Source organism: Pantoea sp. BL1, from assembly GCF_000963985.1.
GTDB lineage: Bacteria > Pseudomonadota > Gammaproteobacteria > Enterobacterales > Enterobacteriaceae > Pantoea > Pantoea rwandensis_B.
Genome location: NZ_JZRH01000003.1, coordinates 1 through 57671, shown reverse-complemented (window position 1 = coordinate 57671; position 57671 = coordinate 1). Strand labels below are relative to the sequence as shown.

Annotated in this window: 39 protein-coding genes (1 of these 39 running past the window's edge); 29 read left to right on the top strand and 10 right to left on the bottom strand. The window is 55.3% G+C overall.

Translation table 11 applies throughout. The features are described 5' to 3' along the window. A protein-coding gene (locus tag VH86_RS01810) for a hypothetical protein (RefSeq protein ID WP_045831697.1) crosses the window boundary here: on the bottom strand, nt 1-188 show its start. 439 nt of this gene lie to the left of the window's left edge; the window shows 188 of its 627 coding nt (coding positions 1-188); its start codon is at nt 186-188; its stop codon lies beyond the left edge, outside the window. A gap of 483 nt (nt 189-671) precedes the next feature. Between VH86_RS01810 and VH86_RS01805 the strand changes: the two genes are divergently transcribed. Continuing rightward, nucleotides 672-1835 carry an MFS transporter gene (locus VH86_RS01805; RefSeq protein ID WP_045816380.1) on the top strand — a complete coding sequence of 388 codons (1164 nt, stop codon included), beginning with the start codon at nt 672-674 and terminating at the stop codon, nt 1833-1835. On the opposite strand, the gene VH86_RS01800 is transcribed toward VH86_RS01805, so the two are convergent. Further along, nucleotides 1832-2752 (bottom strand): LysR family transcriptional regulator, encoded by a 921-nt coding sequence (locus VH86_RS01800; RefSeq protein ID WP_045831696.1) that lies wholly within the window; start codon nt 2750-2752, stop codon nt 1832-1834. The genes VH86_RS01805 and VH86_RS01800 overlap by 4 nt on opposite strands. Nucleotides 2753-2862: 110 nt before the next feature. On the opposite strand from VH86_RS01800, the gene lysA reads away from it, so the two are divergent. Then, nucleotides 2863-4116 carry a diaminopimelate decarboxylase gene (gene lysA / locus VH86_RS01795; RefSeq protein ID WP_045831695.1) on the top strand — a complete coding sequence of 418 codons (1254 nt, stop codon included), beginning with the start codon at nt 2863-2865 and terminating at the stop codon, nt 4114-4116. After that, nucleotides 4113-4565, top strand: a complete 453-nt coding sequence (locus VH86_RS01790) for a GNAT family N-acetyltransferase (RefSeq protein WP_045831694.1) — start codon at nt 4113-4115, stop codon at nt 4563-4565. The genes lysA and VH86_RS01790 overlap by 4 nt, the downstream gene beginning before the upstream one ends. 826 nt (nt 4566-5391) lie before the next feature. On the opposite strand, the gene VH86_RS01785 is transcribed toward VH86_RS01790, so the two are convergent. The 3 genes from VH86_RS01785 to galR form a co-directional block, all read right to left on the bottom strand. Continuing rightward, nucleotides 5392-6093 (bottom strand): nucleotidyltransferase domain-containing protein, encoded by a 702-nt coding sequence (locus VH86_RS01785; protein WP_045831693.1) that lies wholly within the window; start codon nt 6091-6093, stop codon nt 5392-5394. Further along, the gene (locus VH86_RS01780; protein WP_045831692.1) at nt 6093-7238 is read right to left on the bottom strand and encodes a pentapeptide repeat-containing protein; all 1146 of its coding nucleotides are present in this window, start codon (nt 7236-7238) and stop codon (nt 6093-6095) included. The genes VH86_RS01785 and VH86_RS01780 overlap by 1 nt, the downstream gene beginning before the upstream one ends. A 103-nt stretch (nt 7239-7341) precedes the next feature. Then, the gene (galR, locus tag VH86_RS01775; RefSeq protein ID WP_034823157.1) at nt 7342-8343 is read right to left on the bottom strand and encodes an HTH-type transcriptional regulator GalR; all 1002 of its coding nucleotides are present in this window, start codon (nt 8341-8343) and stop codon (nt 7342-7344) included. A gap of 197 nt (nt 8344-8540) precedes the next feature. Here galR and VH86_RS01770 point away from each other — a divergent pair, with 197 nt between their 5' ends. From VH86_RS01770 to lplT, 12 genes are all read left to right on the top strand, one after another. Next, nucleotides 8541-10802: a molybdopterin-dependent oxidoreductase gene (locus VH86_RS01770; RefSeq protein WP_045831691.1), complete on the top strand. Its 2262-nt coding sequence runs from the start codon at nt 8541-8543 to the stop codon at nt 10800-10802. 286 nt (nt 10803-11088) lie between these two features. After that, on the top strand, nt 11089-12819 hold the full coding sequence (locus VH86_RS01765; RefSeq protein WP_038645061.1) for a penicillin-binding transpeptidase domain-containing protein: 1731 nt from the start codon (nt 11089-11091) through the stop codon (nt 12817-12819). A gap of 425 nt (nt 12820-13244) precedes the next feature. Then, nucleotides 13245-13433 (top strand): hypothetical protein, encoded by a 189-nt coding sequence (locus VH86_RS01760; protein ID WP_038645063.1) that lies wholly within the window; start codon nt 13245-13247, stop codon nt 13431-13433. 199 nt (nt 13434-13632) lie between these two features. Next, the gene (locus VH86_RS01755) at nt 13633-14769 is read left to right on the top strand and encodes an efflux RND transporter periplasmic adaptor subunit (RefSeq protein ID WP_045831690.1); all 1137 of its coding nucleotides are present in this window, start codon (nt 13633-13635) and stop codon (nt 14767-14769) included. Nucleotides 14770-14778: 9 nt separating this feature from the next. After that, nucleotides 14779-17913, top strand: coding sequence for an efflux RND transporter permease subunit (locus VH86_RS01750; protein ID WP_045831689.1), 3135 nt, complete (start codon nt 14779-14781; stop codon nt 17911-17913). After that, a complete protein-coding gene (locus VH86_RS01745) occupies nt 17903-19303 on the top strand; it encodes an efflux transporter outer membrane subunit (RefSeq protein ID WP_045831688.1) in 1401 nt (466 codons plus the stop codon). Before VH86_RS01750 ends, VH86_RS01745 begins: the two co-directional genes overlap by 11 nt. A gap of 142 nt (nt 19304-19445) precedes the next feature. Then, on the top strand, nt 19446-20690 hold the full coding sequence (locus tag VH86_RS01740) for an MdtA/MuxA family multidrug efflux RND transporter periplasmic adaptor subunit (RefSeq protein ID WP_045831687.1): 1245 nt from the start codon (nt 19446-19448) through the stop codon (nt 20688-20690). After that, on the top strand, nt 20687-23884 hold the full coding sequence (locus VH86_RS01735) for an efflux RND transporter permease subunit (RefSeq protein ID WP_045831686.1): 3198 nt from the start codon (nt 20687-20689) through the stop codon (nt 23882-23884). Before VH86_RS01740 ends, VH86_RS01735 begins: the two co-directional genes overlap by 4 nt. Next, a complete protein-coding gene (locus VH86_RS01730; RefSeq protein ID WP_045831685.1) occupies nt 23884-26985 on the top strand; it encodes an efflux RND transporter permease subunit in 3102 nt (1033 codons plus the stop codon). Before VH86_RS01735 ends, VH86_RS01730 begins: the two co-directional genes overlap by 1 nt. 3 nt (nt 26986-26988) lie before the next feature. Next, nucleotides 26989-28383, top strand: coding sequence for an efflux transporter outer membrane subunit (locus VH86_RS01725; protein ID WP_045831684.1), 1395 nt, complete (start codon nt 26989-26991; stop codon nt 28381-28383). 719 nt (nt 28384-29102) lie between these two features. Then, nucleotides 29103-31253 (top strand): bifunctional acyl-ACP--phospholipid O-acyltransferase/long-chain-fatty-acid--ACP ligase, encoded by a 2151-nt coding sequence (aas, locus tag VH86_RS01720; RefSeq protein WP_045831683.1) that lies wholly within the window; start codon nt 29103-29105, stop codon nt 31251-31253. After that, nucleotides 31250-32440, top strand: coding sequence for a lysophospholipid transporter LplT (gene lplT / locus VH86_RS01715; protein WP_045816395.1), 1191 nt, complete (start codon nt 31250-31252; stop codon nt 32438-32440). Before aas ends, lplT begins: the two co-directional genes overlap by 4 nt. A gap of 201 nt (nt 32441-32641) precedes the next feature. Here the strand turns inward: lplT and VH86_RS01710 are convergent, their stop codons facing one another. From VH86_RS01710 to mutH, 4 genes are all read right to left on the bottom strand, one after another. Continuing rightward, on the bottom strand, nt 32642-33682 hold the full coding sequence (locus VH86_RS01710; RefSeq protein WP_045816396.1) for an NADP(H)-dependent aldo-keto reductase: 1041 nt from the start codon (nt 33680-33682) through the stop codon (nt 32642-32644). 143 nt (nt 33683-33825) lie between these two features. Beyond that, nucleotides 33826-34044 carry a YgdI/YgdR family lipoprotein gene (locus tag VH86_RS01705; RefSeq protein WP_034823127.1) on the bottom strand — a complete coding sequence of 73 codons (219 nt, stop codon included), beginning with the start codon at nt 34042-34044 and terminating at the stop codon, nt 33826-33828. 117 nt (nt 34045-34161) lie between these two features. Beyond that, a complete protein-coding gene (locus tag VH86_RS01700; RefSeq protein ID WP_034823125.1) occupies nt 34162-34872 on the bottom strand; it encodes a TerC family protein in 711 nt (236 codons plus the stop codon). A gap of 59 nt (nt 34873-34931) precedes the next feature. Beyond that, nucleotides 34932-35618, bottom strand: a complete 687-nt coding sequence (mutH, locus tag VH86_RS01695) for a DNA mismatch repair endonuclease MutH (protein WP_038645086.1) — start codon at nt 35616-35618, stop codon at nt 34932-34934. On the opposite strand from mutH, the gene VH86_RS25605 reads away from it, so the two are divergent. From VH86_RS25605 to recD, 13 genes are all read left to right on the top strand, one after another. Then, entirely contained in the window at nt 35617-35790 is a 174-nt protein-coding gene (locus tag VH86_RS25605) for a hypothetical protein (RefSeq protein ID WP_156102778.1), read from the top strand. The two genes, mutH and VH86_RS25605, sit on opposite strands and share 2 nt — an antisense overlap. A gap of 512 nt (nt 35791-36302) precedes the next feature. Then, a complete protein-coding gene (rppH, locus tag VH86_RS01690; protein WP_034823115.1) occupies nt 36303-36833 on the top strand; it encodes an RNA pyrophosphohydrolase in 531 nt (176 codons plus the stop codon). A gap of 12 nt (nt 36834-36845) precedes the next feature. Then, entirely contained in the window at nt 36846-39092 is a 2247-nt protein-coding gene (gene ptsP, locus VH86_RS01685) for a phosphoenolpyruvate--protein phosphotransferase (protein ID WP_045816399.1), read from the top strand. 115 nt (nt 39093-39207) lie between these two features. After that, on the top strand, nt 39208-40089 hold the full coding sequence (lgt, locus tag VH86_RS01680; protein WP_034823111.1) for a prolipoprotein diacylglyceryl transferase: 882 nt from the start codon (nt 39208-39210) through the stop codon (nt 40087-40089). Further along, complete coding sequence (gene thyA, locus VH86_RS01675) at nt 40086-40880, top strand: thymidylate synthase (protein ID WP_045816400.1); 795 nt, start codon at nt 40086-40088, stop codon at nt 40878-40880. Before lgt ends, thyA begins: the two co-directional genes overlap by 4 nt. A 90-nt stretch (nt 40881-40970) precedes the next feature. Next, on the top strand, nt 40971-41531 hold the full coding sequence (locus tag VH86_RS01670) for a prepilin-type N-terminal cleavage/methylation domain-containing protein (protein ID WP_369800282.1): 561 nt from the start codon (nt 40971-40973) through the stop codon (nt 41529-41531). Beyond that, nucleotides 41522-42061, top strand: coding sequence for a prepilin peptidase-dependent protein (locus VH86_RS01665; RefSeq protein WP_045816402.1), 540 nt, complete (start codon nt 41522-41524; stop codon nt 42059-42061). The genes VH86_RS01670 and VH86_RS01665 overlap by 10 nt, the downstream gene beginning before the upstream one ends. Beyond that, entirely contained in the window at nt 42058-42486 is a 429-nt protein-coding gene (locus VH86_RS01660; RefSeq protein ID WP_045831682.1) for a DUF2509 family protein, read from the top strand. The genes VH86_RS01665 and VH86_RS01660 overlap by 4 nt, the downstream gene beginning before the upstream one ends. After that, nucleotides 42422-42760: a prepilin-type N-terminal cleavage/methylation domain-containing protein gene (locus VH86_RS25600; protein ID WP_231647074.1), complete on the top strand. Its 339-nt coding sequence runs from the start codon at nt 42422-42424 to the stop codon at nt 42758-42760. Before VH86_RS01660 ends, VH86_RS25600 begins: the two co-directional genes overlap by 65 nt. Nucleotides 42761-42839: 79 nt before the next feature. Then, entirely contained in the window at nt 42840-46220 is a 3381-nt protein-coding gene (gene recC / locus VH86_RS01650; protein ID WP_045831681.1) for an exodeoxyribonuclease V subunit gamma, read from the top strand. 105 nt (nt 46221-46325) lie between these two features. Next, nucleotides 46326-49223 (top strand): pitrilysin, encoded by a 2898-nt coding sequence (ptrA, locus tag VH86_RS01645; RefSeq protein WP_045831680.1) that lies wholly within the window; start codon nt 46326-46328, stop codon nt 49221-49223. Further along, nucleotides 49220-52765: an exodeoxyribonuclease V subunit beta gene (gene recB / locus VH86_RS01640; RefSeq protein ID WP_045831679.1), complete on the top strand. Its 3546-nt coding sequence runs from the start codon at nt 49220-49222 to the stop codon at nt 52763-52765. Before ptrA ends, recB begins: the two co-directional genes overlap by 4 nt. Beyond that, nucleotides 52762-54624, top strand: a complete 1863-nt coding sequence (recD, locus tag VH86_RS01635; RefSeq protein ID WP_045831678.1) for an exodeoxyribonuclease V subunit alpha — start codon at nt 52762-52764, stop codon at nt 54622-54624. The genes recB and recD overlap by 4 nt, the downstream gene beginning before the upstream one ends. 155 nt (nt 54625-54779) lie before the next feature. On the opposite strand, the gene argA is transcribed toward recD, so the two are convergent. Beyond that, nucleotides 54780-56108 (bottom strand): amino-acid N-acetyltransferase, encoded by a 1329-nt coding sequence (argA, locus tag VH86_RS01630; RefSeq protein ID WP_045816408.1) that lies wholly within the window; start codon nt 56106-56108, stop codon nt 54780-54782. A 232-nt stretch (nt 56109-56340) separates the two neighbouring features. On the opposite strand from argA, the gene amiC reads away from it, so the two are divergent. After that, nucleotides 56341-57576: an N-acetylmuramoyl-L-alanine amidase AmiC gene (amiC, locus tag VH86_RS01625; protein ID WP_045831677.1), complete on the top strand. Its 1236-nt coding sequence runs from the start codon at nt 56341-56343 to the stop codon at nt 57574-57576. Nucleotides 57577-57671 lie beyond the last annotated feature (95 nt).

Here is a 57671-nt window from a genome sequence, read left to right as displayed (position 1 = left end):
ACGTGTGCGGCCGTCAAACTGTATTCAGGTGTCAGTGGAATGGTGGTGCCCAGCGCGCCAATACCCAGCACGGTAGGAATGCCAGTCACGGTCATATCGACGCGTTTTGCGGCTTCTTTGCTGTACTCGTAGTGACCCACGGAGCAGCCACTCAGGCAACCCACTGTCAGTGCGATCAGCCATCGCATAGGTGTTCCCCCTGCATTTTTTGACACCGCATCACCGCGTAACTGGTTGAGGTATCGGCAATGCGCGCGCATCCTTTACTGATTGATTTCTCGCCGAAAGCTGAATTGCTGTGACAACGATCACAGCTGAATCAAGCGTAGCGTGAAAAGTGCCATCTGTCTCAGTGGTCAGCTGCAGTCACTTTCCCGCGCAGGGATTATTGCGTTGCAAGCAAAAATGCCTTGCAGCACAGAGGCTGGTTGAGCTGCCAAGCCTGTGCTTTAATCAGAATGTGACGCAGTTCAAATAATAAAAGCCGTCATCGTTTGGGTTGCAGGTAAGTTGGCTGATATCGCTCATTTTAATCCCTGATTTAAGCCAGCTCATCGGGATTGTCTCGTTTGCCCCTGCCTGCAACTCAAAAGAATGAGGGTATGCGTCCGTTGTAACCGCATTGCGTCCGCCGTGCGGCCCGCCTGCAAAACATTTTAGGAGAGTGTGTTATGCCTGTTGCATTACTGGCGCTGGCGCTGAGTGCGTTCGCCATCGGCACCACGGAATTCGTGATTATGGGATTGCTGCCGGAAGTGGCGGGCGATTTACAGGTGTCGATTCCTTCAGCAGGATGGCTGATCAGTGGTTATGCACTGGGCGTGGCCATCGGTGCACCGATCATGGCGTTGCTGACGGCGAAGCTGCCGCGTAAACGTACTCTGATTCTGTTAATGATCATCTTTATTATCGGCAACGTGCTGTGTGCGCTGGCGTACACCTATAACCTGCTGATGCTGGCGCGTGTGGTCACCGCACTGTGCCACGGCGCCTTCTTTGGTATCGGCTCGGTGGTGGCAGCGAGTCTGGTGGCACCCAGCCGTCAGGCATCGGCGGTAGCGTTGATGTTCACCGGCTTAACTCTCGCCAACGTGCTGGGCGTGCCGCTCGGTACTTGGTTTGGTCAGCTGTTTGGCTGGCGCGCCACCTTCTGGGGCGTGGCGATCATCGGCATCCTCGCCTTTATCGCCTTGATTGTCAGTCTTCCGACCAACAAAGAAGAGAAACCGGTGCATCTGGCGAGTGAAGTCAGCGCGCTGGCGAATGGCAAACTGTGGCTGTCGCTGCTGATGACGGTGTTCTTTGCTGCAGCGATGTTTGCGCTGTTTAGCTACATCGCGCCGTTGCTGTTGCAGGTGACGGGCATCACCGATCGCGGCGTGAGCTGGACGCTGTTCCTGATTGGTGCGGGCTTAACCGTCGGAAACATCCTCGGCGGCAAGCTGGCCGACTGGAAAGTCTCCTTCAGCCTGATTCTCAGCTTTGTGCTGATCGCGGTGTTCTCGCTGCTGTTCAGCTGGACCAGCCACGCGCTGTGGTTAGCGGAGATCACGCTGTTCCTGTGGGCAATGGCGACCTTTGCGACCGTGCCCGGCTTACAGATTAATGTCGTGCGCCACGGTAAAGACGCACCTAACCTGGTCTCCACGCTGAATATCTCTGCGTTCAACGTCGGTAATGCGCTCGGTGCCTGGGTCGGCGGCGCGGTGATCGACAAAGGCTACGGGCTGACCTCAGTGCCGGTCGCCGCCGCTGCACTGGCGGTGGTTGGTCTGGTTATCTGCCTGATCACCTTCCGTAAGTCGGGCGGGCAGGGCGAAGCGGTACGCGCTTAAACCAGACGCTCGGCAATGCGTTGGTTAAAGGTGGCCACTTGCTGCTGCAGGTGGTCGCAGAAGTGATCAACCAGCGCTGAGGCCGGGCGATGTTGTGGCCGCACCAGGCTCACGGTGAAGGGCACCGCAATACTGAACTTGCGCATCACCACACCGCTGTCGGCATAGTCCAGTGCCGTCAGCGGATTGACAATCGAAATCCCCACGCCAGCGCGCACCATCGCACATACGGAAGCCGCACTGTGCGTCTCCAGTACCAGACGACGCTCCACTTCTTGTTCATGAAACAGCGAATCCAACAGCTGACGATAGCTATCACTGCGCGACAAGCTGACGTAATTCTCCCCCTGAAAATCCTGCGGCGTCAGCACCTCACGCTGGCACAGCGGATGGTGAGGCGGCAGCACGCACACTTCATCGCAGGTCAGCAGCGGCACACGCTCAGTGCCTGCTGGCGCATGTTGGGTTTCGGTCAGACCCAGATCGTAGCGCTGTGCCGACAGCCACTCTTCCAGCAGCGGCGACTCCTGCGGAATGATATTCAGACTGACTTGCGGATAGCGTTGCAGGAAAGGCTGTAGCAGGGGAGGTAACAACGATTGCGAAAAAACCGGTAAACAGGCAATCGACAGCTCACCCTGGCGGAACTGGCGCAAACCTTCGGCGGCATCCATGATGCGGTCTAAGCCGTACCAGGATCGCTGAACTTCTTCATACAGCCGCAAACCTTGCACCGTGGGCTGCAAACGTCCGCGCACCCGTTCAAACAGTTCCAGACCGAGCTGCTGCTCCAGCCGCGCCAGCTCACGGCTCACCGTCGGCTGTGAAGTATGCAGCAATGCAGCTGCCTGCGTCAGGTTGCCGCTGGTCATCACCGCATGAAAAATTTCGATATGTCGCCAGTTAATTTTTGCCATAAATCCTCTTTGCAATTCCATATCATATTTGCATAGCTGACGCTAAAACAGATATTTTTCTGAATCGATTGGCTGTGGCTAAATAACGGCAAAGACACAGGAGAATTGAGATGCCACGTCCACTGAACAACACCGAAACGGCACTGACTGCCGACAATTTATTGCCGCTGGCACAACGCTATGCAGGGCCATTCTGGGCTTACGATGCCGCGATTATTCAGCAGCGTATTGCGCAGCTGAGCGCCTTTGACGTGGTACGTTTCGCGCAAAAAGCCTGCTCAAACATTCACATTCTGCGTCTGATGCGTGCCGCTGGCGTAAAAGTGGATTCCGTTTCATTGGGTGAAATTGAACGTGCGCTGGCCGCGGGTTTCCAACCGGGTGGCGAAGATATCGTCTTCACGGCTGATGTGTTTGATCAGCCAACCCTGGCGCGTATCGCGGAATTGAAAGTGCCGGTCAATGCCGGTTCCGTAGACATGTTGCATCAGCTTGGCGCTGTATCACCAGGCCATAAAGTCTGGCTGCGCATCAACCCGGGATTTGGTCATGGTCACAGCCAGAAAACCAACACTGGCGGTGAGAACAGCAAGCACGGCATCTGGCACAGTGATCTGCCGCTGGCGCTGGCGGCGATTCAGCAGCATGGCCTGAAACTGGTGGGCCTGCATATGCACATCGGTTCCGGTGTCGATTATGGCCATCTGCAGCAGGTGTGTGACGCGATGGTCGATCAGGTCATCGAATTTGGTCAGGATCTGGAAGCCATTTCAGCGGGTGGTGGTTTGTCGATTCCATACCGTTTCGGCGAAGAAGCCATTGATACTCAGCACTATTTCGGCTTGTGGAGTGGTGCGCGTGACCGCATCGCGGCGCATCTCGGTCATCCGGTGAAACTGGAAATTGAACCTGGCCGTTTCCTGGTGGCAGAGTCTGGCGTACTGGTGTCTCAGGTGCGTGCGGTTAAGGAGATGGGCAGCCGTCACTTTGTGCTGGTGGATGCCGGTTTCAGCGATCTGATGCGCCCATCCATGTACGGCAGCTATCACCATATTTCCGTGCTGCCAGCCGATGGTCGCGCGCTGAGTGACGCAACCGTTGAGAGCGTGGTGGCCGGTCCGCTGTGCGAGTCGGGCGATGTGTTTACTCAGCTGGAAGGCGGTAAAGTCGAAACCCGTGCGTTGCCAGCCATGCAGGTCGGCGATTATCTGGTGTTCCACGATACCGGCGCGTACGGCGCATCCATGTCGTCCAACTACAACAGCCGTCCATTGATTCCGGAAGTGCTGTTCGAGAACGGCAGCCCGCGTGAAATTCGTCGTGCGCAGACCATTCAGGAGCTGCTGGCGCTGGAGCTGATGTGATTAAGATTGTTGCGCTCAGCGAGGTGCCGCACCACGCCAGCCATATCACCGACTGGCTGTGGCAGGCGTTTGGCGAGGGAACATCCCGCGAATTTTACGACAGCATTGTGCGCAGCAGCCTGAACGGCGCCGAATATCCGGTGACCTTTGTGGCGCTGGATGGCGATGTGCCCTTGGGCACGGTAGGGTTCTGGCGTTGTGATTTGATCAGCCGTCAGGATCTCTATCCGTGGGTCGCCGCGTTGTATGTGGATGAACCTGCGCGCGGCAATGGCTTGAGCGAAGCGCTGCAGCAGCATGTGTTGAATTATGCCCGCGAGCGCGGGCATGAAAAGCTGTGGCTATGGTCAACGTTTGGCGGCTACTACGAGCGCTTTGGCTGGCAGTATCAGTGTGACGCGCTGGAGTTCCCGGATGTGCGAGTGAAGGTCTATTCGCAGGATTTGTGATTTGAGCATCTTCAAATAAATCGTATCTATCGTCATATGTATTAAGCTGAAGAGGAATGTTTGTGGTACGTGGTTTATCATAATTCAACGTACCTAAAGCACTGGTTTATAACTGCATACAAGCTGCTTTATGGTACTTCATTGCAAACTTAGTTCCCTGTAAGAAATTATCTGACATATTCCACTCTCTTTCGGCATATCAGTAATCTTGACTATAATGTTAAATTTTCGGAGAGAATATAAAATCTAGGTTTTCCATGCCGTAACCTTTTGGCTAAACTAATAATTGATGATTAGCTTATTAATGATAAGGCTAGTAATTATGAAAATATTTTTATTTATGGCGCTGATATTTTCAATATTATGGTTTGCTCTCACTTGTTGTGAATTTTAATTTCTTGCATTTTTATATTGGATGGATTTTTTAACCAAGTGAGTTTTGTTCGAAAATGATAATTGTTAGTATGAAAGTAAAATTTATTAATATTCGATTTTTATGGTTTAGCGAGTACTAGCTAAGTTGTTTTTCACAATGCCACTACAGAGTGTTAACTATGGTGATTGATTATTCTAGTATGGGTTTTCAATGCTAATTACAATTGCATGGTTATTATTTTTATTTTTCTGAAATGGAAGCCTAAACTAGTTGCCTTATGCTGTCGTTTAAATAGGGTTGATGGGATGTTTTTTCAACCAAAATTTTTATAAGTTTCCCTGTTGTAAATTGTTTCTTAAGAATTAAATTCTTAACTATTTATAACGATGGATCATGTAAGTACTTTGATATTAAATTCCATTGAACTTGTATTATAAAATACCCATTGCTTTATTCATAATAGTTCTTGAGGTCATGGAATAATGATTCTAAAGTGTTGCAGACAACTCCACTTGAATAGAAAACGCGCTTGGTAATTTTATTTTCATCATCAAATTCACTGAAACAGTGTAAAAAAATACTCAATAGGGTTAATATTTTTTCATTTTTACTACTATGAGCTTTTGCATCAATAAGAAAATATTGATCTTCAAAAGATAACTTGTTTATTGTTTTATTTGAAATGTCATTTGCGAAAGTTGACATGGCTTTTTTTGAGAAGAATGGCGTTCGTTTCTCAGCAGATAGAGATATTAAAAAAGTTCGAATGCACCAACTTATCCTTCTGTTTGCGAAGGCCCAGTCTTTAATTTCAGCTTCTCTTTCTAAAATCTTCTTCGCAAGTAGATAACTTGTGTAAATCTCAGATGAATAATCATCTTTATATTTAAATGATTTCTTAATGACGTTAAATATTTCGTCATTGAATATGCATATCCCTTCTTCTTTCAAATGTAATGCGAAAAGATCTCCTTGAGCCATCATTTCTGTAAGTTTTTCTTCTGAATACAAAGATAAATTTGTCGTCTTAATGCTAGTTACTCCATAATCATAAGAGTTATCGATCCCTAGTAAATCGATGTCTGAATGTAAGTCATGATCCCCTCGGGCATGACTTCCAAACAGTACTAAGCATTTAATATTTTTATCCATTACGACCTTGAAGTACTAACTTTATTAATTAATGTCGGTATACTAATTGCATACCACCACAGTCCAACTAACACATTTGATAGAGCAACTAATTCCAACGTAGGCTCTCCGTCATTTGTTACATGTTTAGTGTAACCAGCTAAAAAGGTAATGTCCAGACTAGCTACCAAGGACTTAAGGAAGGGGGAGCTTAAGTGAGATGCAGGATCTATGTTTAAATATTGATATACCAACGAGTAAAATATTACTATTGCAGCCCCGGAGAAAATGCATCGTGATAAACTTCCGCCCCATCCATTCAGAGCGCCGCTAACAAACAACATTGATCTTTCAAGGGGGAAAAATATGCATCTAAATATTGTGGCAAGAGATATTAATAGCGATTTAAATGCAAGGTAATAATTTGAGTCGTGATTTAGTTTTTTGGATGAGCGTATGTCCTTTACGTGCTTTAAATTAAGATAGATATTTTTAAATGTTTTAGCTACCTTTTCTTTAAATGATGAGATTGCCAGTGCTTTCATTGAATCGTAATATATATCATCATCACCAGTAGAAGCATTAGACATTAAAATATTTCTTGATAACTTTGATGTTGATGTTCTAGATTTGTATTTTTCAATAAAATATTTTTTGTTGTGGGCCTTGCAGTATTTCATTGTGGCGTAATTATAAGTGTTGAATATCAAATCGGTAGACTTAATGTTTGTATCGGAAAATTTAGTTAAGACTCCTGAGTGTGATATGTTTCTGAAGGAGTTTTTATCATCAAAGTTGCATTTGATAAATGACATGAGTGATAAAGATGTGTTTTCAAACTTGCAGCCGTTAAAGTTAGTATGTGTAAACTCAGTTCCTCCAAAATAACAATTAACAAATGTACAGTTATTAAATGTAATCCGTTGGTTTGAGTTTTTACCTTTGAAATCGCAAAATTCAAAATTTATATTATTGACAAATAATCTTTTGTTAGATATTGAACCACGATTGAAATTGATGTCTATGTCATGATTTTTATAACCACTAAGGTTTTTTTGATGTGTAATAATGTCTATCAATGTCTTTTTAATAAATATTATCTCTGGGACGTTTTTTTCTCGATAAACGACTTCCCATATGTTTTTATAGCGTGCTCTTTCAGCCATGCTGGTCACCAGTAGGTAGGGAATCAAATAAAAATATCAATTCGCAATAGATTAAAGTAATTTAATGTCGCTTGTAAATATAAACGACATCAAATAGTTACCTTTAACCTGGCCCGCTCACCGAATGCCTTCTTACCAGCGTCGGGCTAAACATATTGGTCACTTCCGGCATTTCCGTACCGTTGGCTAACGCCAGTGCCAGCTGTGCCGCTTGCTGCGCCATGGTGACAATCGGGTAACGCACCGTAGTCAAACGTGGGCGCACATAGCGTGAGACCAGCACATCATCAAAACCAATCAGTGACATCTCTTCCGGGACGCGAATACCGTTGTCGCTCAGCACCGCTAGCGCACCGGCGGCCATCGAATCGTTGTAACAGGCCACCGCCGTGAACTGCTTACCGCGCCCCAGCAATTCCGTCATCGCTTGTTCACCCCCGACTTCATCCGGCTCGCCCCACGCCACTAAGCGGTCGTTAGATGGTAAACCGTGCTCTTTCAGCGCATCGTAATAGCCCTGCAGGCGGTCTTCGGAGTCAGAAATCGGGTGGGTCGAGCAGATAAAGGCGATTTGCGTATGGCCTTGTTGGATCAGATGGCGTGTCGCCAGCCAGGCACCGTAACGGTCATCCAGCGCGATACAGCGCGACTCAAAGCCTTTCAGCAGGCGATTCAGCAGCACCATACCCGGCACCTGCTTCATCAGCACTTCTAAATCGGCGTCAGGAATTTTCTTGGCATGCACCACTAAGGCATCGCAGCGATGCCGCATCAGTTGCTCAATCGCCTGACGCTCTTTTTGCTCAATGTGGTAACCGTTACCAATCAGCAGGAAGTTGCCGGTGGCACCTGCGACTTCATCGACAGCTTTCACCATCGCGCCGAAAAACGGGTCGGAAACGTCACCCACCACCAGACCGAGGGTTTCGGTGGATTGCTGCGCCAGCGCGCGTGCATTGGCGTTCGGGTGATACTGCAACTGCTCCATTGCCTGGGTCACGGCGAGGCGTGAACTCTCGCTGGCTTTGGGCGAATTATTGATGACGCGGGAAACGGTTGCGACCGACACCCCCGCCATGCGGGCAACATCCTTAATGGTAGCCATGCGATTACTTGCATCCGGGAAAACGTTTACACATCCCATCAGTGTTACGGAAAACAGTACCTGTAGCAACCCGCGAGAATGCCAGCGCTGTCGCAAAAGTGCGGAAAATCAGGCGCTCACAGACTGGCTTTAGCCCTGCTATCGCCTCATGGTATGCTGCCAGCACGATTCAGACCTGCCTGCCGGACCCAATAACCATGAAAACACGCGTGCCACACCTGGCGCACTGGGGCGCATTTACTGCCGTCACGGAAAACGACCGCCTGATTGGCTGTGAACCCTTTTTTGCTGACGCCGATCCGTCGCCGATGCTCAACACCATCCCGGAACTGGTCTACTCGGATAAGCGTATCCGCCAGCCAATGGTACGTCGTTCATGGCTAAAGTCGCGTGAGAACAGCGATCGCACGCTGCGTGGTCGTGAAGATTTTGTCGCCGTGGATTGGGATACCGCACTGGATCTGGTGGCGGAAGAGAATCGCCGCGTGCGCGAGCGCTACGGCGCATCGGGTATTTTCAACGGCTCCTACGGCTGGTCATCGGCTGGACGCGTTAACCATGCGCGCACCCTGATCCGTCGTTTCTACTTCCAGGGCGGCGGCGGGGTGGACCAGCAGGGTAACTATAGCTGGGGCGCAGCGCAGTTCTTCCTGCCCTATGTGATTGGTACTTACATGCCGCTCACGGGCCGCGTCACCGACTGGCCGAGCGTAGTGGAACATGCCGACATCTTTATCGCCTTCGGTGGCCTGGCGCTGAAAAATGCCCAGGTGGCGTCGGGCGGGGCCGGACAGCACAGTCTGAAACCGGCGCTAGAGCAGTTGAGCGCTAAAGGCACACCGATCATCAACATCAGCCCAATGCGTGATGACTGCCCGGCGTTCGTCAATGCCGAGTGGATTCCGATTCGCCCGAACACCGATGTGGCGCTGATGCTGGCGCTCGGTTATGAGATTACGCGCCGCAATGCGCTGGACGAAAGCTTCCTTGCCAGCCACTGCACCGGCTGGCCGCAGCTGCGTGAATATCTGTTAGGCGAAAGCGATGGTATCGCCAAAACGCCGGCATGGGCGAGTGCCATCACCGGGATTCCGGCAGCGCGTATCGCATTGCTGGCACAGCAGCTGATTGGCAAACGCAGCTTTATCACCTGTTCTTACTCGGTACAGCGTGCTCATCGCGGTGAGCAGCCGTACTGGATGATGATTGCGCTCTCCTCGATGCTGGGTCAGCCAGGCTTGCCGGGCGGCGGTTTCTCCTTTGGTCACGGTTCGATGAACAGCGTCGGTAATCCGCGTCAGGAAGGGCCCGCGCCGATGATGAGCACCGGGCCGAATCCCGGCAACTTCTCGATTCCGGTCGCACGCATCAGCGATATGCTGCTCAATCCCGGCCAGCCTTACAATTTCCAGGGCGAAACCCTGCACTATCCCGATATCCATCTGGTGCACTGGGCGGGTGGCAATCCGTTCCACCACCATCAGCAGCTCAACCGCCTGGTGGAAGGCTGGCAGCGCCCGGATACCGTGATCGTGCAGGATATCGTCTGGACCCCGGCGGCGCAGATGGCGGATATCGTGTTACCCGCCACCACCACGCTGGAGCGCAACGACATCGGCGGATCCTCACGCGATCGCTTTGTCTTTGCGATGCATCAGGCGGTGAAACCGCAGCATCAGGCGCGTCATGACTTCGATATCTTTGCGGATATCGCCGATCGTCTCGGTTATCGCGATGTCTTCACCGAAGGGCGCAATGAGATGCAGTGGATTGAACATCTGTATCAGCAGTGTGCGGTGGCGCACGCGCGCAAAGATATCCACTTCCCGGAGTTTGGTGAATTCTGGCAGCGTGGTTTCGTTGAGATCCCGGAAGGCGGCAAGCCGTATGTGTTTATGGATGATTTCCGCGCCAACCCGCAGGCCCATCCGATCCAGACCGCCAGTGGCAAAATCGAGCTGTTCTGCCAGACCATCGCCGATTATCAACTGGAAGATTTTGCCGGACATCCTGAATGGCGTGAGCCGCAGGAGTGGTTGGGCGCACCGCTGAGCGAGGATTTCCCGCTGCATATGATCTCGATTCAGCCCTCGGATCGGCTGCACAGCCAGATGGACGCGACTGCCACGGTGCAGGCGAATAAAACTGCCGGACGTGAAACCTTATATATGCATCCGCAGGACGCCAGTGCGCGTGGGATTGTGGATGGCGACGAAATCGAAGTCAGTAATGCGCGTGGCCGTATGCTGGCCGGTGTGCGTCTGACCGATGGCTTAACGCAAGGTGTGGTGATTATCTCCACCGGCGCCTGGTTTGATCCCGGATTCGGCCGTGCCTGGCAGCCGTGGGACCGTGCCGGTAACCCCAATGTGCTGACGCTGGATATCGGCACCTCATCACTGACGCAAGGCCCTAACGCCATGAGTTGCCTGGTGGAAATCAAAAAACACCTGATGTGAATGGGGTGCTAACAATCTCACCGCTGGTTACATTTTGCGGGTAACTGTTGCGTTTGAGAGATGGAGAACCGTCATGCCACCTTGCTACAGTCAGGGTCCCAGAGGTATTGATGGGTGAACATCAAAAAGTTTTCTTGATTACACCGACCTGCGCAGATGCGCAGGTTTTTTTTGCCTGTCGCTCGCGCTAACGAACTGAAACACAGTTTTCCTGTCAACTCGCTTTACCTTTCTTTATAACTGCGGATAACAAGCTTGAAAAAACTGTTTATTGCAGCGGAATGCTATGCCCCGTATAAAAAAACTTCTGGGAAAAGACCAGATCAAAGCCCCATTTAACCCGTTTCGTTTTCGCCTGATTTGTCTGGGTGTCTTCAGCTGCATGGTGTTGCTGCTGATCTTCGTCGGCGACCTGCAACTGATTAAGCATCCGATGCTTGAGCACGAAGCCGATCAGCGTTCACTGCGCACCGTCACCTTGCCCACCAACCGTGGCACCTTACTGGATCGTGATGGCCAGGCGCTGGCACTGAGCGTACCGGCGCGTGATATCATCGCCGACCCGATGCGCGTGCTGGAAGCCAATCCCGACTTCACCAACGCCAAATGGACATATCTTGCCTCGGCGCTGAACTTGCGTCCGGAAGAGTTGCGTGAGCAGATCACCGCGAACCCGAAAAAACGCTTCCTCTATCTTGGCCGTAAGATCGAGCTGGGCATCGCCAAAGACATCGCCGAACTGCACCTGAAGGGCATCAGCTCGGTATACAACGACAGCCGCTTCTATCCAATGAGTGAAGCCGCTGCGCCGTTGATTGGCATTGTCGGAGCTGACAGCAATGGCCTGAACGGTCTGGAGAAAGGTTTCGACCACGTGCTGCAAGGCGAGCCGGGCAAAGAGGTTTATCGTCAGGACAAAGAGGGCAACATCGTTGCCATGCTTGATTACGAGCCGCCGAAGCAGCCGCCAACGGTACAGCTGAGTATTGATAAGTTTGACCAGTTCACCCTCTACAGCAAACTGCGCGATGGCGTGTTGCTGAATAAAGCGGATTCCGGTGCGGCAGTGCTGATCAAGATCGATACGGGCGAGATCCTGGCGATGGCTTCCTATCCTTCGTTCAACCCCAACAACTTCGATAACGCCACGCCAGCACAGATGCGCAACACGGCGATCAATGACAGCTATGAACCCGGCTCCACGGTGAAACCGCTGGTGGTGATGGAAGGGCTGGAGCGTCATCTGGTGCGTGCCGACTCGGTGATCGATACCACCCCCTACAGCGTCAACGGCCACTTGATTCGTGACGTCGGCCACTGGCCGCGCCTGACCATGACCGGTATTTTGCAGAAATCGAGTGATATCGGCGTATCGCATATTGCGCTAGCGATGCCTGCTGAAGCGCTGGTGAACACCTATCAGGCGTTTGGCCTGGGTAAGCCGACGGGACTCGGGTTAACCGGCGAGAGCGTGGGCTACTTCCCGCTGCACCGTGAACGCTGGGCGGATATTGAACGCGCTACCTTTGCCTTTGGCTACGGCCTGCGCGTGACACCGCTGCAAATCGCCCGTGAATACGCCACGCTCGGTTCTTACGGCGTATATCGTCCACTGTCGATTACCAAAGTCACACCGCCGGTGTTGGGCAAGCAGGTGGCCGATCCGCAAATCGTGCAAACCGTGGTGCACATGCTGGAGAGTGACGTATTGCCTGGCGGTACCGGCGTCAAAGCCGCTGTGCCGGGTTACCGCCTGGCGACCAAAACCGGTACCGCAGAGAAAATGGGCACCAGCGGGAAGTACGATGGCGGTTACGTCAACTACACCGCCGGTATTGCCCCTGCCAGCCATCCTGAGGTGGCGCTGGTGGTGATGGTCAACCATCCGACAGCGGGCGATCACTTTGGTGGTTCGGTAGCGGCGCCGATTTTCGGCAGCATTATGGGGCCGGTGTTGAAGCATATGAACATTGCGCCTGACGCCATCTACAGCAAACCGAATTCGGATAAATCTTAGTAAAATCAGGATGTAACTGCCGAGAGGTGCTTTTCACACCTCGTTGCATTTCGCCGAACTCCGTTGCGATTTGCGGCTGTTTTCTCACACCACTTTCGGCGACGATAAAAGTCCCAGAGGTATTGATTGGTGTGAAGATCGGCTGCTGCGGCAGCAATACCTGTCCTCAGGTATTCACCCTGTTCGGTTGCACCGACCCACGCGGATGCGTGGGTTTTTTTTACCTGAAATTTACCGCTGAGCGAACTCGCTCACACCTCTTGTCTGAGTCTTAACACTTCCCCGCCAACATAAAAATATCTTGCTGTGTAACCTATGCGTAACGCACCGCGATGCCGCATTCCATTTCGGTTCGCCAGCCCCTTGCCGTGTTGGTAGCGCGGCTTTGGGGCGTTTTTTATTGCCATTCGTTGAGGTGTGTCCCGATGCCAAAAACCAAAGACCGAACGCCAAAAGGCGAGGGCCGCTCCTCGGCGTTTCAGTTACGCATTCATCCGGAGTTGCATGACCAACTGCGCGAAGTTACAGAAGATGAAAACATCACGCTATCGTGCTGGTTGAAAGATTTGGCGCGTCGTGAATTACGTCGTCGCGGGATTGAGCCGAAAGGTTAATGCTGTCGTCATCAATGGCGGTAAAAAACCCGCAAAAAGCTAAATTTCACAGCCATTTATGGCACGAAAGGTTTACCATTTTCCTTTGGAAAATATATTTTACGCAACCTTAACAACCGCCTTATCACTCCCTCCCTACAATGATTTTTTGCATGTCATCACATCAGTGACTATCCCTCCTTTCATCCAGAGAAAAATTATGCGCCTGAAACTTCTTTCTGCCAGCGTGGTGTTTTTACTGGCAGCCTGTGACCAGGGCGGAGCAAAGCCCGCTGCATCCGCGACACCCCAGGTGGGTGTCATCGCCCTAAAATCTGAGCCCGTCACGCTGGTGACACAACTGCCTGGTCGCACCACGGCGGTCCGCACCGCGCAGGTGCGCCCACAGGTCAGCGGCGTAATCCAGAAAATCCTGTTTACCGAAGGCGGAGAAGTGAAAGCGGGCCAGCCGCTCTATCAGATCGATCCGGCAACCTATAAAGCCGCTTACGACAAAGCCATGGCGACCTGGCAAAACGATGCCATGGTGGCAAAACGCTATCAGCCGCTGGCTTCTGCACACGCCATCAGCCAGCAGACTTACGACGATGCCGTCGCGGCAGAGCGTGAAGCACAAGCCGATGTGGAAACCGCTAAGGTCAATCTTGATTACACACTGGTGAAAGCGCCGATCTCGGGTCATATCAGCCGTTCGCTGTATACCGCTGGTGCTCTGGTGACTAACGGCCAGACCGACTATCTCGCCACCATCACCCAACTGGATCCGATCTATGTCGATGTCAGTGAGTCCTCCACCGATCTGCTGCGTCTGCGCCGTGCCTTAGCCGACGGCAAAATTGCCAAAGTGGATGACAACACCGCGGCGGTTGGCCTCTCTCTGGAAGACAACAGCCAGTATGGTCAGCAGGGCAAACTGGCGTTCTCGGAAGTGAACGTCGATACCGCCACCGGTACCGTGGTGCTGCGCGCCGTATTCCCGAATCCACATAACGAGCTACTCCCGGGCATGTATGTGCACGCCAGCTTCCCGCAGGGTATTCAGCAGCAGGGGATTCTGGTGCCGCAGGAGTCGATCATGCATGACACCAAAGGCCAGCCGTATGTCTACGTGGTGAAAGGCGACAACACCATTGAGCAGCGCAGTATTCACACCGGCGAGATGATCAACGGTGAATGGCTGGTGACGTCTGGGCTGAGTGAAGGTGAAAAGGTCGTGGTGAACAATCTGCAAAGCGTGCGTGCTGGGGCGAAAGTCACGACCACTGCCGCTAGCACCAATGACACGCCATCCGCCAATGCCGTGAGTCTGTCGATGACCGACGCAGCGGCGCAATAAGGGGGCGGCATGTCGAAGTTTTTTATTGAACGTCCCATATTTGCCTGGGTTATCGCGATTATCGTGATGCTGGTGGGCGGGATTGCGGCCATCAGTTTGCCCGTCAATCAGTATCCCAATATCTCGCCGCCAGCAGTGTCGATCTCGGTGACCTATCCGGGCGCCAGTGCCGAAACCACGCAGAACACCGTGGTGCAGGTGATTGAGCAGCAGTTGAATGGGCTGGATGGCTTGCGCTATCTGGAATCCAGCAGTGCCTCGGACGGCAGTGCGCAGATCATCGCCACCTTTAACCAGGGCATCAATCCGGATATCGCCCAGGTGCAGGTGCAGGACCGCGTCTCGCTGGCGGAATCACAGTTGCCAACCGATGTGACCCAGCAGGGTATCCGCATCCGTAAGTACCAAAAGAACTTTATGATGGTCATCGGGCTGATCTCTAAAGACGGCAAGCTGAGCAACGGCGATCTCGCGGATATGCTGGTGTCGAAGCTGGAAGATCCGATCTCGCGTACGCCAGGCGTCGGTGACTTTATGGTGCTGGGTTCGGAATATGCCATGCGCATCTGGCTCGATCCCGCCAAATTGTACAAGTACAACCTGATGCCGAGCGATGTCACCACCGCCATTGATAACCAGAACGTGCAGGTGTCGTCCGGTTCACTCGGCGGGTTACCGACTATTCAGGGTGCCAAAACGCAGGCCACGGTACTGGGTAAAACCCGCTTCACCACCGTGCAGCAGTTTGAAAACGTGCTGCTGAAAGTGAACAGTGACGGTTCGCAGGTGCGTTTGAAAGACGTCGCCAGCGTGGCGCTCGGTCCGCAGAGCTACGGCATTGATGCCACCATGAACGGCAAACCAGCGGCAGGTATTGCGCTGCGCCTGGCCACCGGCGCGAACGAGTTGGATACCGCTAAAGCGGTGCGCCAGACCATTGCCGATCTGAAAGACTCGCTGCCGGATAATGTTGAAATTCAGTATCCGTATGACACCTCTCCGGTGGTCAGCGCCTCGATTGAAGAAGTGGTGAAAACGCTGATCGAAGCGGTGGTGCTGGTGTTCTTCGTGATGCTGCTGTTCCTGCAAAACCTACGCGCCACTCTGATTACCACCCTGGTGGTGCCCGTGGTGCTGCTCGGTACCTTCGGCATCCTGTCGGCCTTCGGTTACAGCATCAACACCCTGACCATGTTCGGTATGGTGCTGGCGATAGGGCTGTTGGTGGATGATGCCATCGTGGTGGTGGAGAACGTCGAGCGTGTGATGCACGAAGAACATCTCGATCCGAAAACCGCCACCATCAAGTCGATGCAGCAGATACAGGGCGCACTGTTTGGTATTGCGCTGGTGCTGTCAGCGGTGCTGTTGCCAATGGCGTTCTTCTCCGGCTCGACCGGGGTGATTTACCGCCAGTTCTCGATCACCATTGTGTCGGCGATGGCGCTGTCGGTGATCATGGCGCTGATCTTCACCCCTGCACTCTGTGCCACTCTGCTCAAACCTTCGGCGGCGGAGCACAAGACCACCGGTTTTGCTGGCTGGTTTAACCGTAAGTTCGACAGCGGCGCGATGCACTATACGCGCGGCGTTAACAACGTTATTTCCCGTCGCGGCCTGTTCCTGGTGATCTACCTGGTGATCGTCGGCGTGACGGGCTTTTTGTTCACGCGTGTGCCCACCACGTTCCTGCCTGCCGAAGATCAGGGTTTGATGATGGTGCAGATGACGCTGCCGGTTAACGCCTCTTCACAGCGTACGCAGCAGGTGATCAACGATCTCAATGACTATCTGCAGAAGAATGAGGCTTCGGTGGTCACCACCACCTTTGGCGTGGCGGGCTTTAACTTTGCGGGTCGTGGTCAGAGTAACGCCATGGCGTTTGTGCGCCTGAAGGACTGGAGCGATCGTACCCACAGCGGGCAAAGCGTGCAGGATCTGGCGAACCGTGTGATGGCGCATTTTGCCAACTACAAAAACGCCAAAATCTTCGCCATGGTGCCGCCTGCGGTCATGGAATTGGGTAACGCCACCGGCTTCGATCTCTATCTGCAGGATACGGGCGCGCACACCCATCAGCAGATGATGGATGCTACGCACCAGTTAATCGATCTGGCCAACAAAGATCCGCATCTGGCGCAGGTGCGCATGAACGGGCTGGAAGATGAGCCGCAGTATCAGCTGGAGATCAATGACGAGAAGGCCAGCGCGTTGGGCCTGAGCATGACTGACATCAACAACACACTGTCAGTGGCGTGGGGTTCCAGCTATATCGATCAGTTTATGTATAACGGCCGTGTGAAAGAGGTCTACCTGATGGGTAAAGCCGATTCACGCGTGACGCCATCCGATCTCGATAAATGGTACTTCCGCAACAGCAGCGGCACCATGGTGCCCTTCTCCGCCTTCGCCAGCGGCAAATGGGTTTACGGATCGCCACACTTCGAACGCTTTAACGGCCTGACCTCTGAAGAGATCCTCGGATCGCCTGCGGCAGGGCAGAGTACCGGTGAAGCGATGAAAGCCGTGGAACAGTTGGCGAAGCAGTTGCCAAAAGGCTTCCGCGTGCAGTGGTACGGCATTTCCTATGAGGAGCAGGCTTCCGGCAACCAGACCACACAGCTGTATATCATCTCGATTCTGGTGGTGTTCCTGTGTCTGGCCGCGCTGTATGAGAGCTGGTCCATTCCCTTCTCGGTGATCATGGTGGTGCCGCTCGGCATTCTCGGGACCATCAGTGCCGTGCTGCTGCGCGGCTTGCAGAACGACGTCTTTTTCCAGGTGGGCTTACTCACCACGGTAGGACTGGCGGCGAAAAACGCCATTCTGATTGTGGAATTCGCCAAAGAGTTACACGAACGGGAAGGCAAAACGCTGGTCGAGGCAGCGGTGGAAGCCGCGAGGCTGCGTATCCGACCGATTATCATGACGTCGATGGCGTTTATTCTCGGCGTGCTGCCGCTGACTATCTCTAACGGCGCAGGCGCAGGTAGCCAGCACTCGATTGGTACGGCGGTAGCGGGTGGGATGATCACCGCTACATTCCTCGCCATCTTCTTTGTTCCGATGTTCTACGTGGTGGTATCGCAGTTCTTCGCCCGCAAGAAAAAAGCATCCGCAGAGGTGACAACGCATGAACACTAAAACTTTCCGTATGGCGCTGCTGCCGCTGGCCATGGCGCTGGCTGGATGTACGCTGGCGCCCCATTATCAGCGCCCCGCAATGCCGGTAGACGCGAAGTACGATCAGCCCACGCCAGTGGGCAACGTGGCGGATCTGCCGTGGCAGAACTTCTTCACTGACGCCACGATGCGCAACCTGATTCAGCTGTCACTCGACAACAACCGTGACCTGCGGGTCGCGGCGCTCAATGTTGAAGAGGCGCAGCAGAGCGTTACGGTGCAGCGCGCGGCGTCAATGCCGTCAATCAATGCTACCGCCAGCCAGACCTCGGCGCATGAACCGGCCAACCTCTACAACACCAAGACCACCGGAGCGGTGACCTATCACGAGCTTAACGCCGGACTGAGCGTCACTTCGTGGGAGCTGGACTTCTTTGGTCGTTTGCAGAGCCTGCGGGATGAGGCGCAGGAAACGTACTTGTCCACCGCCGCGACCGAACGCGCCACGCGCATCTCGCTAATTTCTGAGGTGGCAACCGCCTGGCTGACCTTGAGTTCGGATAACGATCTGCTGCATCTGGCGCAAAATACCGCCAAAAGTCAGCAGGAGTCGTATCGTCTGACGCAACTCAGCTATAACGGCGGGGCCAGTAGCGATCAGGATCTGGCGCAGGCAGAGAGCACCGTGCGGGCTGCCCAGGCGGATGTGGCAAGCTATACGCGTCAGGTACGTCAGGATGTGGATGCGCTGCGCTTGCTGGTGGGCACCGATCTGCCCGCCACCTTGCTGTCCCACGCGACGCTGGACGCCAGCTGGCAGTTCCCGGCCACGCCGGCGGGCTTGCCATCTGATCTGCTGACGCGTCGCCCGGACATTATGGCGGCGGAACATAGCCTGAAAGCGGCGAATGCCAACATTGGCGCAGCGCGCGCGGCGTTCTTCCCGAGCATCACCCTGACGGCCTCTGGCGGCTCAACCAGCAGCTCGCTCGGCAGTTTGCTGGGCGGCGGCACCGGTGCCTGGTCGTTCGTGCCATCGATAAATCTCCCCATCTTTGACGGTGGCAAAAACGAGGCAAATCTCAACATCGCGCACATTGAGAAACGCATTGAAATTGCTGACTATGAGAAAGCGATTCAAACCGCCTTCAAAGAGGTCAATGATGCGCTGGCCGGTCAGGATACCTGGCAGGATCAGCTGACAGCGCTGCAACAGGAGGTCGGCGCCAACCAGCGCGATTACGACTATTCCGAAATGCGCTTTAAGCAAGGCGTAGACAATTATCTCAATGTATTAGTGGCCCAGCGATCGCTTTACAGTTCGCAGCAGTCGTTAATCAGTGCGCATCTGGGCCAGTTGAGCGAGAAAATCACCTTGTATAAGGCGTTGGGAGGCGGCTGGAAGGCCTGAGTGCCTTAACGTTACCCTTACGGTTTCTCCATGGAAATTCCATGGCACTTCAGCTGATAATACAAGCAGTGATGATTTCTTTTGAAATAATCCCCTGACATTGCAGGGGATTTTCCATTTTCCTGTTTATCTGAAGAGTCCGATGACAATTAATTCCCCTCGCAGATCGCGTTTCCACTGGCTCAAATGGCTACTCATTTTACTTGTTGTGTTGATCGTGGCTGGCGTGATTTGGCGCGTAGTGGGCGGACACGGCGGTGCGCCGGGTGGTATGCCGCCAGGGGGAGGAAAGGGTGGTCATCGCGGCGGCGCAGGCGGCCCGCCGGGTATGGCGATGATGGGCGGCGGTGCCACGCTGGTGCATAGCGGTGTGGCCACCACGGCCAATGTGCCGGTGTATCTCAATGCGCTGGGCACGGTGATCCCGAATGCCAGCGTCACCGTCACCAGCCGTGTGGCGGGCCAACTGGAAAAAGTCTTCTTTACCGAAGGGCAAAAAGTCGCGGCCGGACAGCTGCTGGCGCAGATCGATCCGCGCAGCTATCAGGCGACACTGGCGCAGTATCAGGGCGATCTCAATCAAAACCAGGCGTTACTGAAAAGCGCTGAGCTGACCTTGGCTCGCTATAAAAAGCTGGCGGCCCAGGACTCGTTGTCACGCCAGGATCTCGACACGCAAACGGCCACCGTTGGGCAGTACAAAGGTGCAGTGGCAGCCGATCAGGCGCAGATCGCCAGTGCAAAGCTGGATATTGAGTACGCGCGCATCACCTCGCCAGTCAGCGGCCGTGTTGGCCTGCGTTTGGTTGATCCGGGCAATATGGTGCAAACCACCGATACCACCGGCATTGTGGTGGTGACGCAGATGCAGCCCGCAGCCGTGACCTTCAGCGTCCCGCAAAGCAATATCGCGCAACTCACCAAAGCGCTGCACAATGGCCAGAGTTTGCCCGCAGTGGCTTTTGATCAGGACAACAGCACCCAGCTGGCTGAAGGCAGCGTGCAGTTCATCAGCAACCAGATCGATACCAGCACTGGCACCATTGAGCTGAAAGCCACTTTCCCGAATGAAGATGAATCGCTGTTTGCTAATCAGTTCGTCAACCTGCGTCTGCAAACCAACATCCTGAATAACGCCACGGTGATCCCGGCGCAGGCGCTGCAACTGAGCAGCGACGGCAGCTTTGTGTTTGTCATCAGTAAAGACAACACCGTGACGCGTAAAGCCGTGACCACTGGCCCGGCGTTTGGCGAAGATCAGCAGTCGATTCTGAAAGGCGTTGAGCCGGGCGATCGTCTGGTTACCGAAGGCATCGATCGCCTGACCAACGGCAGTAAAGTCTCTCTGGCCGATGACAGCAAAACTGCCACAGCGGCCAAAAAATGAATCCGTCTCGTCTGTTTATCCAGCGTCCCGTCGCCACCATCCTGCTGATGGTCGGCGTACTGATTTCCGGGATCTTTGCCTATAAGTTCCTCTCCACCTCGGCGCTGCCGCAGGTGGATTACCCGACCATTCAGGTCACCACCTTGTATCCTGGCGCCAGTCCGGATGTGATGGCGTCGTCCGTTACCTCGCCGCTGGAGCGCCAACTCGGGCAGATGGCGGGTCTGAGCCAGATGACGTCAACCAGTTCGAGTGGTTCCTCGATCATCACCCTGAAGTTCAGCCTCGATCTGTCGCTGGATGTCGCCGAGCAGGAAGTGCAGGCGGCGATCAATGCCGCCAACAACCTGCTGCCGAGCGATCTGCCCAATCCGCCGACCTATAAAAAGGTCAACCCGGCAGATACGGCGGTGATTACGCTGGCGGCCAGCTCGGATAACCTGCCGCTGACCCAGGTGCAGGATCTGGTGAACACCCGCGTGGCACTGAAGCTGTCGCAGATAAACGGCGTCGGTATGGTGACGCTGGCGGGCGGCCATCAACCGGCAATCCGCGTGCAGATGGACCCGAAAGCGCTGGCGGCGCACAAGCTGTCGCTGGAAGACGTCAATACGTTGATCAGTAACAGCAACGTCAATGGCTCAAAAGGCGGCTTCGACGGCAAATATCACTCGGTGACCATCGACGCCAACGATCAGCTGCGCACCGCCGATGAGTACGGCAATCTGATCATCACCTATCAGAACGGTGCTGCACTGCGCCTGAAAGATATCGCGCACATCGAACAGGGGCCGGAGAACAGCTTCCAGTCAGCGTGGGCCAATAACAGTCCGGCAATTGTGATCAGCGTGCAGCGCCAGCCGGGTGCCAACGTGATTCAGGTGGTGGACAGCATTAAAGCGCAACTGCCAACCTTGCAGGCCGCGTTACCCGATGGCGTGAAGATGAGCATATTGTCGGATCGCACCCAAACCATTCGTGCTTCCATCAGCGACGTACAATTTGAGCTGATGCTGTCGGTGGCGCTGGTGGTGATGGTGACCTTCCTGTTCCTGCGCAATGTGGCGGCGACGTTGATCCCGAGCGTGGCAGTGCCGCTGTCACTGATTGGCACTTTCGGCGTGATGTACCTGGCCGATTTCAGTCTGAACAACCTGTCACTGATGGCGCTGACTATCGCCACTGGCTTCGTGATTGACGATGCGATTGTGGTGGTGGAGAACATCTCTCGTCGGCTGGAAGAGGGCGAAACGCCGATGCAGGCGGCGCTGAAAGGCTCGCAGCAGATTGGCTTCACCATCATCTCACTGACCTTCTCGCTGATTGCGGTGTTGATCCCGTTGCTGTTTATGGGCGATGTGGTGGGGCGCTTGTTCCGCGAATTTGCCATCACACTGGCGGTGTCGATTTTAGTGTCGATGGTGGTGTCCCTGACGCTAACGCCAATGCTGTGCGCTTACCTGTTGCAGCATATCCCGGAAGAGAAGCAGTCGCGCTTCTCGCGTAAGGGTGGGCAAATTTTCGATAAGCTGGTGCGCGGCTATGACCGTCTTCTGACCGTGGTGCTGAACCATCAGAAGTTGACGCTGCTGGTGGCGCTGGCAACCTTTGCGCTGACGGCGCTGCTGTATATCGCCATCCCGAAAGGCTTCTTCCCGACGCAGGATACCGGTCTGATTCAGGGCGTCACCGTGGCGTCGCAGGATGTGTCGTTTAGCGAGATGTCGAAGCGTCAGCAGGCGCTGGCAAAAGTGATTCTGCAGAACCCGTCGGTGGACAGCCTCTCTTCGACCATCGGCATCGACGGCAGCAACACCAGTCTCAACAGCGGTCGCATCCAGATTAACCTCAAGTCATTTGATGAGCGTGATGATAAAGCCGATGTGGTGATCAAGCAGCTGCAACAGGCGGCACAACAGGTGGCGGGCATTCAGCTCTACCTGCAACCGGCGCAGGATTTGACGGTCAACGATCAGGTCACGCCGAGCCAGTATCAATTTACCCTCGACGATGCTGACAGTGAAAATCTGGTGAGCTGGACGCCGAAGATGGTGGCGGCCCTGCAGCAGCGTCCGGAATTTAACGGCGTGGTTAGCAATCTGCAGGATCAGGGGCGTGTTGCCTACGTCGAGCTAAACCGCGACAAAGCGGCACGTTACGGCATCACCGCTTCGGATGTGGATACCGCGCTGTACAACAGTTTCGGTCAGCGTCTGGTTTCCACCATTTTTACCCAGGCCAATCAATATCGCGTGGTGCTGGAAGTGGCGCCGCAATATCAGCAGTCGCCAGCGTCGTTTGATGATGTCTACTTGCCGGTGAGCAGTAGTTCAGGTACCTCAACCAGCAGCAGTTCGGGCACCACATCCAGCAACAGTTCGAGCAGCAGCTCAACCACCAGTACCGATAGCGACACCACCACCGGGATGGTGAAACTGACCTCGATCGCCACTATCCATCAGCGTACCGGTTCACTGATGCATATGCGTCTGAATCAGTTCCCGGCGGTGATGGTGTCGTTCAACCTCAACAGCGGCTACTCGCTGGAAGATGGACAGAAAGCGATTGCGGAAGTGACACAGCAGTTGAATCTGCCGTCCAGCATCACGCTGCGCTATCAGGGGGAAACCTCGGCGTTCCAGAGCGCCACTGGCAACACGCTGTGGCTGATTCTGGCCGCGCTGATCACCATGTATGTGGTGTTGGGCATCCTGTATGAGAGCTTTATTCATCCGGTGACCATTCTCTCGACGCTGCCATCAGCGGCGGTGGGCGCACTGTTGACGCTGTTGCTGGCGGGCAGTGAATTCAGTTTGATCGCCCTGATCGGGGTGATCCTGCTGATCGGCATCGTGAAAAAGAATGCGATTATGATGATCGACTTCGCGCTGGAGGCCGAAAACAAGCAGGGCATGAGTGCGCGTGATGCGATTCATCAGGCTTGTCTGCTGCGCTTCCGTCCGATCCTGATGACCACCATGGCGGCACTGCTCGGTGCACTGCCGCTGATGCTGGCCTCAGGATCCGGTGCCGAGCTGCGTCAGCCGCTTGGTCTGGTGATTGTCGGTGGTTTGATTGTCAGCCAGGTGCTGACGCTGTTCTCTACGCCGGTGATTTATCTGTGGTTCGATGGCATCGCGCAGCGCGGCAAGCGCTATATGCAGCGTAAACAGCAGCAGGCGCGGAGCGAGTAATGAACCTCACCAGACTCTTTATCTTCCGCCCGGTCACCACGTTGCTATTAACGTTGTCGATCATGCTGCTGGGTCTGCTGGGTTATCGGCTGTTGCCGGTGGCCCCGCTACCGCAGGTGGATTTCCCGACCATTATGGTCAGCGCCAGCTTAGCCGGTGCCAGCCCGGAAACCATGGCGGCCACGGTGGCTACGCCGCTGGAGCGTTCGCTCGGACAGATCGCGGGCGTCACCGAGATGACCTCGACCAGCTCGCAGGGCTCCACCAGCGTGATTTTGCAGTTTGATCTCGACCGCGATATCAACGGTGCGGCGCGTGATGTGCAGGCGGCGATCAATGCCGCACGCAGTCTGCTGCCGAGCGCCATGGAGTCGCTGCCGACCTATCGCAAAGCCAACCCGTCCGATGCACCGATTGTGATGCTGGCGCTGACCTCCGCCACGCGCACGCCAGGTGAACTCTACGACCTGGCGGAAAGTAAAATCGAGCAGGCGATGGGGCAGGTCAAGGGCGTGGGTGAAGTGTCGCTGATGGGGAGTGCGTTGCCCGCCGTGCGTATCGATCTGCAACCGCTCAAGCTGGCGCAATACGGCATCTCGCTGGACACGGTGCGGGAAGCCATCGCCAACAGCACCACCAACAAACCCAAGGGCATTCTGCAGGGTAGCCAGCAATCATGGGTAGTGGACAGCAATGGTCAGTTGGATAAAGCGGCGCAGTATCAGGATCTGATCGTCAGTTATAAAGACGGTAAAGCGGTACGTCTGCACGATGTCGCCACCGTGTACGATTCGGTAGAAGATCAGTATCAGGCCGGTTTCCTCAATTCGCAGCCGTCAGTCATGGTGGGCATTAAGCGCCAGGCCGGTGCCAACATGCTCGACACCATTGATGCCATCAAGGTGCAGTTGCCCGCGCTGGAAAAAGATCTGCCTGCGGATACCCAGCTGAAAGTGGTGGTGGACCGTTCCCCGACGGTGCGTGAATCCCTGTACGACACCGAAGAAACGCTGCTGATCGCCATGCTATTGGTGATTGCCGTGGTGTTTGTATTCCTGCGCAACGTGCAGGCGGTGGTGATCCCGGCGCTGGCGTTGCCGGTGTCGTTGATTGGTACCTGTGCGGTGATGTATCTGCTGGGCTACAGCCTTGATAACCTGTCGTTGATGGCACTGATTATCGCCACCGGCTTTGTGGTTGATGATGCCATCGTGGTGCTGGAAAACATCACCCGCCATATCGAAGAAGGTTTAAGTCCACTGCGTGCGGCGCTAAAAGGCGCGCAGGAAGTGAGTTTCACCGTGCTGTCGATGACCATGTCACTGGTGGCGGTGTTTATCCCAATCCTGCTGATGGGCAGTATTGTCGGGCGTCTATTCCGCGAGTTTGCCGTGACGCTCACCGTCTCGCTGTTGATCTCGATGTTCGTCTCGTTGAGCCTGACACCGATGCTGTGCGCGCGCCTGCTGAAGCCGAAACCGAAAGTCAGCAAGCGCCCCCATCCGCTGTATCAGTTTATTGAGAATCAACTCAATGGCTTGCTGGCGGCCTATTCGCGTGGCCTGGCGTGGGTGATGGCGCACCAGAAGATCACCATGTTCAGCCTGGTGCTAACGGTATTACTGAACCTGTTTCTGTTCACCGTGGTGCAGAAGGGGTTCTTCCCCAATCAGGACACCGGGCTGTTGATGGGCGCACTGCGTGCCGATCAAAACATCTCGTTCCAGGCGATGAAACCGAAGATGCTGGAGTTCACTAAAATCATCCAGTCCGATCCGGCGGTGGACAGCGTGATGTCGTCGATGGGCAGCGGCATGTTTGGCTCGCGCAACAGCGCTAACTTCTTTGTGCGTCTTAAAGACTTTAGCGATCGCGATGCCACGGCCACCGAAGTCGCCAACCGGCTGAGCCTCAAGACCAGCCATATCGCCGGGGCGCAGATGTTCCTGATGGCGGCGCAGGATCTGCATATCGGTGGGCGCAGTGCTAACGCCACTTATCAATACAGCCTACAGGCGGACGATCTGGATCTGCTGCGAGAGTGGACGCCGAAAGTGCAGGCTGCGCTGGCGGCGATCCCGCAGCTCAACAGCGTGGACTCTGATTCGCAAACCGGCGGCCAGGAAGTGGTGATCAATATCGATCGCGATCGTGCGCAACGGCTGGGCGTTAACGTGCAGATGCTGGATACCATGCTGAATAATGCCTTCAGCCAGCGCCAGGTCGCCACGCTCTATCACACGTTGAATCAGTATCATGTGGTGATGTCATTGCAGGACAGCTACACGCGCGATCCGGAGATTCTGAAAGAGCTGTATGTGATTAACGATAGCGGCGATCGTGTGCCGCTCTCCGCTTTCGCCAGCTTCAAAGGCGGTAATGCACCGCTCTCCGTGGCGCATCAGGGGCAATCGGCCACCAGCACCGTGGCCTTTAACCTGAATGATGGCGTGTCACTGGAGCAGGCGCAGGCGCTGATCAAGCAGGCAATGGCGCAGCTCGGCCTGCCGTCCACCATCCAGGCCGGTTTTGCTGGCACCGCAGCCGCCTTTGCGCAGCTGACCGCCACCATGCCGTGGCTGATTATTGCGGCACTGGCGGCGGTGTATATCGTGCTCGGCGTGCTGTATGAGAGTTATATCCATCCCATCACCATCCTCTCCACGCTGCCTTCTGCGGGGGTTGGCGCGCTACTCCTGCTATTGCTCACCAATACACAACTGACGGTGATTGCCCTGATCGGCATCATTTTGCTGATCGGCATCGTGAAGAAGAACGCCATCATGATGATTGATTTTGCGATCCACGCCGAGCGCACACAGGGCATGTCGCCAAAGCAGGCGATCACGCAGGCCTGTTTGATGCGCTTCCGCCCTATCATGATGACCACGCTGGCTGCCTTCTTTGGTGCTTTACCGCTGGCATTGGGCAGCGGCGGTGATGCGGATTTACGCAGTCCGCTCGGCATTGCGATTGCAGGTGGTCTGGCGCTGAGCCAGCTGTTAACCCTGTTTACCACGCCGGTTGTTTATCTCTGGCTTGATAGTTTGAGTCGCGCCACTAAACGTCAGTGGCAGCGGTTGCGTCATGTGGAATCTTGATCGATGAAAAATGTTCTGAAATTTACCCCGATGGTGATGGCACTGTTGCTGGCGGGCTGCGCGGTGGGCCCGGATTATCAGCGCCCGACCATGGCGATGCCGACGCACTTTAAAGAAGCCAAAGGCTGGCAGCAGGCCACGCCGCAGGATGAGCAGAGCAAAGGCGACTGGTGGTTGGTGTATCACGACGCCACGCTGGATGGCCTGTTGCGTCAGGTGAGCATCTCCAACCAGAACGTGGCGAGCTATGCCGCGCAGTACCGTGAAGCGCAGGCGCTGACCTCACAATCTCGCGCGGCGTTATTTCCTTCGGTGAGCTACGACGCCAGCAGCACGCGCAGCGGCAGTCGGGCCAGCACCACCGGCCAGCGCAGCGTCAGCAATGCGCATGCCGCCGATCTCAGCGCCAGCTGGGAGCTGGATTTGTGGGGCAAACTGCGCCGCACACTGGAAGAGAACAAAGCCAGTGCGCAGGCGAGTAAGGCCGAGTTGGCGAATATCACGCTGAGTGCGCAGTCAGAGCTGGCTCAGGATTACTTCCAGCTGCGCATCCTCGACGAGAAGATTGCCCTTTATCAGCGCAGTATCGACGCCTATCAGCGTTATCTGACGGTGATTCAGAACAAGTACTCGGCGGGCAGCGAATCCCGCGCCACCCTGGCACAGGCGCAGATGCAGCTGGAGAGCGCACGCGCCTCGGCACAGGATTATCAGTGGCAGCGTGCCCAATCGGAACACGCCATTGCGCTGTTGCTGGGCCGTGCGCCGGCTGATTTCTCACTGCCAGTGGCGAAGCTGGAGGCCAGGCTACCAGCCATCCCTCATAGCCTGCCTTCTGCGCTGTTGCAGCGTCGTCCGGATATTGCCTATGCCGAGCGTAATGTGGCAGCAGCCAATGCGGCGGTGGGTGTTGCCATCGCCGGTTACTATCCGGATTTGACCCTGAGCGCCAGCGGCGGCGTGAGTTCGTCGGCCATTAATAGCCTGTTCTCACTACCCAATCGCGTCTGGTCATTAGGGCCGGAGTTGAGCGGTACGCTGCTGGACTTCGGTGCGACCTCGGCCAAAGTGGAACAGGCACGCGCCGCCTATGACGCCAGCGTGGCGGATTATCGCCAGTCGGTGCTGACGGCGATGGGGCAAGTGGAAGATTATCTGGTGCAGCTGAATACGCTGCAGGGCGAAATTGCTTCACAGCAGTTGGCGACCAGTGCCGCGCAGGAGTCAGCCCGCGTGACGCGTAATCAGTATGATGCCGGGATGATTGATTACCTTGATGTGGCGACCACGGAAAACAGCAGTTTGAGTGAGCAGCAGAGTTTACTGTCACTGCAGAGCACGCAGTGGGTAAGCAGCGTTGAGCTGATTGCCGCGCTGGGCGGGGGTTGGCAGGGTTAAGTGTTATTCGTTCTGGCAGGGATGAGTTTTAGCAGCATAGATGAGGGTTGTCTTGCAGTTTAGAGCAGCTAAGTATGAGGCTGTTGATTCTGTTGTGGGCCTTTTGGGTGCGGAGTGGTGGGCTATAGCGTCTCTGTTCAGTGGACTGCTTTGGCGCGCGGATGGGCCATAGCCCCTCTGCGGTGGCCGGACAGTCCTCGCGCCGCTGACGCGGTGCCTTCGGCTTCCACGTCGTGCCTACGGACCGTTCGGGTAAGGCCGTCCTGGCCAACCCGAACTGCCTGTCGCATCCATGCGACTGGCTCCTGGCCCAACGTAAAAGCCTCAGCGCTGCGGATAGCCCGGCCACCGCAGAGGGGCTTTGGCCTCAAGCATCGTGCCCTTATTGAACCAAACACCGAGCATATGCACGATCAGGTTCCCTTCTACCTAAACTCACATAAGCCAATGTGCAGCCTGTTCTCTTTGGCGAAGCGCCCCCAGTCTGCGTCAGCACCTGTTTACCACCCCAGATTGCGCTCTCACCTTTAAGCCAGTGCAGCCATGACGGCATTAGCACTGAGCAGCATTTCACAATTATCAGCACCCCAACGGTAAATTTTTACAGGCTACACACCACACCCACCTCAATTCCTCACCATAAATCACCGCGCCACTTGTCGAAAATCGCCAGATCCTGCAAGGTAAGCGCCATATTTAAACGCTGCTAAGGAGCTGGCATGCTTTTCACTGTTCTGCGTTTCCTGTTTCGCCTGTTATGGCGGGTGGAACTGCGTGGCGATCTCACCGCACTGCACAAAGAAAAAGTGCTGATCACCCCTAACCATATGTCTTTCCTTGATGGCATTTTGGTGGCGCTGTTTTTGCCGATTAAACCGGTGTTCGCCGTCTATTCCTCGATCAGCGATCAATGGTTTATGCGGCTCCTCAAGCCGATTATCGACTTCGTGCCACTCGATCCCACTAAACCGATGTCGATCAAACATCTGGTGCGCATGATCAATGAAGGTCGTCCGGTGGTGATCTTCCCGGAAGGGCGCATCACGGTGACGGGATCGCTGATGAAAATCTACAGCGGAGCGGGCTTTGTCGCGGCGAAATCGGGTGCGACCGTGGTCCCGATGCGCATTGAAGGCGCGGAGTACACGCCGTTTGGCAGACTGGCGGGGGTATTTAAGCGTCGCCTGTTCCCGCGCATCACTTTAAGCGTGCTGCCCGCCACCGTCATCCCGATGCCGGAAGCCAAACGCGCGCGCGATCGTCGCGTCTTAGCGGGTGAGCACTTACATCATGTGATGATGGAAGCACGTATGGCGGTGCGTCCGCGTGAAACCTTGTTCGAAGCCTTTCTCAATGCGCGCCAGCGTTATGGCCTGACTAAACCCTGCATTGAAGATATCAACTTCAAACCGGACAGCTACACCGGGCTGCTGAAAAAATCGCTGGGCGTGGGGCGTATTCTCGAGCGCTACAGCCAGCAGGGTGAATATGTTGGCCTGCTGCTGCCGAATGCCACGGTCACGGCGGCGGCGATCCTCGGGGCATCACTGCGCGGGCGTATCCCGGCGATGCTCAATTACACCGCGGGCGTCAACGGCATGCGCGCGGCGCTCACTGCTTCGCAGGTCAAAACCGTCTTCACTTCGCGCCAGTTCCTGGAGAAGGGCAATCTGGGGCATCTGCCGCAGGGCTTAACCGAAGTCCAGTGGATCTACCTCGAAGACCTCAAAGACACCGTTACCCTGAAAGACAAGTTGTGGATTCTGGCTCACCTGCTGATGCCGCGTCTTGCGCAGGTTCCGCAGCAGCCGGAAGAGGCGGCCATGGTGCTGTTCACCTCGGGTTCCGAAGGCAACCCCAAAGGCGTGGTGCACTCACATAAAAGCCTGTTGGCTAACGTCGAGCAAATTCGTACTGTGGCGGATTTCACCCCGCGCGATCGCTTTATGTCGGCGCTGCCGCTGTTCCATGCTTTCGGCCTCACGGTGGGCTTGTTTACGCCGCTGCTCACCGGCGCGCAGGTGTTCCTCTATCCGAGCCCGCTGCATTACCGCATCGTGCCGGAACTGGTGTATGACCGTAACTGCACCGTGCTGTTTGGGACGTCGACTTTCCTCGGCAACTATGCGCGCTTTGCCAATCCGTATGATTTTGCACGCCTGCGCTATGTGGTGGCGGGTGCAGAGAAGTTGCAGGAAGGCACGCGTCAAATCTACGCCGAGAAATACGGCATCCGTATTCTCGAAGGCTACGGCGTCACCGAGTGTGCGCCAGTGGTGGCGATCAACGTGCCGATGGCGGCGAAACCTCACACCGTGGGTCGTATTCTGCCCGGCATGGATTCACGTTTGATCTCCGTGCCAGGTATCGAGCAGGGCGGTCGTCTGCAACTGCGTGGTCCGAACGTGATGAACGGTTACCTGCGCGTGGAAAATCCGGGTGTCTTAGAGAAGCCCGTAGCGGACAACGGCGAAGGTGAAATGGAAGCCGGTTGGTATGATACCGGCGACATTGTTAGCTTCGATGAAGGTGGCTTCTGCCAGATTCAGGGGCGGGCCAAACGCTTCGCCAAAATCGCCGGTGAGATGGTGTCACTGGAAAGCGTCGAGCAGATCGCGCTGAAAGCCTCGGGTGAGAAGCAACATGCCGCCTCGCTGCGTCCTGATGGTCATCGCGGTGAAGCCTTAGTGCTGTTCACTACCGACAGCGCACTGAACCGCGAGCAACTGCTTAAAGCCGCGCGTGACATCGGCGCGCCAGAGCTGGCGGTGCCGCGTGACATTCGCTTTATGAAACAGCTGCCGCAACTGGGTAGCGGTAAACCAGACTACGTCAGCCTGAAACAGCTGGCCGAAGAGGAGCAGGCATGAGTCAGGCGGTTAATCCCGATTCACCGTTACTGTCACGCAATATGATGGCGGTGATCGTGGCGCAGTTTTTCTCCGCGTTTGGCGACAACGCGCTCCTGTTTGCCACGCTGGCGGTGCTGAAAAGTCAGCTCTATCCTGACTGGAGCCAGCCGATTCTGCAGATGATGTTTGTGGCCACTTACATTCTTCTGGCACCGTTTGTCGGGCAGATGGCTGACAGTTTTGCCAAAGGCCGGGTGATGATGTTCGCCAATAGCCTCAAGCTGCTGGGTGCGCTGATTATCTGCTTCGGCTTCAATCCATTCCTTGGCTATACGCTGGTGGGCATTGGTGCGGCATCCTACTCGCCGGCGAAATACGGCATCCTGACGGAGATTACACGCGGTGAAAGGCTGGTCAAAGCCAACGGCTTGATGGAGTCATCGACGATTGCTGCCATTCTGCTGGGTTCGGTGGCTGGCGGTATTCTGGCTGACTGGAATCTGCTTGCCGCGCTGGTTATGTGTGCACTCACTTACGCGCTGGCGGTGGTGGCGAATATCTTTATCCCTAAACTTATGGCGGCACGCCCGGGCCAGAGTTGGCAGTTTGGTGCCATGTTCCGCAGTTTCAGGGACGCTGCGCTGCTGCTGTGGCGTAACGGCGAGACGCGTTTTTCCCTGCTCGGCACCAGCATGTTTTGGGGCGCGGGGGTAACGCTGCGTTTCCTGCTGGTGCTGTGGGTGCCCGTCGCGCTGGGTATCACCGACAATAAAACGCCGACCACGTTAAATGCCATGGTGGCTATCGGGATTGTAATTGGCGCCGCCGCAGCGGCGAAACTGGTGACGCTACAAACCGTGCGCCGTTGCATGCCCGCCGGGATATTGATTGGCGTAATGGTGGTGGTGTTCTCACTGCAAACCAGCTTGCTGAATGCCTATCTGGTGCTGATGGTGATTGGTGCGCTGGGAGGCTTCTTTGTGGTGCCACTCAATGCGCTGCTGCAGGAACGCGGCAAAGAGTCGGTGGGCGCAGGTAACGCGATTGCGGTGCAAAACTTCGGTGAAAACATCGCGATGTTGGTGATGCTGGCGCTGTACACCATCGCGGTGAAGTTGGGTGCACCTGCGGTGGCAACCGGTATTGGGTTCGGTGGGATTTTTGCTGTGGCGATTGCGGTGCTGTGGTGGAAATCGCGCCGATAAGACGGTGCGTAGAAAAACCAGGTCACCAGTCATGGCGACCAGAGATCCGAAATGCGCGCCTTCACGGTACTCAGGCAAAAACCGCGTCATACGCCAATAGGGTGCGCATCCAGGCTCATCGGGCCAAAGTCTTAACCACCAGGCCATCAATGCTGCAGGTCGTTGCGACGCAAACCGTTGCGCCGCAACGATGACATCCCGTTAAGGTGCCGGGTAAGTATACTGACGATGAATCGCTTCCAGTTCCTCTAACACATCGGCATTCAGCGTCAGGTTGAAACTCTCCACGTTAATCTTCAGCTGTTCCAGTGTGGTGGCGCCCAGCAGTGTACTCGCCACAAACGGCTGTTGACGCACGTAAGCCAGCGCCATCTGTGATGGATCCAGATTGTGCTTCTTCGCCAGACCAACATAAGCGGCAATCGCCTGATTCGACTGTTCACCACTGTAGCGGGTGAAGCGGCTAAACAGGGTGTTACGCGCACCGGCAGGTTTAGCACCATTCAGATATTTGCCGCTCAAAGTCCCAAACGCCAGGCTTGAGTAGGCCAGTAGTTCAACCCCTTCATGCTGGCTGATTTCCGCCAGGCCGACTTCAAAGCTGCGGTTCAGTAGGCTGTACGGGTTCTGAATGGTCACAATACGCGGCAACTCGTGCTTCTCAGCCAGTTGCAGATAGCGCATCACGCCCCATGCAGTTTCGTTAGACACGCCGATATAGCGAATCTTACCTGCGCGCACCTGCTCATTCAGGGCTTCCAGTGTTTCCAGCAGCGTCACGTTGGCGGTGGTTTCGCTGTACTGGTAACCCAGTTTGCCGAAATAGTTGGTTTGACGTTGCGGCCAGTGCAGCTGGTAGAGATCGAGATAGTCGGTGTTCAGACGCTTCAGGCTGGCATCCAGCGCTTCGCGAATGTTTTTGCGATCCAACGCCTGGTTAGGGCGAATCGACGCATCTGCGCCGCGCACCGGACCGGCAATTTTGCTGGCCAGAATGATCTTGTCACGGCTGCCGCGCTTCTTCAGCCAGCTGCCAATGTACTGTTCGGTTAATCCCTGGGTTTCCGGGCGTGGGGGCACCGGATACATTTCAGCGGTATCAATCAGGTTGATGCCACTGCTAATCGCGTAATCGAGTTGCGCGTGGGCGTCGGCTTCGCTGTTTTGCTCACCAAACGTCATGGTTCCTAACCCCAGTTGGCTGACTTCCAGCGTACTGTGGGGGATGCGGTGATAATGCATTGCCGGCTTCCTTTTTTCATTATGAAAGGGAATGTTGTGTCCTCTGGGACTATATCCTGTGAAGCGGCGCGGAAGGAAGGGGGGAAAGTTCGGGAAATCGCCTGCACTGGGGAAAAAATCGTGCAGGCAATCGAATTTGGCACTTAACGCTCAATGATGGTGGAGACCTCGTCACCATTGATCTGCATCACATGACCTTGATCGTCAGTGTACTGCACCAAACCTGTCTCTTTATCGATGGACGGTTTGCCATCAGTCTTAATCATACGGCCATCTTTGGTCGCCATCACGTAATCACTGCTGCAACCACTCAACGTCAGCGCGACCAGCATAATACCCACGACACTCACCAACCCTTTCATTCTTATCTCCCTCAACCTACTTCAACTGCAAAAGTGTAGTAATAAATGCTTTCGCTGGCTGACGTAATCGCATCATTCCTAAAATTAAAGGGCGAGATGCGCTCGCCCTTGACATCGTTAAGCCGCGCTTTTCTTGCTGCGCATCAGGTTCAGGCACTCCACGGCCATGGAGAAGAACATGGCAAAATAAATGTAACCTTTTGGTACATGGATGCCGAAACTCTCCAGAATCAGGGTAAAGCCGACCAGAATCAGGAATGCCAGCGCCAGCATTTTCACCGATGGATGACGCTCAACAAATTCACCAATGGCGCGTGCGGCAAACATCATCATCAACACGGCAATGACCACGGCAGCCATCATGATGAACAGATGATCGGACAAGCCGACAGCGGTGATCACCGAATCGAGGCTGAAAATAATGTCCAGCAACATGATCTGTACGATTGCGCCGAAGAAGGAGTGGACGTTGGTTTTGTGTTCACCTTCGGCGCCTTCAATGGTTTCATGAATCTCCATACTGGATTTCCACAGCAGGAACAGACCACCAAACAGCAGGATCAGGTCGCGCGCCGAGAAGCTGTGATCCATCAGGGTAAACAGCGGATTGGTGAGGCGGACTACCCAGGCGATGGACGCCAGCAAGCCCAGTCGCATCAGCATGGCGCCCATTAAACCGAGGCGGCGAGCTTTGTTTTGTTGGTGTTTCGGCAACTTAGCGACAACCAGCGACAGGAAGATAATGTTGTCGATACCCAAAACCACTTCCAGAATGGTCAATGTTCCCAGTGCCAGCCAGGCATTGGGATCAGCAATCCAGTCAAACATGAATCATTCAATCCTAAACGAAAATTAAACGGCGATTATACGCACCCGATACGCCTGACTTACAGTAGAAAATGGCGTGCCAGCAGCGGTCCGGTGAAGCTTTTCTTGAGATAAAAACCGCGCGGTAGCGTCATTATAGGTTCTCCACGCTCACCGATGGCTTCCGTCAGCGCTTTGCTGTTGGCCGCTTTCGGGCGGATCTGCAGCCAGGCGCCGTGACGGGCGGTAATGCGTTCCACCTGGCCCAGCACGATCATATCCATCAACTCTTCCCAGTCTTCACGCAACTGCTGATCTTCTTCCTCGCTCGGTTGCCATAACAGCGGCGATCCCACACGACGATCCGCGAGGGGCAAAGCACGGTCGCCCTCAATCGGGATCCATAACACCCGCGCCAGCTTGTGGCGCACATGGCTGGTCTCCCAGGTTACGCCGCTGTTGCCAGTCAGGGGCGCAACGCAGACAAAGGTGGTTTCCAGCGGTTTGCCCAGCGCATCCACGGGGATGGTCTTGAGTTCTATACCGAGATGGGCGAAATCCTGCTCCGCTTTGCTACCCGCGCTGGCACCCAGGTGCTGCTCAATCAGCATGCCAACCCAGCCTTTATCCCGCCGCAAATCAGCCGGCACCGGTAAACTCAGCTGTGCTGCCAGTGCTGCAAACGTCTGGCCTGCCAGTTGTTGTGCGCGCTGCAGTAATTCAGCTTCATCTTGTGGTGGCGTCGGCAATAAAACGGGGGAATTCATGGCAAAACTCATATTGGTTAAAGGATGTACAGCGCTGGCGGGTGTGAGTTTTCCACATGTGCGCAGCGTGAATAACCGTGATAATAGCATGATTAAGCGTGCTTTTTTATTTGCATTGCCGGACGACAGTGAATGCTATGGCAAGGTTATCCCAGTTTGTTATCGACAATGAACAGGATCTCCAGCCTACTTATCCACAGAAAGGTGGGATAACCCCCCTTGCTGAGCACCCCTGTTTCCATTTACAGCCTTGACTTTAACGATTTGAACGCTTTTTTTCCTTTCTTTGACCAGGTTTAGGGCATTCTCTGTGGATAAAAGCGACGCTGGTGGATCTTTGAGCAGCGAATGGAACCTGAGGTTAATTAGAAAGTGATCCGCGTTGAAACAGCACTGTCATTTTTTCCTATCACTATGATTAATGGTGTTTTTAGTGCTATCCTTTGTCTGCCTTATGAGAATTTTCCGAAGTGGTTATTCAACTCATTCCCGTGTTCTGCACAAAGCTATCCACAGAAAAGGTGAATAAGATCGCCCTGAAAACCACTCTGCTGTTTATAACTTGGCTAAACTCTGTGAGTTATCCTGTTTTTATACTGCTATCACCCCGGATATCCAGTGGTTTACCGCCTGTAAGGAGTGTGAAACAATCAGGCTATTCAAATTTAGCTTTGAGGTAGTCCAGTGATCGATGATGATGGCTACCGCCCGAATGTTGGTATCGTAATCTGTAACAGGCAAGGACAAGTGTTATGGGCCAGGCGCTTTGGACAGCACTCCTGGCAATTTCCTCAGGGAGGCATCAATCCGGGTGAAACCGCTGAACAGGCGATGTATCGCGAACTGTTCGAAGAGGTGGGTTTACACCGCAAAGATGTTCGAATACTTGCTTCAACCCGTAACTGGTTACGTTACAAGTTGCCAAAACGTTTGGTGCGTTGGGACACAAAGCCGGTGTGTATCGGCCAGAAACAAAAGTGGTTTCTTCTGCAGTTGATGTGTAGTGACGCGGAAATCAATGTGCAACACAGCAGCACACCTGAGTTTGATGGTTGGCGCTGGGTCAGCTTTTGGTATCCGGTGCGTCAGGTCGTCTCTTTCAAGCGCGATGTCTATCGCCGCGTGATGAAAGAATTCGCTGGCGTGGTGATGTCTATGCAGGAGAGTGCGGGGCAGCGTAACAACAATGCCGCTCATCGACGTAAAAGAGGATAGGCCACGCCCTTTATGCTCACTCAGTTGCGCGAAATAGTAGAGAAAGTGGCGAGTGCTCCGCGTCTGAATGAAGCACTCGACATTCTGGTAAACGAAATTTGCCTTGCGATGGAAACCGAGGTCTGCTCGGTTTATCTCGCAGATCACGATCGTCGTTGCTACTACCTGATGGCGACGCGCGGGCTGAAAAAGCCGCGCGGTCGCACTGTCACGCTGGCGTTTGATGAAGGGATTGTCGGGCTCGTCGGACGTTTAGCCGAGCCGATCAACCTTGCGGACGCGCAAAGCCATCCCAGCTTTAAATACATTCCCTCGGTAAAAGAAGAGCGCTATCGCTCCTTCCTCGGCGTGCCGATCATCAGCCGTCGCCAACTGCTTGGCGTGCTGGTGGTACAACAGCGCGAACATCGTCAATTCGACGAGAGCGAAGAATCATTCCTGGTGACGCTGGCCACGCAAATGGCGGGCTTGTTGTCGCAATCGCAACTTGGCCAGCTGTTTGGTCAGTTCCGTCAGACGCGGGTCAAAGCCATCGCAGCGGCGCCTGGCGTGGCGGTCGCCCCTGGTTGGGTTGATGAAACTCAGCCGTTGCTGGATCAGGTCTCTGCAGCCTCGACGCTGGATGTGCAGCGTGAACGCGAGCGTCTGGTGCTGGCGATGGGCGAGGCCGGCAATGAATTTCGCCGCTTCAGCAAACGCTTTACTGCCAGCGTGCAAAAAGAGAGTGCGGCGATCTTCGATCTCTACTCGCACCTGTTAACCGATGCCCGCTTGAAAAAAGATCTGTTTGCCGAGATCGATCGCGGATCGGTTGCCGAGTGGGCGGTCAAAACGGTGATCGAGAAGTTCGCGGAACAGTTTGCCAGCCTGCAGGATCAATATTTACGTGAGCGCGCGGGTGATTTGCGCGTGCTCGGGCAACGTCTGCTGTTTCACCTCGACGATACGCTGGTGGGGACGAATGCCTGGCCTGAACGCTTCGTGCTGGTGGCGGATGAACTCACCGCGACCACGCTGGCAGAGCTGCCACCGGAGCGTTTAGCCGGTGTGGTGGTACGCGACGGTGCGGCCAATTCCCATGCGGCCATTCTGACGCGCGCGATGGGCATTCCCACCGTCATGGGTGCGGATATCATCCCTGCACAGCTCAACAAACGCCTGCTGATTGTCGATGGCTACCGCGGCGAGCTGTTAATCGATCCTGAACCTGTGTTGGTGCAGGAGTATCAGCGTTTGATCAGCGAAGAAAACGCGCTGAGCAAAATGGCTGAAGGTGTGGTGGAGCAACCCGGCGAGCTGAAAAGCGGCGAACGGGTGCAGGTGATGCTGAACGCGGGCCTGAGCCCTGAGCATGAACAGAAGCTGGATAACTGGGTGGATGGCATCGGCCTGTACCGCACAGAGATTCCGTTTATGCTGCACAACGGATTTCCGTCGGAAGAGGAGCAGGTCGCGCAATATCAAGGCATGCTGCAACTGTTCTACGATAAGCCGGTGACGCTGCGTACGCTGGATGTCGGCGCGGATAAACAGCTGCCTTACATGCCGATCAGTGAAGAGAATCCTTGCCTCGGCTGGCGTGGCATTCGTTTGACGCTCGACCAGCCAGAGATCTTCCTGGTGCAGGTGCGCGCCATGCTGCGTGCGAACGTGGCATCAGGCAATCTCAGCATTCTGCTGCCGATGATCAGCCATATCGATGAGATCGACGATGCGCGTCGTCTGATCGATCGTGCCGGTCGCGAAGTGGAAGAGATGCTGGGTTATGTGATCCCGAAGCCGCGTATTGGCGTGATGATCGAAGTGCCTTCCATGCTGTTTATGATCCCGCATCTGGCGGATCGTGTGGACTTTATCTCCGTTGGCACCAACGATCTGACGCAGTATTTACTGGCGGTGGATCGCAACAATACCCGGGTGGCGAATCTCTACGATCCTCTGCATCCGGCGATGCTGCGCGCGCTGCAAAGCATTGCCTATGAAGCCCGCCAGGCCAAACTGGAACTCTGCCTGTGTGGTGAAATGGCGGGTGATCCAATGTGCGTGGCGCTGCTGGTGGGCATGGGTTATCACCATCTCAGCATGAACGGCAAAAACATTCCGCGCGTGAAGTATCTTTTGCGTCACCTCGATCACGAGGAAACGCAAAAGCTCAGTGAAAATGGCGTGGCGGCGCATACCGCTTCTGAAGTGCGCCATCTGGTATCCGCGTTCATGGAGCGACGTGGACTGGGCGGTTTGATTCGCGGCGGTCGTTAACAGCGTTTACATTTCCGCGGCAATTGTGAAAAGCGGCTGTGCTATCATGCGCAGCCTTTTATGGTATGACCCCTTAGCCAGACCCGTTTCAGGGCAGAAAAAACGATGGTGAAAGATGACTAACGGCTACATTTCGTTTCCCCAATTCGATCCGGTAATTTTCTCCATCGGACCGATTTCGCTTCACTGGTACGGTTTGATGTATCTGGTGGGCTTTGTATTTGCTATGTGGCTGGCGGTGCGCCGTGCCAACAAACCCGGCAGCGGCTGGAAAAAAGAAGAAGTGGAAAACCTGCTGTATGCGGGCTTCCTCGGCGTGTTCCTTGGTGGCCGTATTGGTTACGTGCTGTTCTATAACTTGCCGCTGTTCCTCGATAATCCACTCTATCTGTTCAAAGTCTGGGATGGCGGTATGTCGTTCCACGGTGGCTTGATTGGGGTGATCGTGGTGATGCTGGTGTTTGCGCGCCGTACCAAACGCACGTTCTTCCAGGTGTCCGATTTCATTGCTCCGCTGATTCCGTTTGGTTTGGGTGCCGGTCGTCTCGGCAACTTCATCAACGGCGAGCTGTGGGGCCGTGTCGATCCCAACTTCAAATTCGCCATGCTGTTCCCGGGGTCGCGCAGTGAAGATATCGCGCTGGCGGCGAACAATCCGCAATATCAGCAGCTGCTGAGCACTTACGGTGTGTTGCCGCGTCATCCTTCGCAGCTGTATGAGCTGTTCCTCGAAGGCATCGTGCTGTTCATCATTCTCAACCTGTTTATTCGCAAGCCGCGCCCGATGGGCAGCGTCTCTGGCCTGTTCCTGATTGGCTATGGCGCTTTCCGCATCATCGTCGAGTTCTTCCGCCAGCCGGATGCCCAACTGGGCCTGTTTGAAGGTGGCATCAGCATGGGGCAGATTCTCTCCATCCCGATGATTCTGGCCGGTGTGATTATGATGATCTGGGCGTTCCGTCGTCGTCCGCAGCAACAAACTCGTGAGGTAAAATGAAACAGTATCTGGATTTAATGCAACATGTGCTGAATGAAGGCGCAGAGAAAGCCGACCGAACCGGTACGGGCACCCTGTCGATTTTCGGCCACCAGATGCGTTTCAATTTGCAGGACGGTTTTCCACTGGTCACCACCAAGAAAGTGCACCTGCGTTCCATCATTCATGAGCTGCTGTGGTTCCTGAAAGGCGAAACCAACATCAGCTACCTGAAAGATAACAAGGTGACGATTTGGGACGAGTGGGCTGATGAGAATGGCGATTTAGGTCCGGTCTACGGCAAGCAGTGGCGCAGCTGGGGCAGTGCGTCAGGTGAAGAGATCGACCAGATTAGCAAAGTGATTGAGCAGTTGAAGCGCGATCCCGATTCACGCCGCATCATTGTATCGGCATGGAACGTGGGTGAACTGGACCAGATGGCGCTGGCACCGTGCCATGCGTTCTTCCAGTTCTACGTGGCGAACGGCAAGCTCTCTTGCCAGCTCTATCAGCGCTCCTGCGATATCTTCCTCGGCCTGCCGTTTAATATCGCTAGCTATGCGCTGCTGGTGCATATGGTGGCGCAGCAATGCGATCTGGAAGTGGGTGATTTTGTCTGGACCGGTGGCGATACTCATCTGTACAGCAACCATCTGGAGCAGGCGCAGTTACAGCTAACGCGCGAACCGCGCCCGCTGCCGAAGCTGGTGATCAAGCGTAAGCCTGCTTCTATCTTCGACTACAACTTCGAAGATTTTGAGATCGAAGGTTACGACCCGCATCCGGCCATTAAAGCGCCAGTCGCGGTGTAAACTGACTCGCATCAACCCTGAAGCCCTGCCACTGTGCGGGGCTTTTTTATCTCTGTTATCTGCATCCGCCTCACAAAAATTTGTCTCTTCATGTACCGCGCGAAAATAGCCTGCGCGACGCTTTCGATCCTGCTTGATGTTGCCTTGTTACCCGCCGTGAAGATGCGCATCTTTATCGCTATGAACAAACACGCAAACCTCGGTTTCACCTTGCCGGAACTGCTATTGGTGATGGTGATCGCTGGCATACTCAGCCTCGGCGCCCTGCACAGTTGGCAGCGCTGGCAGCAGCATCAGCAGCTGCGCGATAGCGTGCAGCAACTACAGGGTTTTCTGTTACGGCTGCGCGCCCATGCGAACTGGCATAACAGCGATCTCAATTTGTGGTTAATTCCCGGCGAACGCGGCTGCCTCGGCGTGGGGGTAAAACCGCCGGAGGGCTGTGAGCTGCCTTCACGCTGGAGGTTAGCGCCGCCGCACACCGGGGTGCGCTTCAGCGCGATCATCGGTGAGCCGGGTTTCTTTGGGCGGCGTGACGTGGCGCGGCCTGGCAGCATTGAGGTTGAAAGCGCGGTCGGTCGCTGGCGGGTGATTATCTCTGCACGAGCACGCCTTCGCGCCTGTCAGGCGGGAGAAAAAGGGTGCGAATAGCGGAGGCCGGCTTCAGCCTGCTGGAGATGCTGATTGCGCTGGCGGTAGGGGCAATATTAATGGTCAGCGTGGGGCGGTTCTTGCCGCTGCTGCTGGAACAAAATCTGCGCCTGCAGCAGCGTGTGCAGTTGCAACAGGAGCTACAGCAGCTTTCCCATACGCTGCAAAAGGCGTTACAGCGCGCGGGATATTGCCGCGGGCAATGCAGTGGACCGGCACTCACGCTCGCTGCTGGTGGCAGCTGTGTCCTGCTGCGCTGGGATGAAAACAGCAATGGGCGCTGGGAAGATGTGGGCAGCAGTGACAGTGACTTTTACGGCTATCGATTGCGCAGTGGGCAACTGGAAATGCAGCGCGCGGTGGATAGCTGCAACGGCAACGGTTGGGAGCGCCTGACCGATCCCGCTTTTCTCACGATTGAGCATTTCAACGTGGTGCGGCAAGGAACCCGGTTAGTTCTCCATCTGACGGGTCGAGCGGGTGCGCAAAGCCTGCAGGTTGAGCACTGGATTGAAGGACGAAATTTATGAGTCAGCACGGCAACAGTACGTTGGGCATGGTGTTGATGCTGTTACTGCTCGGCAGCCTGACGCTTCACGCCACGCGCACGCAGTTGTCACAGGGCATGGTGCTGGTGGCCGATACGCAGCAGTATCATCAAGATTTTGCGCAAGCACAGGCTGCGCTGCAATGGGGGCTGATGCAGAGTTGGCCTGCAGCGTCCGGTTGGCAATGCCAGCAACTGCCCGTACACCAGTGGTTAAGCTGCTTATTACATACGGAGGAGGGTAATGCGCTGTTATCGGGTCAGGATGAAAAGAGTGAACTCCGCCTCTGGCAATGGGTCTCGCCACGCAGCCATCGGCTGCATCCCCAGGCGCACGGCTGGATTGACTACTGTCCATTGTCTAAACCGGAGCACTGCCAGCCGCAGGAAGGATCAGCAGGGCTTTAGCCTGGCTGAAACGCTGGTGGCGATGCTGCTACTGGCGATGACCATCAGCACGCTGTTGCAATACCATCGAGCGCTGGCCTTTGGGTTTAGTCAACAGTGGCAGCAGCGCCAGGCGTGGCAGGTTGCCGGGCAAGCCTTGCTGGGGCGTGAGGTGGCGGGCTGGCACATCGAGCGTCAGCAGCAGAGTGTGGGCATAGGATGCGTGCTGGAGCGCATCACGGTGACGGGCTCGCAACAACGCAGCGCCAGCCTGGCTCAGCTCAATTGTCACTAAGGTGACCTCGGCGATAGGCATCGTTAGCGATACAGGGTAGAGTGACCAGGCTGCGCTGTTTTCCCTCTCAAGGAGATTTATGTTCCGGGTTTACCACTCCAATCAGCTTGATCTGTTGAAAAATCTGGCAGGTATTCTGATTGAAAACCAGCCGCTGAACGATGCGTTCGCGGCCGAACAGGTGCTGGTGCAAAGCCCCGGCATGGCGCAGTGGCTGCAGATGGAGCTGGCAAACAGTTTTGGTATTGCAGCGAACATCGACTTTCCGCTCCCTGCGACCTTTATCTGGAACATGTTTGTCAAAGTGCTGCCCGGCATTCCAGAGGAGAGCGCTTTCACCAAAGCCAGCATGAGCTGGAAATTGATGCATCGCTTGCCCACCTTGCTGGAGCAGGAGGCGTTTCAGCCGTTGCGTCACTACCTCAATGATGACGATGACAAGCGCAAGCTGTATCAACTCAGCGCCCGCGTTGCCGATCTGTTTGACCAGTATCTGGTGTATCGATCTGACTGGCTCAACAGTTGGGAGCGCGGAGAACTCATCGACGGCTTGAGCGATGCCCAGCAGTGGCAGGCCCCGCTGTGGCGCGATCTGGTGGCGTTCACCGAACAATTGGGCCAGCCGATGTGGCACCGTGCCAACCTGTATGCGCGCTTTATCCACGCGCTGGAGCAGGCAACGACGGCACCAGCGGGGTTGCCGCAGCGCGTGTTTATTTGTGGTATCTCTGCGTTGCCGCCCGTGTATTTGCAGGCTCTGGAAGCGCTCGGCCGCCATATCGATATTCATCTGCTGTTTACCAATCCCTGCCGCCACTACTGGGGCGATATTCAGGATTACGCGTTCCTCGCGAAATTGCAGAGCCGCAAGCGTCGCCGCATGCAGTCTGAAGAGGCACAGCCGCTGTTCCGCGATCCCGAAGCAGCACCGACGCTGTTCAACGAACTCGGCGAGCAACAACTCACCAATCCGTTATTGGCCTCCTGGGGCAAACTCGGGCGCGATAACCTGTTCCTGCTCAGTCAGATGGAATCCGCCGCCAACGATATTGATGCCTTTGTTGAGATGCCGCAGGACAGCCTGCTACACAGTCTGCAAGCCGATCTGCTCAACCTGGATGACCACGCCGTGATCGGTTTGCACGCCGATGAACTGGGTAACAGCCACAAAAAACGGGTGCTCGATCCTGACGATCGCACCATCACGCTGCAGGTGTGTCATAGCGCTCAGCGTGAAGTGGAAGTGTTACAGGATCATCTGCTGGCGCTGATGGAGGCCGATCCCGATCTTAAACCGCGCGACATCATCGTGATGGTGGCGGATATCGACAGTTACGCGCCATTCATTCAGGCGGCGTTTGCCAGTGCGCCTGCGGATCGTTATCTGCCGTTTGCCATCTCGGATCGCCGCGCCAGCCAGGCACATCCGGCAATTCTGGCCCTGCTGAGCTTGCTGGCATTACCGGACAGCCGTTTCGCTTCTGAAGAGGTCCTGGCGCTGCTGGAAGTCCCTGCGCTGGCGCAGCGCTTTTCGGTGGATGAAAGCGGTCTGCGCCTGCTGCGTCGCTGGGTGATGGAATCCGGTATTCGCTGGGGGCTGGATGATGCCAGCGTCGAAGCATTGGCACTGCCCGCCACCGGCCAGCATACCTGGCGCTTTGGTTTACAGCGAATGCTATTGGGCTACGCACTGGAAAGTCGTAACGGTGACTGGCAGGGCATTCTGCCTTACGACGAATCCAGTGGATTGATTGCCGAACTTGCCGGACATCTGGCCGAATTACTCTCTCGCCTCGAAGCATGGCGCACCCGATTGGCCGGCGAGCGTACGCTGCCAGAATGGCTGCCGCTGTGCCGCGAGCTGATTGACAGCTTTTTCAACGGCGATGCCGAAAGTGACGCGGCGTTACTACTGGTTGAAACCCAGTGGAAACAAATTATCGAACAGGGCATGCAGGCTGACTATCAGCAGCCGATTCCTGTGACCTTATTACGTGATGAGTTGCGCTCGCGCCTTGATCAGCAACGTATTAGCCAGCGCTTCCTTGCCGGGCCGATTAACTTCTGTACCCTGATGCCAATGCGTTCCATTCCGTTCAAAGTCGTCTGTTTGCTGGGGATGAACGATGGCGTCTATCCACGCACGTTGGCGCCGCTCGGTTTTGACCTGATGCAGCAGCAGGCACGCAAAGGCGATCGTAGCCGCCGTGATGATGACCGCTACCTATTCCTGGAAGCCCTGATTTCTGCACAGCATCAGCTCTACATCAGCTATATCGGTCGTGCGATCCAGGACAACACTGAGCGTTTTCCCTCCGTGCTGGTGACGGAGTTGGTGGATTATCTTGGTCAGAGTTTTTGTCTGCCAGGCGATGAAGCGTGCGAACCCGACGTCAGCGAGCAGCGTGTTCGTGAACATTTACAGAAGCTCCACAGCCGCATGCCCTTTGCAGCTGAGAACTTCCGCCCTGACGCTTACGGCCAGAGCTTCGCGACAGAATGGTTGCCCGCTGCCACCGGCAGTGGCGTGGTGCAGCCAGACTTTGTGCAACGGTTGCCGCCACTGCCGCTGGAAACGCTCTCGCTGGAGCAATTGCTGCGCTTCTGGCGTCATCCGGTACGGGCCTGGTTCCAGCAGCGGCTGGGCGTGGCTTTCTGGATGGAAGAGAGCGAATTGCCGAACAGCGAGCCGTTTGCCCCGGATAGTCTGGAGCGTTATCAAATCAATGCTCAGTTACTGAATACACTGGTCAACGGTGAGGATCCCGCGCAGCTTTATGCACGTCATCGTGCAGCAGGCAATCTGCCATATGGTGCTTTTGGGGAACTTTTCTGGCGGAGCCAGACCGAAGAGATGCAGGAAGTGGCCGCCGAAGTGAGTGGACAGCGCCAGCCCGCAGAGAGTTGGGAAATCAATCTGTCGCTGAATGGGGTGCAGTTGACCGGCTGGTTAACCCAGGTACAAGCTGATGGGTTGTTACGCTGGCGTCCGGGTGTGCTGAACATGAACGATGGCCTGCTATTATGGCTGGAGCATCTGGTGTACTGCGCGTTAGGCGGCAAAGGAGAAAGCCGCATGTACGGGCGCAAACAGAGCCGCTGGCGTTTTAAAGCCATCGACGCTGAACCCGCTCTGTCCCTGTTGAGTGAATACGTGGCGGCTTATCAGGCGGGGATGATCGAACCGCTGATGTTGTTGAACAAATCGGGTGGCGCCTGGCTGGATGCCAGTTTTGATCGAAAATCCGGACAGTTGCTGGACGATGACGCCACGCAGAAAAAGGCATTTAACAAATTGCTGCAAGCCTGGCAGGGTGGTTTTCAGGTGGAGGGCGAAGGCAGCGATCCTTATTTGCAGCGCCTGAGCCGTACGCTGGATGATGAGGCGGTGCAGCTGATTGTTGCCGCCGCTCGCCAGTGGTATTTACCGGTGCGCCTTGCGCATCAAGATGATGAATAGCAATCGGGTAACGCCGCTTTTGCGGGTGTTCCCAAAATCATAAAAAGTTGTCTATTGCGCCGCTGGGCACACAGCCAGCGGTAAAGGGTAAAGAAAGGGGTTTAAATGCGGATTTACGCACGCTGGATTGGAGCGCTGCTGCTGAGCATGCTGGCGCTGAATGCCTTTGCCGATAGCGATCGCGGCTGGCAGCCCATCAATGAAACGATTCGAAAAAGCGATCACGATCCGCGCAGTTATCAGGCCATCACGCTGACTAACGGTATGACGGTGTTGCTGGTGTCTGACAAAGAAGCGCCTAAATCACTGGCCGCACTGACGTTGCCTATCGGCTCGCTGGACGATCCCAATCAGCAGCTTGGGCTGGCGCACTATACCGAACATATGGTGTTAATGGGCTCAAAACGCTATCCGCAACCGGATAATCTGGCCGAATTCCTGAAAAAGCACGGCGGCAGTCACAATGCCAGTACCGCGTCTTATCGCACCGCGTTCTATCTGGAAGTGGAGAATGATGCACTGCAACCGGCGGTGGATCGCCTGGCCGATGCTATTGCAGAGCCTTTGCTCGATCCGGTCAACGCCGATCGTGAGCGTCATGCAGTTAATGCAGAACTCACTATGGCGCGTTCGCGCGACGGCCTGCGTATGGCGCAGGTCGGGGCGGAAACCCTGAACCCAGCGCATCCAGCTTCCCGCTACTCAGGCGGCAACCTTGATACGCTGCGCGATAAGCCAGACAGCAATTTGCATCAGGCCTTGACGGATTTTTATCACAGCCACTATTCCGCCAATCTGATGAAAGCAGTGATATACAGCAACAAATCGCTGCCAGAAATGGCCGACATTGCGGTCCAGACTTTTGGACGAGTGGCTAACCATCAGGCCATCGTGCCGAAAATCGAAGTGCCGGTGGTAACCGATGCGCAGAAAGGCATCATCATCCACTACGTGCCCGCCCAACCGCGTAAACAGCTGAAAGTTGAATTCCGCATCGCCAACAACAGCGACCACTTCCGCAGCAAAACCGATACGTTGATCAGTTACATCCTGGGCAACCGCAGTAAAAACACCCTTAACGACTGGCTGCAAAAGCAGGGGCTGGCCGACGGTGTGAATGCCGGTGCCGATCCGATGACGGACCGCAACAGCGGCGTGTTTGCCATCACGGTCTCCCTGACCGACAAAGGCCTGGCACAGCGTGATGAAGTGGTGGCGGCGATCTTTAGCTACCTCGACATGCTGCGTAGTAAAGGCATCGATAAGGGCTATTTCGATGAGGTGTCGCATGTGCTGGCACTGGATTTCCGCTATCCGTCGATCACCCGTGACATGGATTACATTGAATGGTTAGTGGATACCATGCTGCGCGTGCCGGTGGATCATACGCTGGATGCACCTTATCTCGCGGATAACTTTGATCCTGCGGCGATCAAATCTCGTCTGGATGAGATGACACCGCAAAATGCCCGCATCTGGTATATCAGCCCGAATGAGCCGCACAACAAAGAAGCCTATTTTGTGAATGCGCCTTATCAGGTCGATAAAATCAGTGATGCACAGTTCAGTGACTGGCAGAAGCGCGGCACGCAGATCCAACTGTCGATGCCGACGCTGAATCCGTACATCCCTTCTGATTTCTCCATTATGCCTGGCGATGGCAAAACGTATACGCATCCGGTGGCGCTGACCGACGGTGACAGCATGCGCATCTACTGGATGCCAAGCCAGTTCTACGCCAGTGAACCAAAGGCAGCCATTACTCTGGCACTGCGCAACAAAGCGGCAATAAGCGACGCGCGTCAGCAGGTGTTGTTTGGTCTGAATGATTATCTCTCCAGCGTGGCACTGGATGAGTTGAACTCGCAAGCGTCAGTGGGGGGGATCAGTTTTTCTACCGGTGAAGATGACGGCATTGTGTTCAGCGCCAGTGGTTTTACCCAGCGTCTGCCGGAGTTACTGAAAAAACTGGTTGAGGGCTATGCCAGCTTCCAGCCGGACGCACAGCAACTGGAACAGGCGAAATCCTGGTATCTGGATCGACTGGAAGCAGCCGAGAAGGGCAAAGCCTTCGAGCAGGCGATTCAGCCGATGCAGATGCTGTCACAGCTACCGTATACCCAGCGTGAGACGCGCCGCAAGTTGGTGAAAGACCTGACGCTGAAAGACGTGACGGATTACCGTGATGCCTTACTGCGCAACGCTACGCCGGAAATGATGGTGGTGGGCAACCTCTCCGCCGATCGCGTTAAACAGCTGGGCACCGATCTGCAACAGCAGTTGCACAGCGATGGTCACAGTTACTGGCACAGCGATTACGTGGTGATCGATAAAGCCATCAAGGCCAACCTGCAAACCGCAGGAAGCAGCACGGATTCTGCACTGGCAGCCCTCTACGTGCCACTGGGTTACGACGAGTATCAAAGCATGTCCAACAGCACCATGTTGAGCCAGATTGTCCAACCCTGGTTCTATAACCAACTGCGCACCCAGGAACAGCTAGGCTATGCGGTGTTCTCGTATCAGATGCCGATTGGTCGCCAGTGGGGGATTGGCTTCCTGCTGCAAAGCAACAGCAAGCAGCCGGCCTATCTGATGCAGCGCTTTGAGGCGTTTTATCCGCAGGCTGAGCAACGCCTGCGCGATATGAAACCGGAAGATTTTGCCCAGTATCAGCAGGCGCTGATCAACGACTTAAAACAGCGCCCGCAAACTCTGGATGAAGAAGCGAATCGCTACAGTCGTGACTTTAACCGGCAGAATTTTGCTTTCGATACGCGTGAAAAAGCCATCGAGCAGATTCAAAAGCTCACGCCGCAGGGCGTGGCCGATTTCTTCCATAAAGCGGTGCTGGAACAGCAGGGCATGGCGATGATTTCGCAGATTGGCGGCAGCCACGATGGCGCCACCAAAGATGATTATGCACCTCTGCCAAGCTTCACGACCTGGGATCAGGTGGAGAAGCTACAGCAATCCCTGCCGGTTAAGAGTGACGCGCAATGAGCCTGATTCAGCCGCCAGAACCGCTTAATCCGCTGACGCTGCCGTTGCGTGGCGAGCGGCTGATTGAGGCGTCTGCCGGAACCGGAAAAACCTTCACTATTGGTCTGCTTTATCTGCGGCTTTTGCTGGGGCTGGGCGGGCAAAATGCCTATGCCCGGCCACTGTCGGTCGAAGAAATTCTGGTCGTGACCTTTACCGAGGCGGCCACCGCAGAGTTGCGCGGACGTATCCGTGCCAACATCCATGAGCTGCGGCTGGCCTGCATTCGCGGTACCAGCCGCAATCCGATGCTGATGCAGTTGCTACAGGAGATGCCGCAACCAGCAGAAGCGGCATCGCTGCTGCTGGCTGCAGAGCGGCAGATGGATGAAGCGGCGATCTTTACCATCCACGGCTTTTGTCAGCGCATGCTCAATCTCAACGCCTTTGAATCCGGCATGCTGTTTGAACAGCAGCTGATTGAAGATGAACAGCAACTGCTGCGTCAGGCCACTGCCGATTTCTGGCGTCGCCACTGTTATCCACTCTCGCTGGATATCGCCCGCGTGATTGTCAGTGAGTGGAGTGGCCCGGAGCAATTGCTGGCGACGTTGCGGCCATGGCTGCAAGGCGAATCACCTCACCTGCGTTTAGCGCCCGCTGACGACGAAACGCTGACGACGCGCCACAACGAAAACCTGGCGCGCATTAACGCGATGAAAGCCGAGTGGCGCGCGGTGGGTGAAGAGGTGCTGACGCTGGTGGGACAGTCCGACGTGGACAAACGCAGCTACAGCAGTAAAAATCTGCCGGTGTGGGTGAGTAAAATCAGTTTCTGGGCACAGAGTGAAACCCTGGATTACCAGGTGCCCGCAGAGCTGGCGCGCTTTGGTCAACGGGTGCTGGAGGAGAAAACCAAAAAAGGCCATCCTCCGCACCATGCCCTGTTTGCGGCCATCGACCTGTTTCTGTCCCAGCCCATTTCACTGCGCGATTTGCTGATTGCGCGCGCGCTGGTGGACATCCGCGCCGCCGTGCGGAAAGAGAAACGCCAACAGGCGCTGCTGGGTTTTGATGATCTTCTGAGTCGGCTGGATGATGCTTTACAGCAGCCAGCAGGAGATATGCTGGCGCAGGCGATTCGTCAGCGTTTCCCGGTGGCGTTAATTGATGAGTTTCAGGATACCGATCCGCAGCAATACCGCATTTTCCGTACGCTCTACGGCAATCAGCCTGACCATGCATTGCTGTTAATTGGCGATCCAAAACAGGCTATTTACGCCTTTCGTGGCGCAGACATCTTTACCTATATTCGCGCGCGCAATGAAGTGAGCGCACATTACACCCTGGACACAAACTGGCGCTCTTCGCCAGCGATGGTGGAGAGCGTCAATCAGCTGTTCACTCGGCTCGATTCGCCCTTTGTCTTTGATGCCATCCCTTTCTTGCCGGTGCGCTTCGCTGAACCGAATCAGACGCTCTCACTAACCCTTGATCACCAGGATCAAGCGGCACTGCGTTTTTGGCTGTTGCCGGGAGACGGGTGCAGTGTAGGCGATTATCAGCAGGCGTTAGCACGACAGTGTGCGGCTGATATCAGCCACTGGTTACAGGCAGGGCAGCAACAGCGTGCATTGCTGGGGAGAGCGGCTGCGCAGCGCCCAGTGCAGGCATCGGATATTACGGTGCTGGTGCGAAGCCGCAACGAAGCCAATCTCATCCGTGAAGCACTCAACCAGCTTGGCATTCCCTCGGTCTATTTATCGAATCGCGACAGCGTGTACACCACGCCGGAAGCGCGCGAGTTGCTGTGGTTATTGCAGGCGGTGCTGGCACCCGAACAGGAGCGCATGCTGCGCACGGCGCTCGCCACCTCGCTGTTTGCCTTTGATGCGGCACAGTTGGATGCATTGGATCAAGATGCGCGCGGCTGGGATGAACTGGTAGAGACCTTTGCCCGCTGGCAACTGCTGTGGCAGCAGCGTGGCGTATTACCGATGCTGCGCCAGCTGATGCAGGAACGTCAGTTGGCAGAAAATCTGCTTGCCTCAGAAAATGGCGAACGCCGCCTGACCGATTTGCTGCATCTGGGCGAGCTGATGCAGGAGGCGGCGGCACAGCTCGATAGCCCGCATGCATTGGTGCGCTATCTGGCGCAGCAGATTGCCAGCCCGGACAGTCAATCGTCCAGCCAGCAGTTGCGTCTGGAAAGCGATCGCCATTTGGTGCAGATCGTCACCATCCATAAATCTAAAGGACTGCAATATCCGCTAGTGTGGCTGCCGTTCGCCGCCGGATTCCGCGAGGCGGATACCGCGCTGTATCACGATCGCGACAACTTTGAAGCGGTGCTGGATCTGCAGGCCGATGATGCAAGCCTGGCGATGGCCGAGCAGGAGCGTTTGGCCGAAGATCTGCGCTTGCTGTACGTGGCACTCACCCGTTCGGTGTATCACTGCAGCGTCGGCGTGGCGCCGCTGTTTCGCGGTACGCGTAAAAAAGAAGGTGAGAGCGATCTGCACAAAAGCGCTCTGGGCCATCTATTACAGCGCGGTGAAGCGGCGACAGCGGAACAACTGGGCGCTTTACTCAATCAGCACAATGTCGCGGGTACCGAGGTGATGTACGTGCAGGATCTGGGGTCCGAACGCTGGCAAGCGCCTGATCCCGCTCATGACACATTGGCTGCCCGCACCGTTAGCCGCACGCTGGTGGAACCCTGGCGCGTCACCAGCTACTCCGGCTTGCAGCAACACGGTAGCCAGCGACTACTTGATGTGCTGCCGCGTTTCGATCTGGAAGCCGCAGGCGAAGAACAGCAGGAAGAGATCGCTGAAGCCGCACTGACGCCGCACCATTTTCCACGCGGCGCCGCACCAGGGACTTTCCTGCATGAACTGTTCGAATCACTCGATTTCCCTCAGCCCCCAACGGCGGCATTGCTGGAGCAGCATCTGCAGCAGAATGGGTATCCATTGTACTGGCAACCGATGCTGACTGATTGGATCGCGCGCGTGGTGAGCACGCCGCTCAACGATCAGGGGATACAGCTCGGTCAGGTACAGGCCAGCGATCGACTCGTGGAGATGGGCTTCTACTTGCCGATTGACGGTTTGCTGACCGCGAATGATCTGGATGCGCTGATCCGTCAGGATGCTTTATCGTCCGATGCGCCGCCGCTCGATTTTCGTCAGGTGCAGGGCATGTTGAAAGGCTTCATTGACCTGGTGTTCCGCTGGCAAGGCAAATACTACCTGCTGGATTACAAATCCAACTGGCTGGGCGACAGCCACGAAGCTTATACGCCAGCAGCGATGAGACAGGCGATGATCGACCACCGCTATGATTTGCAATATCAGCTCTACACGCTGGCGCTGCATCGCTATCTGCAACATCGCCTGGCAGATTATGACTATGAGCAGCACTTTGGCGGCGTGTTTTATCTGTTCCTGCGTGGCATGGATGGCACTTCACCGGCCAACGGCGTATTCCACACACGGCCAACTCTGGATTTTGTTTCACAACTGGATAGCCTGTTTCGCGGGCAGGGAGCCACGGCATGAATGGCATTACAGCGCTATTGCATCAGGCGGTTGAGCTGCGTTTACTGCGTTCACTGGATGTTCAGTTCGCACTGTTGCTGGCGGATGACACGCAGCCAGCACGCCTCCTTGCGGCTGCCTGTCTCAGTGCGGAAGCGGGTGAGGGGCACATCTGTTTACCGCTGTCACAGTTGAGCCGTGAAGGGTTATTCAAGGGCCGTCACCCTGAACTGGCGCAGGCCATCTGGCTGGCGGCGGGCGAACCGCAGGACTGGACGCAAATTCTGGCTGGCTGGCCTGCTCTGAGCGACAGCAACAACGAGCAGGCAGCACCGATTGTACTGACCGAAGGCCGTCTTTATCTGCATCGTCTCTGGCACCATGAAGGGCAGGTGGCGCGTTTCTTTCAGGCGCAGTCTGCTCCGCAGGCATTTCCTGATGGAGAGGTGCGTGCTGTACTGGATAACCTGTTTGGTACTGAGCCAGATGACTGGCAAAAAATCGCGGCGGCGGTGGCGCTAACGCAGAAAACAGCGGTGATCTCGGGCGGCCCCGGCACCGGGAAAACCACCACCGTGGCAAAACTGCTGGCGTCCTTGATTCGCCTGAGCCACGGCGCGCTGCGCATTCAGTTGGCAGCCCCGACCGGCAAAGCGGCGGCGCGTTTAACCGAATCGCTCGGTAAAGCGTTGCAAAAACTGCCGGTCAGCGACATTGAGCGCCAACGCTTCCCTGCGGAAGCTACCACGCTGCACCGTTTGCTCGGTGCCCAGCCCGAAACCCAGCGCTTGCGCTATCACGCCGGTAACCTGCTGCATCTGGATGTGCTGGTGGTGGATGAAGCCTCAATGGTTGATTTGGGCATGATGGCCAATCTCATCGCCGCACTGCCACCCCCGGCGCGCGTGATTTTTCTTGGTGACCGCGACCAGTTGGCGTCAGTAGAAGCCGGTGCGGTACTGGGCGATATTTGCCGCTGTGCGGAAGCGGGATACAGCGTCGCGCGTGCCGCCCAGCTGAGTGCGTTAACCGGTTGCCAGGTTGAAGGCCACGATGATGACAGCGCGCCAGCCGTGCGCGACGCCATCTGCTTATTACGCAAGAGCTATCGCTTCGATGCTAACTCGGGCATCGGCAAGCTGGCGGCTGCGGTCAATGCAGGCGAGCCAAAGGCGGTTGAGGCTGCATTTAACGCGGGCTTCAGCGATATATCACGCCAGCCACTCAATGATGGCGAGGCCTATCAGGCAATGCTGAATGATATCGCGGAAGGCTACCGTCCGTTCCTGCGGCTGGTGAGCCAGCGAGCACAGCCCGCAGAGATACTGCACGCATTTGGGCGATTTCAACTGCTGTGCGCACTGCGAGAAGGGCCGTTTGGCGTGCAGGGATTGAATCAGCGTATTGAGCAAAAACTGATGCAGCTGCAGCTGATTCGTCGTCCACAGGGTGGCAGCCGCTGGTATCAGGGGCGCCCGGTGATGGTGACACGCAATGACAGTGCACTTGGGCTGTTTAACGGCGATATCGGGATGACTTTGTTAGATGACGAAGGGCTACTGAAGGTTTTCTTCCCGTTACCCGATGGCAGCATTAAAGCGGTGCAGCCGAGCCGGTTACCGGCGCATGATACGGCCTGGTCGATGACGGTGCATAAATCGCAGGGGTCGGAGTTTGACCATACTGCACTGGTGATGCCGGCGCAGTTTTTACCGGTGCTCACTCGCGAACTGATCTACACCGCCATTACCCGTGCGCGCAAGCAGTTAACGCTCTACAGCGATGAAAGCGTGTTTCGCCGTGCGGTGCAGTTACGCACCCAGCGCCGCAGTGGATTGCTGGATCGGTTAAGCGGGGGAGTCATTCTGAGCGAGAGTTGAGGCCGGTATAGAAACCGACCTCAGCTCAGTGCGGGTGTTTTATTGGATGCGCGTGGATGCGCATCCTAATAACGTTATCAGTCAAATGCGTTGGGCAATTCCAGACCTTCGAGCGCAGCCTGACATTCTCTGCTCTTCTGCCGTATTCACTGCCGTTAGCGCAAATCCGCCATCAGCACTTTCGAACGGCGCTGATAGTTATACATCTGCTTCTTACTCTCCGGCAGTGATTCAATATCAACCGGCGTAAAGCCGCGTTCCTGGAACCAGTGAATACTGCGGGTGGTCAGCACAAACAGCTTCTTCAACCCCATCTGACGTGCCTGCAGCGCCACACGCTCCAGCAACAGCTCGCCGCGTGAAGAGCTGCGGTAATCGGGATGCACCGCCACGCAGGCCATTTCACCAATTTGCTCATCCGGGAAAGGATAGAGCGCGGCACAAGCGATGGTCAGATTGTCGCGCTGAATAATGGTGAATTTGTCGATCTCCATTTCCAACTGCTCGCGCGAACGACGCACCAGAATGCCTTGCTGCTCCAGCGGGCGAATCAATTCGAGAATGCCGCCAATATCGTTGATGGTGGCGCGACGAATCTGCTCAGCGGACTCCATCACAATCTGCGTACCAATACCGTCACGCGAGAACAGTTCCTGAATCAATGCGCCATCTTCCTGATAACTGATCAGGTGGCTACGACGTACGCCGCTGCGGCAGGCTTTCACCGCGCCACGCAGGAAACGCACGGTGCCCGACAGGAAATCACCGTCGTTTTCTATCTCATCAATACGTGCCTGCGCTTCGTTGGGGAACAACTCAGAGATAATGGTGCCTTCGCGGTTGGTGACGCCTTGTTCAGAGCAGAAGCCAATCATTTTCTCGGCTTTTAGCTTGATCGCCAACTGCGTGGCCACTTCTTCGGATGTCAGGTTAAAGCTTTCACCCGTCACCGACACCGCGACTGGGCCGAGCAGCACAATGGCATCATTATCCAGCTGACGATGAATGGCTTCTTCATCGATACGACGAATACGGCCGCTGTGGCAGTAGTCCACGCCATCATCGACGCCCAGCGGCTGGGCAATAATAAAGTTACCGCTCACCACGTTGATGTGCGCGCCTTGCAGTGGGGTGTTATTCAGGCTCATCGACAGTCGCGCGGTAATGTCGAGTTGCAAACGTCCGGCGGCCTGCTTCACCAGTTCCAGTGATTGAGCATCAGTAACGCGCGTATGTTTGTGGTAAATCGGTTCCAGCTGCTGTTGCGCCATGCTGGCATCAATCTGCGGTCTGGCACCATAGACAACCACCAGGCGAATGCCGAGACTATGCAACAAGCCAATGTCGTTAACGATGTTGGAAAAGTTCTCATGCTCGATAGCTTCGCCGCCAAGCATAATGACAAAGGTCTTGTCACGGTGGGCATTTATATAGGGAACGGTATGGCGAAAACCCTGAACCAGTTCAGTACTACGTTCCTTCACGGCAAACCCTCTGTGAATGTTTATTCGTAATTTGTGTATTTTTATGCTCTTTTGTCGGCTATTGCAAGCGCCGGGCCTGACGTTACTTTACGATTTTCCTGATGCAACCCATGCTAACAGCCTGCATTATCTGGTTTTTCTGGCAAAACAACCCACGGCTTGCTAAGCAAAGTTTTCGCCTTCCTCTCGTCAATTGACGATATTTTAGACACTACACGGCAGTTGGAGCGGCATGTCTCAGGCTTTTACACGACGACGATTATTGCAGGGCGCGGGTGCGCTCATGTTATTAAGCGTAACGCGAACCGGGCTGGCGGCCAGTCAGCATATTGTGGCGGTGCGCATCTGGCCTTCGTCAACATACTCCCGCGTGACGCTGGAATCGAATGTTCCCCTCGAGTACAAACAGTTCACTTTGAGCAATCCCGATCGTCTGGTGATCGACATCGATAACCTGCATATCAATCCGGTTCTGAAAGGGGTGGATAAGCAAGTGCGCGTTGAAGATCCCTATATCAAACATGCGCGAGTTGGCCAGTTTGATGCCAACACGGTGCGCGTGGTGCTGGAACTGAAGCGCAACGTTGCACCGAAGATCTTCACGCTGGCACCGGTTGCGGGCATCAAACATCGCTTAGTGGTCGATCTCTATCCGAGCCAACCCTCGCCGGAAGAGGATCCGCTACTGGCGTTACTGAACGATTACAACCAGGGCGACCTTGAGCGCGATCAGCCGGCGCAAGCGCCTTTACCGGGCAAAGCGGGGCGCGATCGTCCGATCATCATCATGATCGATCCTGGCCACGGCGGCGAAGATCCCGGCGCGCATGGCAAATACAAAACGCGTGAGAAAGACATTGTGCTGAAGATTGGTCGCTACCTGAAGGCGTTGATCGACAAAGAGCGCAACATGAAAGCGTATATGACGCGTAACGAGGATGTGTTTATCCCGCTGCGCGTGCGGGTAGCGAAAGCGCGTAAACAGCGTGCCGATCTGTTTGTCTCGATTCATGCCGATGCCTTTACCAGCCGTGCGGCGCGGGGTTCGTCGGTGTTTGCGCTCTCGACCAGCGGTGCAACGTCTACGGCTGCACGCTTCCTGGCGCAGACCCAGAACGAATCAGATCTGATTGGTGGTGTAAGCATGAGCGGTGACCGCTATCTGGATCACACCATGTTCGACATGGTGCAGCGGCAGACCATTAGCGACAGCCTGAAATTCGGCAAAGAGGTGTTATCGCGTATGGGGCACATCAATCATCTGCATAAACGCACGGTGGATCAGGCGGGGTTTGCGGTGCTCAAAGCCCCGGATATTCCATCGATACTGGTGGAGACTGCGTTTATCAGCAATGTCGAGGAGGAGCGAAAGCTGCGCACACCGCGTTATCAGCATCAGGTGGCTGAGGCGATTCTGCATGGGATTAAAGCGTATTTTGACAAGGGTGCGGTGCTGGCGCGTCGCTAAGAAGAGGGCGGCCGCTGTGCCGCTTTTTTACGGGAAGCCAAAAACAAAAAAACACCCGTTAAGGTGCTTATCTGTAATTGGTTGCGGGGGCCGGA

Bases quoted from the DNA above. Each gene is read 5' to 3' on its own strand.
- VH86_RS01745 (WP_045831688.1), top strand. From the start codon at position 17,903: ATGAACACTAAAACTTTCCGTATGGCGCTGCTGCCGCTGGCCATGGCG.
- VH86_RS01710 (WP_045816396.1), bottom strand. From the start codon at position 33,682: ATGCATTATCACCGCATCCCCCACAGTACGCTGGAAGTCAGCCAACTG.
- VH86_RS01765 (WP_038645061.1), top strand. From the start codon at position 11,089: ATGCCCCGTATAAAAAAACTTCTGGGAAAAGACCAGATCAAAGCCCCA.
- thyA (WP_045816400.1), top strand. From the start codon at position 40,086: ATGAAACAGTATCTGGATTTAATGCAACATGTGCTGAATGAAGGCGCA.
- VH86_RS01755 (WP_045831690.1), top strand. From the start codon at position 13,633: ATGCGCCTGAAACTTCTTTCTGCCAGCGTGGTGTTTTTACTGGCAGCC.
- VH86_RS01760 (WP_038645063.1), top strand. From the start codon at position 13,245: ATGCCAAAAACCAAAGACCGAACGCCAAAAGGCGAGGGCCGCTCCTCG.
- ptrA (WP_045831680.1), top strand. From the start codon at position 46,326: ATGCGGATTTACGCACGCTGGATTGGAGCGCTGCTGCTGAGCATGCTG.
- VH86_RS01805 (WP_045816380.1), top strand. From the start codon at position 672: ATGCCTGTTGCATTACTGGCGCTGGCGCTGAGTGCGTTCGCCATCGGC.
- VH86_RS01660 (WP_045831682.1), top strand. From the start codon at position 42,058: ATGAGTCAGCACGGCAACAGTACGTTGGGCATGGTGTTGATGCTGTTA.
- aas (WP_045831683.1), top strand. From the start codon at position 29,103: ATGCTTTTCACTGTTCTGCGTTTCCTGTTTCGCCTGTTATGGCGGGTG.
- lgt (WP_034823111.1), top strand. From the start codon at position 39,208: ATGACTAACGGCTACATTTCGTTTCCCCAATTCGATCCGGTAATTTTC.
- amiC (WP_045831677.1), top strand. From the start codon at position 56,341: ATGTCTCAGGCTTTTACACGACGACGATTATTGCAGGGCGCGGGTGCG.
- VH86_RS01800 (WP_045831696.1), bottom strand. From the start codon at position 2,752: ATGGCAAAAATTAACTGGCGACATATCGAAATTTTTCATGCGGTGATG.
- VH86_RS01705 (WP_034823127.1), bottom strand. From the start codon at position 34,044: ATGAAAGGGTTGGTGAGTGTCGTGGGTATTATGCTGGTCGCGCTGACG.
- VH86_RS01750 (WP_045831689.1), top strand. From the start codon at position 14,779: ATGTCGAAGTTTTTTATTGAACGTCCCATATTTGCCTGGGTTATCGCG.
- mutH (WP_038645086.1), bottom strand. From the start codon at position 35,618: ATGAATTCCCCCGTTTTATTGCCGACGCCACCACAAGATGAAGCTGAA.
- lplT (WP_045816395.1), top strand. From the start codon at position 31,250: ATGAGTCAGGCGGTTAATCCCGATTCACCGTTACTGTCACGCAATATG.
- VH86_RS01730 (WP_045831685.1), top strand. From the start codon at position 23,884: ATGAACCTCACCAGACTCTTTATCTTCCGCCCGGTCACCACGTTGCTA.
- VH86_RS01740 (WP_045831687.1), top strand. From the start codon at position 19,446: ATGACAATTAATTCCCCTCGCAGATCGCGTTTCCACTGGCTCAAATGG.
- recB (WP_045831679.1), top strand. From the start codon at position 49,220: ATGAGCCTGATTCAGCCGCCAGAACCGCTTAATCCGCTGACGCTGCCG.
- recC (WP_045831681.1), top strand. From the start codon at position 42,840: ATGTTCCGGGTTTACCACTCCAATCAGCTTGATCTGTTGAAAAATCTG.
- VH86_RS01785 (WP_045831693.1), bottom strand. From the start codon at position 6,093: ATGGATAAAAATATTAAATGCTTAGTACTGTTTGGAAGTCATGCCCGA.
- VH86_RS01770 (WP_045831691.1), top strand. From the start codon at position 8,541: ATGAAAACACGCGTGCCACACCTGGCGCACTGGGGCGCATTTACTGCC.
- VH86_RS01700 (WP_034823125.1), bottom strand. From the start codon at position 34,872: ATGTTTGACTGGATTGCTGATCCCAATGCCTGGCTGGCACTGGGAACA.
- lysA (WP_045831695.1), top strand. From the start codon at position 2,863: ATGCCACGTCCACTGAACAACACCGAAACGGCACTGACTGCCGACAAT.
- recD (WP_045831678.1), top strand. From the start codon at position 52,762: ATGAATGGCATTACAGCGCTATTGCATCAGGCGGTTGAGCTGCGTTTA.
- VH86_RS25605 (WP_156102778.1), top strand. From the start codon at position 35,617: ATGGCAAAACTCATATTGGTTAAAGGATGTACAGCGCTGGCGGGTGTG.
- VH86_RS01670 (WP_369800282.1), top strand. From the start codon at position 40,971: ATGTACCGCGCGAAAATAGCCTGCGCGACGCTTTCGATCCTGCTTGAT.
- ptsP (WP_045816399.1), top strand. From the start codon at position 36,846: ATGCTCACTCAGTTGCGCGAAATAGTAGAGAAAGTGGCGAGTGCTCCG.
- galR (WP_034823157.1), bottom strand. From the start codon at position 8,343: ATGGCTACCATTAAGGATGTTGCCCGCATGGCGGGGGTGTCGGTCGCA.
- VH86_RS01735 (WP_045831686.1), top strand. From the start codon at position 20,687: ATGAATCCGTCTCGTCTGTTTATCCAGCGTCCCGTCGCCACCATCCTG.
- VH86_RS01725 (WP_045831684.1), top strand. From the start codon at position 26,989: ATGAAAAATGTTCTGAAATTTACCCCGATGGTGATGGCACTGTTGCTG.
- VH86_RS01780 (WP_045831692.1), bottom strand. From the start codon at position 7,238: ATGGCTGAAAGAGCACGCTATAAAAACATATGGGAAGTCGTTTATCGA.